The sequence below is a fragment of the Microcoleus sp. B6-A1 genome (assembly GCF_036705085.1).
GTDB lineage: Bacteria > Cyanobacteriota > Cyanobacteriia > Cyanobacteriales > Microcoleaceae > Microcoleus.
Genome location: NZ_JAUBTU010000050.1, coordinates 1 through 49,770 on the forward strand (window position 1 = coordinate 1; position 49,770 = coordinate 49,770).

Annotated in this window: 43 protein-coding genes and 1 CRISPR repeat array; of the genes, 30 read left to right on the plus strand and 13 right to left on the minus strand. The window is 44.2% G+C overall.

The annotated features are described in order from the left end of the window. Positions 1-69 precede the first annotated feature (69 nt). The 6 genes from QUB11_RS18735 to QUB11_RS18760 all read right to left on the minus strand — a co-directional run bounded on the left by QUB11_RS18735 (position 70) and on the right by QUB11_RS18760 (position 3,478). Complete coding sequence (locus QUB11_RS18735; protein WP_333391350.1) at positions 70-1,137, minus strand: hypothetical protein; 1,068 nt, start codon at positions 1,135-1,137, stop codon at positions 70-72. Positions 1,138-1,272: 135 nt separating this feature from the next. Beyond that, positions 1,273-1,818: a hypothetical protein gene (locus QUB11_RS18740; protein WP_333391351.1), complete on the minus strand. Its 546-nt coding sequence runs from the start codon at positions 1,816-1,818 to the stop codon at positions 1,273-1,275. 116 nt (positions 1,819-1,934) lie between these two features. Then, positions 1,935-2,231: a hypothetical protein gene (locus tag QUB11_RS18745; RefSeq protein ID WP_333391353.1), complete on the minus strand. Its 297-nt coding sequence runs from the start codon at positions 2,229-2,231 to the stop codon at positions 1,935-1,937. A 47-nt stretch (positions 2,232-2,278) separates the two neighbouring features. Then, the gene (locus tag QUB11_RS18750; protein ID WP_333391355.1) at positions 2,279-2,572 is read right to left on the minus strand and encodes a hypothetical protein; all 294 of its coding nucleotides are present in this window, start codon (positions 2,570-2,572) and stop codon (positions 2,279-2,281) included. 278 nt (positions 2,573-2,850) lie between these two features. After that, a complete protein-coding gene (locus QUB11_RS18755) occupies positions 2,851-3,192 on the minus strand; it encodes a hypothetical protein (RefSeq protein WP_333391357.1) in 342 nt (113 codons plus the stop codon). A 61-nt stretch (positions 3,193-3,253) separates the two neighbouring features. After that, entirely contained in the window at positions 3,254-3,478 is a 225-nt protein-coding gene (locus QUB11_RS18760; RefSeq protein ID WP_333391358.1) for a hypothetical protein, read from the minus strand. A 578-nt stretch (positions 3,479-4,056) separates the two neighbouring features. Here QUB11_RS18760 and QUB11_RS18765 point away from each other — a divergent pair. The 4 genes from QUB11_RS18765 to QUB11_RS18780 all read left to right on the plus strand — a co-directional run bounded on the left by QUB11_RS18765 (position 4,057) and on the right by QUB11_RS18780 (position 6,649). Then, positions 4,057-4,542, plus strand: coding sequence for a GIY-YIG nuclease family protein (locus tag QUB11_RS18765; protein WP_333391360.1), 486 nt, complete (start codon positions 4,057-4,059; stop codon positions 4,540-4,542). Between the two features lie 58 nt (positions 4,543-4,600). Then, a complete protein-coding gene (locus QUB11_RS18770; RefSeq protein ID WP_333391362.1) occupies positions 4,601-5,074 on the plus strand; it encodes a hypothetical protein in 474 nt (157 codons plus the stop codon). A gap of 377 nt (positions 5,075-5,451) precedes the next feature. Further along, positions 5,452-6,027: a hypothetical protein gene (locus QUB11_RS18775; RefSeq protein WP_333391364.1), complete on the plus strand. Its 576-nt coding sequence runs from the start codon at positions 5,452-5,454 to the stop codon at positions 6,025-6,027. Positions 6,028-6,286: 259 nt separating this feature from the next. After that, positions 6,287-6,649: a hypothetical protein gene (locus QUB11_RS18780; protein WP_333391366.1), complete on the plus strand. Its 363-nt coding sequence runs from the start codon at positions 6,287-6,289 to the stop codon at positions 6,647-6,649. Between the two features lie 107 nt (positions 6,650-6,756). Here QUB11_RS18780 and QUB11_RS18785 read toward each other — a convergent pair whose 3' ends face one another. Continuing rightward, positions 6,757-7,926, minus strand: coding sequence for a hypothetical protein (locus QUB11_RS18785; RefSeq protein ID WP_333201227.1), 1,170 nt, complete (start codon positions 7,924-7,926; stop codon positions 6,757-6,759). A 515-nt stretch (positions 7,927-8,441) separates the two neighbouring features. Then, positions 8,442-9,917: a pentapeptide repeat-containing protein gene (locus QUB11_RS18790; RefSeq protein ID WP_333257485.1), complete on the minus strand. Its 1,476-nt coding sequence runs from the start codon at positions 9,915-9,917 to the stop codon at positions 8,442-8,444. Positions 9,918-9,927: 10 nt separating this feature from the next. Between QUB11_RS18790 and QUB11_RS18795 the strand changes: the two genes are divergently transcribed. Then, positions 9,928-10,248 (plus strand): hypothetical protein, encoded by a 321-nt coding sequence (locus QUB11_RS18795; RefSeq protein WP_333054872.1) that lies wholly within the window; start codon positions 9,928-9,930, stop codon positions 10,246-10,248. A 271-nt stretch (positions 10,249-10,519) separates the two neighbouring features. Here the strand turns inward: QUB11_RS18795 and QUB11_RS18800 are convergent, their stop codons facing one another. Further along, on the minus strand, positions 10,520-10,885 hold the full coding sequence (locus QUB11_RS18800) for a hypothetical protein (RefSeq protein WP_333054870.1): 366 nt from the start codon (positions 10,883-10,885) through the stop codon (positions 10,520-10,522). Between the two features lie 419 nt (positions 10,886-11,304). Between QUB11_RS18800 and QUB11_RS18805 the strand changes: the two genes are divergently transcribed. Beyond that, on the plus strand, positions 11,305-11,700 hold the full coding sequence (locus QUB11_RS18805) for a nuclease A inhibitor family protein (RefSeq protein WP_333054869.1): 396 nt from the start codon (positions 11,305-11,307) through the stop codon (positions 11,698-11,700). 388 nt (positions 11,701-12,088) lie between these two features. Here QUB11_RS18805 and QUB11_RS18810 read toward each other — a convergent pair whose 3' ends face one another. After that, on the minus strand, positions 12,089-12,991 hold the full coding sequence (locus tag QUB11_RS18810; protein ID WP_333391367.1) for a DNA/RNA non-specific endonuclease: 903 nt from the start codon (positions 12,989-12,991) through the stop codon (positions 12,089-12,091). A 180-nt stretch (positions 12,992-13,171) separates the two neighbouring features. On the opposite strand from QUB11_RS18810, the gene QUB11_RS18815 reads away from it, so the two are divergent. Genes QUB11_RS18815 through QUB11_RS18830 form a run of 4 tightly spaced genes read left to right on the plus strand, consistent with a single transcriptional unit; the run spans position 13,172 to position 15,967 of the window. Further along, positions 13,172-13,972 (plus strand): ParA family protein, encoded by an 801-nt coding sequence (locus QUB11_RS18815; RefSeq protein WP_333391369.1) that lies wholly within the window; start codon positions 13,172-13,174, stop codon positions 13,970-13,972. Next, positions 13,972-15,081 carry a ParB/RepB/Spo0J family partition protein gene (locus QUB11_RS18820; protein WP_333391371.1) on the plus strand — a complete coding sequence of 370 codons (1,110 nt, stop codon included), beginning with the start codon at positions 13,972-13,974 and terminating at the stop codon, positions 15,079-15,081. The genes QUB11_RS18815 and QUB11_RS18820 overlap by 1 nt, the downstream gene beginning before the upstream one ends. Before the next feature lie 35 nt (positions 15,082-15,116). Further along, complete coding sequence (locus QUB11_RS18825; protein WP_333054860.1) at positions 15,117-15,419, plus strand: hypothetical protein; 303 nt, start codon at positions 15,117-15,119, stop codon at positions 15,417-15,419. Beyond that, complete coding sequence (locus QUB11_RS18830) at positions 15,416-15,967, plus strand: hypothetical protein (protein WP_333054858.1); 552 nt, start codon at positions 15,416-15,418, stop codon at positions 15,965-15,967. Before QUB11_RS18825 ends, QUB11_RS18830 begins: the two co-directional genes overlap by 4 nt. 1,357 nt (positions 15,968-17,324) lie before the next feature. On the opposite strand, the gene QUB11_RS18835 is transcribed toward QUB11_RS18830, so the two are convergent. Then, a complete protein-coding gene (locus QUB11_RS18835; RefSeq protein WP_333257494.1) occupies positions 17,325-18,503 on the minus strand; it encodes a WYL domain-containing protein in 1,179 nt (392 codons plus the stop codon). 400 nt (positions 18,504-18,903) lie between these two features. On the opposite strand from QUB11_RS18835, the gene cas10 reads away from it, so the two are divergent. The 12 genes from cas10 to QUB11_RS18895 all read left to right on the plus strand — a co-directional run bounded on the left by cas10 (position 18,904) and on the right by QUB11_RS18895 (position 34,927). Then, positions 18,904-22,008, plus strand: coding sequence for a type III-B CRISPR-associated protein Cas10/Cmr2 (cas10, locus tag QUB11_RS18840; protein ID WP_333391373.1), 3,105 nt, complete (start codon positions 18,904-18,906; stop codon positions 22,006-22,008). After that, positions 22,005-23,132: a type III-B CRISPR module-associated Cmr3 family protein gene (locus QUB11_RS18845; protein ID WP_333391375.1), complete on the plus strand. Its 1,128-nt coding sequence runs from the start codon at positions 22,005-22,007 to the stop codon at positions 23,130-23,132. Before cas10 ends, QUB11_RS18845 begins: the two co-directional genes overlap by 4 nt. Positions 23,133-23,137: 5 nt before the next feature. Next, the gene (locus QUB11_RS18850) at positions 23,138-24,049 is read left to right on the plus strand and encodes an RAMP superfamily CRISPR-associated protein (protein ID WP_333176363.1); all 912 of its coding nucleotides are present in this window, start codon (positions 23,138-23,140) and stop codon (positions 24,047-24,049) included. Positions 24,050-24,051: 2 nt separating this feature from the next. Further along, complete coding sequence (locus QUB11_RS18855; protein ID WP_333176365.1) at positions 24,052-24,630, plus strand: hypothetical protein; 579 nt, start codon at positions 24,052-24,054, stop codon at positions 24,628-24,630. After that, entirely contained in the window at positions 24,631-26,343 is a 1,713-nt protein-coding gene (locus tag QUB11_RS18860) for an RAMP superfamily CRISPR-associated protein (RefSeq protein ID WP_333391378.1), read from the plus strand. It abuts the gene before it with no gap. Positions 26,344-26,425: 82 nt separating this feature from the next. Next, a complete protein-coding gene (locus tag QUB11_RS18865) occupies positions 26,426-27,709 on the plus strand; it encodes a hypothetical protein (RefSeq protein WP_333176369.1) in 1,284 nt (427 codons plus the stop codon). A gap of 128 nt (positions 27,710-27,837) precedes the next feature. Then, the gene (gene csx18, locus QUB11_RS18870) at positions 27,838-28,125 is read left to right on the plus strand and encodes a CRISPR-associated protein Csx18 (protein ID WP_333054845.1); all 288 of its coding nucleotides are present in this window, start codon (positions 27,838-27,840) and stop codon (positions 28,123-28,125) included. Between the two features lie 32 nt (positions 28,126-28,157). Further along, complete coding sequence (gene cas1, locus QUB11_RS18875; RefSeq protein WP_333054843.1) at positions 28,158-29,150, plus strand: CRISPR-associated endonuclease Cas1; 993 nt, start codon at positions 28,158-28,160, stop codon at positions 29,148-29,150. A gap of 3 nt (positions 29,151-29,153) precedes the next feature. Then, the gene (gene cas2 / locus QUB11_RS18880; protein WP_333054841.1) at positions 29,154-29,435 is read left to right on the plus strand and encodes a CRISPR-associated endonuclease Cas2; all 282 of its coding nucleotides are present in this window, start codon (positions 29,154-29,156) and stop codon (positions 29,433-29,435) included. A gap of 187 nt (positions 29,436-29,622) precedes the next feature. Continuing rightward, a CRISPR array of direct repeats spans positions 29,623-31,345; the repeat unit is 36 nt; unit sequence CTCCCCACTCGTTGGGGAAACTAATTGAATGGAAAC. Positions 31,346-32,505: 1,160 nt separating this feature from the next. After that, positions 32,506-32,805, plus strand: coding sequence for a hypothetical protein (locus QUB11_RS18885; protein WP_333212580.1), 300 nt, complete (start codon positions 32,506-32,508; stop codon positions 32,803-32,805). Then, complete coding sequence (locus tag QUB11_RS18890) at positions 32,759-33,208, plus strand: thermonuclease family protein (protein ID WP_333240885.1); 450 nt, start codon at positions 32,759-32,761, stop codon at positions 33,206-33,208. The genes QUB11_RS18885 and QUB11_RS18890 overlap by 47 nt, the downstream gene beginning before the upstream one ends. 174 nt (positions 33,209-33,382) lie before the next feature. Further along, a complete protein-coding gene (locus tag QUB11_RS18895; RefSeq protein ID WP_333201254.1) occupies positions 33,383-34,927 on the plus strand; it encodes a leucine-rich repeat domain-containing protein in 1,545 nt (514 codons plus the stop codon). Positions 34,928-35,415: 488 nt separating this feature from the next. Here the strand turns inward: QUB11_RS18895 and QUB11_RS18900 are convergent, their stop codons facing one another. Continuing rightward, positions 35,416-36,405: a DUF4339 domain-containing protein gene (locus QUB11_RS18900; protein ID WP_333054835.1), complete on the minus strand. Its 990-nt coding sequence runs from the start codon at positions 36,403-36,405 to the stop codon at positions 35,416-35,418. A 200-nt stretch (positions 36,406-36,605) separates the two neighbouring features. Here QUB11_RS18900 and QUB11_RS18905 point away from each other — a divergent pair, with 200 nt between their 5' ends. The 5 genes from QUB11_RS18905 (at position 36,606) to QUB11_RS18925 (ending at position 42,576) form a co-directional block, all read left to right on the plus strand. Continuing rightward, positions 36,606-37,067, plus strand: coding sequence for a hypothetical protein (locus tag QUB11_RS18905; RefSeq protein ID WP_333054833.1), 462 nt, complete (start codon positions 36,606-36,608; stop codon positions 37,065-37,067). A gap of 340 nt (positions 37,068-37,407) precedes the next feature. Next, on the plus strand, positions 37,408-38,892 hold the full coding sequence (locus QUB11_RS18910; protein WP_333054832.1) for a tetratricopeptide repeat protein: 1,485 nt from the start codon (positions 37,408-37,410) through the stop codon (positions 38,890-38,892). Positions 38,893-39,253: 361 nt separating this feature from the next. After that, complete coding sequence (locus tag QUB11_RS18915) at positions 39,254-40,576, plus strand: acetamidase/formamidase family protein (RefSeq protein ID WP_333176377.1); 1,323 nt, start codon at positions 39,254-39,256, stop codon at positions 40,574-40,576. A gap of 413 nt (positions 40,577-40,989) precedes the next feature. After that, positions 40,990-41,250, plus strand: coding sequence for a hypothetical protein (locus QUB11_RS18920; protein ID WP_333304611.1), 261 nt, complete (start codon positions 40,990-40,992; stop codon positions 41,248-41,250). Between the two features lie 729 nt (positions 41,251-41,979). Continuing rightward, the gene (locus tag QUB11_RS18925) at positions 41,980-42,576 is read left to right on the plus strand and encodes a hypothetical protein (protein ID WP_194060177.1); all 597 of its coding nucleotides are present in this window, start codon (positions 41,980-41,982) and stop codon (positions 42,574-42,576) included. A 179-nt stretch (positions 42,577-42,755) separates the two neighbouring features. Here QUB11_RS18925 and QUB11_RS18930 read toward each other — a convergent pair whose 3' ends face one another. Then, on the minus strand, positions 42,756-43,193 hold the full coding sequence (locus QUB11_RS18930; RefSeq protein WP_333391380.1) for a hypothetical protein: 438 nt from the start codon (positions 43,191-43,193) through the stop codon (positions 42,756-42,758). A gap of 683 nt (positions 43,194-43,876) precedes the next feature. On the opposite strand from QUB11_RS18930, the gene QUB11_RS18935 reads away from it, so the two are divergent. Genes QUB11_RS18935 through QUB11_RS18945 form a run of 3 tightly spaced genes read left to right on the plus strand, consistent with a single transcriptional unit; the run spans position 43,877 to position 49,699 of the window. Next, the gene (locus QUB11_RS18935) at positions 43,877-44,464 is read left to right on the plus strand and encodes a hypothetical protein (RefSeq protein ID WP_333391382.1); all 588 of its coding nucleotides are present in this window, start codon (positions 43,877-43,879) and stop codon (positions 44,462-44,464) included. Positions 44,465-44,469: 5 nt separating this feature from the next. Continuing rightward, entirely contained in the window at positions 44,470-47,829 is a 3,360-nt protein-coding gene (locus QUB11_RS18940) for a helicase-related protein (protein WP_333391384.1), read from the plus strand. Positions 47,830-47,833: 4 nt separating this feature from the next. Beyond that, the gene (locus QUB11_RS18945) at positions 47,834-49,699 is read left to right on the plus strand and encodes a DNA methyltransferase (protein WP_333391386.1); all 1,866 of its coding nucleotides are present in this window, start codon (positions 47,834-47,836) and stop codon (positions 49,697-49,699) included. The last annotated feature ends 71 nt before the right edge of the window (positions 49,700-49,770 follow it).

Below are 49,770 nucleotides of genomic sequence, written 5' to 3' on the forward strand. Positions count from 1 at the left end.
AACCTCTTTAAATATACTTAATATTCTTATTATATCATATTAGTTATTTATGTAATTAATTTTGTTTAACTACTTATCACCTTTGGGGCCGGGAATTCCTTGAGGGCCAGTTGCACCCACTGCACCAGTCACTCCAGTGTCTCCTTTAGGGCCGGTAAGTCCGATCAAGCCCGGTGCGCCTTGCAAACCCTGGCTACCTTGAGCACCCGGTTCGCCTTTTTCACCTGGTAAGCCTGCTGCACCAACAGCACCCGGAATTCCTTGAAGTCCTTGAGGCCCGGTGTCACCACGATCGCCTTTATCGCCTTTAGCACCGGGGATACCGGGGATTCCTGATTCACCGCGATCGCCTTTGTCACCAGCGGGGCCGGGGATACCGGGTAAACCATCAACACCGGGAACGCCTTGAATGCCTTGCATCCCTTGAGAGCCTGGAATCCCTGGAATTCCTTGAGCGCCAGCAGGGCCAGTCGCACCGGGAACGCCAATATCACCACGATCGCCTTTATCACCTTTCGGGCCGGGTTCACCAGGAGGGCCAGCGGGGCCGGGTTCACCAGGAGGGCCAACAATGGCAGGTTCTGGGGGAATGAGAGCAACATCGCGAGTGGCGGTGGCAAGAACGCTGGTACCGAGCATGATGTCCGCTCGGAGAGTTCCATTTTGTGTGATGGGTGCCTCGAATGGAACCCAGGGACTTTCTTTGATAATTGCGCCATTCAAAGTGAATCGAACAAAACCGTTAGTTGGAATGTGTTGAACATCAGCAACTACGACTGTTTGCCCTGAGTAAAGAACAGGAGCGCGTAAGGCAATTGTAGGAACATTGACCTTGACTTCAAAATTGAGTTGAGCAGTCGATCGAACTGTAACAGGAGCTGTACCGCTGATGTCTTCAGCTTCAATGACATGAACACCTGCGGTATTAATTGGAATTGACATTCCAAATTGATAGATAGGTGCAGCAGTAGTGCCAACATTGGTGGCTGTGGTATCTGTACCAACAACTACACCATTCAGTTTGAAACGAACATCGGTATTGGTGTTGGTGGGAGTAACTGCTGTAACTGGGAGAGAATAGGGCAATCCTCCGACTTGAATACTGGGTTGAGTGGGAGCTGTGATTCTAATTGGCATTAGCTTAATCGCCTAAAATTTGATAGACAAACAATCCCTTTCTTGGCATCGGCATACCAAGAAAGAGATTATGGAAGCGAGACTGAACCTAGCTTTGAGAGAAAAGAGTTTGAGTTTCGCGCGTCTGGTAAAGAATCAGGTTTGAATCAACAGAGTCTGAGCAATAATCAACTCAAGTTCCATTGACTCTCCGACAATCATGAGACTGGTGTAAGCGTCGGGAGTTGGATTAGCATCATCAGAAACCCGGATAACTTTGGGATTCTGTAACTGGCTGAAAACTTGGTAAAGTTCAGTCAGATATTCGATTGCTTCGATCGGCATCAAAATGCCAAAGACCGCTTCTGCCGGAACAGTTCCCTCCATCGTCAAACCTTGATTCTGGGTGACAGTCGCTAACTCAGTCAGCGCATTTCTAATCAAAGGCTGGAAGAGTTCATCAAGGGTTTGATTAGAAATTGTTCGATTTGCCGGAGCTTTGTAAGTAGGGGCTTCGGGATTGAGTGCCTTGATTGCAGATCTCCGCATTGAAGCATCCCTGGAGAGAATAGCTGCGTCATCAAATGGCAACTTCGCCCTTCTAATCGCCAACAATGAATCGCCTTCGGATTGAGGCCAGAAATTGTAATCGGCAATTGTCGCTCGCAACAATTTTGTGGCTAAGCCTGCTGTTAACACCATGTCAGTAATCAACTAATAAATTATTTTTTAGCTTATATCCCTTTTCTGTTTTTGAGTTCAGACACCAAAAAGTTGACTTTTATCCCCATTTGTTATAGAGATAAAAGCCAAAAGTGTTAATCGGATTCTGACCAATTGACTAGAAGGACAGAGACAGAATCTGTGGGAAAATTATTAGCTTTGAAGTTTTGCTGTAGAGTCGCAACTACTTGTTCTGCCTTTTCCTTAGACTCAAAGAAATAGGCTTCTTCAAAATCAGTAATCCATTCAGGATTTTCATAGTTAGCCAGAAACAAAATGCTACCATGTTCTGTAGCAGCACCGATCGAATAATAGGCGTAACAGATAACAAATCTGTGCTGAATCAAAGAAGGAGCATTAGCATTAGGGTTCGGAACAGGGGAGTTGAGCATAAAAAAACCAGTAGCGAACTGGTAAACCGCTGCTGTCAGGTAAGAAATTAGGAAATAAGAGGCTTGAAAGTGTGAATTCTTGCCCAATCGAAACTGTTTCCGATGTAACTGTCGAATAAATGACTGTCACCACGAAACAAAACCTTGTTGGCTAGAAACCAATGACTTTCGCCAGTAGAATCTCGAACTAAGGTAAAGGAACGGGAATAGTAGGGGACGATCGGAAGTTCAATTGCACCAACCGCCCAACCTGGACACCAAACATTTCCATAGTGAAAGAAACAGTCTTTTGGTTCAGGAAACCAAGTAATGTGTTCTTGAGTAATCTTTAAGGTTTCCATAGAATTACCAGACAATTGGCTTAAAACTGTTGATTTTTGTCCAATCGAAAGCATTGGCTGAGTAAGTCTCAAAAAGATGAGTCTGACGATGATTGCCCTCTCGAATGGCAACATTTTTAGCAGAAACCCAATGACAGCCACCTTCAGCATCACGAACCAAAGTCAAGAAACGGGAATAGCTAGTAGGGATGGGAAGCTCAATTTGACCGAGCGCCCACCCATGGCACCAATTAGAGGGATTGTACAAGAAGAAACAATCTTTGGGTTTCAGAAACAAATCAATGTGTTTCTGAGATGTTTTCTGTTTTTCCATCGTTTCTACCGTTTCCATTGTTTTTGTTTCTCTTCAATTGAACTTCTGCAACAGCTTGATTGAAAGCTTCATCGGTAGGTTCTTCAATGATACCAATCAAACAAAACCATTTCTTGTTGGATCGTTCGTCCGCCTCGGCAAATTGTTTTCTCTGCGCTATGGCATAAGTGCTGGGAGCCGCCATTGAGGAGTTGGTCGTAATAATAAGCCAGTCGATCGGAGGTAGAGGGATTGGTTCTCTTCCAGCAAACGGACAGGAATAGCAGGGTTTTGCTGGTACATTGTAAGCACTTAAATCTCTTGCCATGTGTTTGAGGGTTAGTATGAGTTCTGACCTCCCAGTAGAATGAGAGGTCAGTGGTGAGTAGTTAAACAGATTCTGCAATTTTATATGCAGCTAGATAGGTTGCGTCGGTACTTTGCGGGTGCTTGCCTTCTATCTGGTCACTTATTGCTAGGGCTATTTTTACCCTTTGAGCTTCGGTTGGTGAAGGAAGCAATTGGTTCTGAAAATAGTACCCAGCCGTTGAATCAAAGAATTGGTTGAGGTCAGTTTCATATTTCAGAAACTTTACTAATTCTTCTAGATTCATGAGTTTTCCGAAAGTCTGGGACAAATCGAACGTCCCGCCATTGGCAGAAATGCTTCTTGGGATTCTATGCCTGATTCAACTCTTTCTTGGAGGGAGACAAAACGATGATAGATTCTCATAGCTAGGGAGCAAAAACATCATCACCCTAAAGCGAAGCATGAGGATTTTCCTTTTCCCTGGATTGTCAACTCGTAAGAAGTGTAAAAGCTGCTAGGATTTTGTTCGATTTATTATGAATAGCTAAGAATCGATCGAATAAAAGGGCAAAGTGGATGCGACAGTTTCCGAAACTTGGCTAAATAAACTTTCCTTAACATCGAACCGCCAAAAAATCTGTGACAGAATCTCAAGATTTTGTTGATATTTTCAACAACCGCTGTCATCAGTTTGGTATAATTGTGACAGTATCAGTTCCATATTTGGAAACATTACTACTGGGAGCGTGGGGTTTGGCAGAATTTCCTTGAGCTAAACTTGACAGCAGCGATCGTCCAACAATCTTTAAACCCGTGGAGCAACTCGAACTTTTCCCTGAATTTAAGCCCAAAGCCAGAATCCCAAAATCTCCTCAGTTAACCATGAGTGGTGAAGCTCTGTATTCTTGGAAACAGCGCATTTTGGAACACCAACAATCTCAAGGTGCTGACCAACCGCGACAGGCAAGTCTATTCGAGTTAGCGCCCAATCCCTGTGACCCCAACAACATAGACCCCTTTGCCCTAGAACTGCACAATCTCTCATTTTGTGAGAAACCGGATTGGGGCGATCGTACTTGTCTCTATTTCGTCATCGACAACGCATACCGCTTGGTTCTCTATGTGGGAGAAACAGAACGTACTCCCAAGCAACGATGGATGAGCCACGATTGTCATAGCTACATTGCCAACTACATCGAACTGCATCGGCGTTATTCCCTGGATGTGAGTGTGGCTATAGCTTTTTGGTACGGAGCGCCGACGAATCGAAAGCATCGGTTACAGCTAGAGTCAGAGCTAATCTACAAGTGGAAGTCACCTTTCAACAAAGAATGCTGGCAGTGGTGGGGACAACCGTTCGGGAAGTGAATCTGCTGAAATTCGGTATTTCAAAGTTAGGAACCATATAGCCATCTCCGAATTTAACATGGATCGATTTGAATTTCAGCTAGTAATGTTGCAACAAGGAGCAGAGGAATTAGAGAAAAAAATAGCTAACTTTAGTACAATTTTGCAGCAATTAAAAACGGCAGCAATTACCATTTGGGTAGCGTTGATTGGTTGGGTGTTTGCCAGCAAAATAGATGTGTTAGTTCCGCTGGGATACGTTATAATTTTTGGTTTTTGGTTTTTAGAAGCTACATATTGGAGAGTACAATTTTATTATATGCAAAGAGCCGCTGATGTTACCGAATTCTTGAATGATGAAAGGGCTTTAGATGAAAGTTTTAATACTCGTTCTATACCAAAAGGTTTAGTTCACCCGCTCGGTTATTTGAAAACACTTAAAATGCCTTCTTTGTGGAGAGCTATGTGCGCTCCATCAATCTATATTTTTTATACCTTTTTGTTGGCTGTTAATTCGATCGTTTGGTTGATAAGTCTTAAAACAGCTCTCTAAATCTCGCAAGATACCCTCTGCTATCTTTTTCCACCTTATGCCAACTTACCCAAGATAGTATTACTTTACCCTGCGAACTGGATAACTAGGAAAGAGGCTAAATTCCAGTTAATAAACGTAAATGTAGTAGAGGTTGGCAGCAATGTTGCGAAGCAGATCGCACCAGTCCTGTTTCCGCATCTCGAATCTTAGCAAACTGAAATTATAAGGCTCCCATCCTCATAAAAACCGGATATAGGTGAATGCGAGTGAAAGGTATCAGTAACAGTTCGAGATTGTTCCAATTCACAGAGATTGTTGAATAACTAAACAGTCCTTGAAAAAAGCGCAATTTCTGGGTGTTTGCATAAGCCCTCTAGAGCATTTCGAGAAAATCCATGAAAAACATTGTTTATCGATCGTCATTCTTGTGTAGCCTAGGACTTCTAACCTTCGTGGCACTAACGGGAATACTCTCCCCAGGTAGCAGTAGCAGCCAGCTTTACCCATCAATTGGTCAAATTCAAGTTTCACGTAAACCTGCTTCCAGTACAAAGCAATACAAGAATTCGACTTATGGTGTTAGCTTGAGCTACCCCAGCAATTGGCGACCTACTAAGGGCTATGAAGAACGCTTCAGTGGTGCTGATGGATTCTTCCAGATAATCGGGTTATCGTCACCGTCGCCGTCAACGATTCAAAATGTTTGTAAGGATGCACTGAATCATAGACTAAATCCCTATGGTACTCGTCCCCAGGTGCAAAGGTTACAAATTCAGGGTCGCCCAGCCTGTTTAATTTTGCCTTCCTCCGATCAAGATCCGGCTATGGAAAGAATGGCAACGCTCATTGTCCGTTATCCCACACCGATTCGCCTGAATGGGGCAAACTACAATCACCTCATTTTGTCTGCTAACAAGGAACACATTCGCCAGATTACTAACGGGCTAAGATTTACAATACCAAGCCGATAGCATAGCAACCGCCAAGGCTGTTAGGGCATAAAGTGTAAATAGCCCCAATTGCGGTGCGATCGTAAAACCTATTTTTAAAGTTGGGTTCTCAAACAGCTCGCTAACCGGAGGCAAAAGTTGTAGATGTTACTCAACAAAATCGACGCACCACACTTAATTTCTGTAAACCCAATGCTTAGTAGAGATTGAGTTGGTGCCAGATTTTTTCCAAGTCGCTGTGTGATTGCATAATATTTGGTATACGCATCTCCACCGACCAATGAAAAAATATCTCAACCTCGCCACCGCCCTCATCGCATCACTCAAGCCCAAATCCAAAACACCCATAATCGACACCTACGGTGAATCCACGCTTAACCAAGATGAGCAGCAAACCCTGATAGAATCCTTGTTTGCCAGTTTGATGGGCGTTGGGTACTTCGGCAAAGCTCACCTAATCTGGGACGATGGCAAAGACGGACAGCGGGAGATATTCACCGCATTGTTGAGAAACGAGCCAATCTTTCTGTATCGCCAAGGGGTGCGACCTACACCAACGGTTGAAGGATATGTTTGGCGACTCATTGGCGAACATCCGAGTTTGAGGGTGTATGAGTTGGTTGTGGAAGGTGAAGGAGATTGAGGACGATCGATGATTTTGATGAAAGAGTTATCAGTAAAGAATAAAGGGTATTTCAGGACAGCAAAACTTTTCACTTAGCTAGCTGTCCCTACTTCTCAAACAGACGGCTAGGCGACACTAATTGTTTGACCGTTAGTTAGACTGCTGAAGTCATAGGTTGTGCGACCAGCTATGAGTTCTTCAAACTCAGAAGTTTTCATAGTGCCATTACTACTTCTAAAACCCACCGTTGTCCCCAATATTTCAACGGTATAGTTGCCTGATGTTAATTCCAGTGAGTCTCGATCTTTTCCGCCATAGAAAGTAGCAGAACCAGAACCCCTGATATAGTCTGTACCTTTCCCTAAAAATATGTTGCCCAAGCTAGCAAACCCGCTATCAGTAATGATGGAGTCCGCGCCCTTACCAGTATTAATAATACCCTCGTTGGCGATAGTCCCGCCAAAGCGAAAATCAGTCCTAATGCCAGTGATTATATCGTTGCCATCGCCAGTATTGATGGTGCCGGTATTGGAGATGGCGACGCCGTAAGTGCTAGTGCCAGTGATTATATCGTTGCCATCCCCGGTATTGATGGTGGAGGAATTGGCAATGGCATCGCCCTGAGTTGAAATGCCAGTGATTGTGTCGTTACCCTCGCCGGTGTTGAGAAAAGAGGAGTAGAGAATCGTGCCAGAATACCCACCAGTGCCAGTGATTACGTCATCCCCTTCCCCAGTATCAATGATGGAACCATTGATGGAACCAAAACGTAAGCCCATGTATTCGCCAGTACCCGCGATTGTGTCGTTACCGTTGCCAGTCTTTATGACGATCGGGCTTTGCAAGTTGGGGTTGTTAGAGCCATGCTCAATTCCTACACTCAAAAAACCCTGGGCAATGCCCGTGATTATGTCATCACCACCACCTGTATCAATGGTGCCTCCTTCGTTGAAAATGCCATTACTATCACGATCACTCGACCTGTATCTTCCTTGGTAACGGATGCCGACGATTAAGTCGTTATCCTCACCCGTATTGAGTGTGCCCGTGTTGTGGATGCCGCTGACCGTATACTCGTAAGTATCAGGGATTAAATCGCCGTAGTCTGCCGCAGCAACGATTAAGCCGTTACCATCACTGGCATTAAACGTCCCGCTGTTGTAGAAACCGCTGATTCTTGTCGGAGTGCTGTTGATACTGTTCTCACTGTTACCAAGCGTTAAGTCCTTGCCAGTAAGAGTATTAGCGAAGCCATTATTAAGTATTTCTTCTTCCCCAGACACGCCGACGACCAAATCACCCTTTTCGGGAAAGGTTATACCTGAAAGTTCGATCGCCATAAGAAAACCTCGGAATTAAAATTAAAATCAAAACATATTATCTGTCACCATTATAGAGCAATGACCCGGACAGTTCTTATAGGTCAATGGCTTATTCTGTAAAACTTTGAACTACTGTGGATAATTAAATCAATGTCAGATCCACCCCGCTCGTTACATTTAATTAAACTTTATTTATGATCCTTACGCTGTAAAACTTGTAGTTTCGTTCCAAAAACTGTTTGGAGTATTGCAGTAGCATCGGCTCAAGGTGATGAAGTCGTGCAGTATGGTTGAGTAAGTATGAGGAAATTAGGGTGTTATTCTACTCTAATTGTTCCCAATTCTCCATCAACAAAGAGAACAATAGCCCCTTCGTTGTCACTAAGATTCAAGTTTGCCAAAAGCTTCTTATGGACACCATAGGAACCTGTTAGCTGTAGAGATTAGTGTTGCAGATCGCTACAGCTATTCCTACAAATACTGCAATGTTAAGCAGGCAACCCTAACCCCTTCAAAATCATGGGCAATAACTTGGTACACGCCTCTACAATGCTGGCAGTCTGGGGCAAACTGTTCAATGTTGCCTCAAACATCTTCTTCGCTTTCCGTGTCAGCCCTTCTTTTTTAGCAGGTTCCTCTGTTTGCTTAGCTTCTGCTAAAGCTTGCACCTGCTCTAATAAATCCGCTTTGTCGGGGTCGGATAGATCGGAATCATTTTCGATCGCTTGTTGGAGTTGTGTTAAAAGTTCTTTGAGGTTGGGTTCCGAAGGTTCCTCGGACTCTGGCAACCGAGCGATCGTATTAGTTACGTTGCCGCTAATCCTACCGAGATTAACGACTCCGCTGACATCACCGCCAACTAACCCGCTGATATCTCCAATGTTGCCACCGCCTGAACGAATGTTGATTCCCTTGTTCTGAGTCACGATTAATCCTCCTTGAACGATTTGAATTGTTTCTGCGTGAATCTTAGATTGATGCGTACCTGTCTGAATAAACTGCTCAATCGTATCCTTAAGTGTACGAATTTCAGCATCTCGTTCAGCCAATCTTAGCTGAACGGTAAGCGGCAGTTCTTTCTTAATTCGAGCGTAATCTCTAAAATACTGACGGCTTAACTCAGATTTGTCCGCCCCTGGTGCAGTTGTAAACCGGAGATTCAAGCCATTGTTGCCCCGCCGTTCGATCGCCACAAACCGTAGCTCTTGTTCTGGATGGTCGGTGGATAAGTTTTTAAGTGCAATGGAGATAGCGCGGGGGTCAATATCCTGACTGTGGTACAAATCTAGAGTATCCACATAAGGTTTAATGAAATCAGCAAACTCCCCCAGAGCAAAGGTTTCTCCCCAGTTATCTGGTTTCCGCAATCGGTTGGGATTATCTTTGGTTTCCAGGCGCATGAATACATAGTCGCATTGCACGTCCTCTAGTTTGGTGCTACCTGTAATTCCCCAATCTTCGATACAAGCTCCTGTGAGAATTGCTCCCGTCATATCTGTACCGTCGAGTTGCGCTTGCTTCAGGATAGCTTTGGACAAATTCGCATTCTGCAAGTTAGCGTTGTTGAGGTTTGTTCCAATAAAACTGGCATCTTGTAGATTTGCGCCTTGTAGGTTCACCCCTTCCAAATTCAAGCCATCAAAGTTTTGAGACTGTCCGTCAAGCGTGACGACCAGTTGCCGAATTTGCGGATTGGCAAGGTAGGTATTGTCGAGACGAGCATACTCTAGTGCTTTTACTTTAGAGAAGCGAGTACGAGTAAGATCAGCCTTTCGTAAATCGCAAAACTTAAGCGTTGCACCAGTAAAGTCTGCATCAGTTAAATTGGCTTCCTTAAAGCAATTTCCTCCTTTTGTCACTATTGCTATTACTGCTTGCATCCTCCAGAGGAAGCCGGGACTGCAAGTGAGTGCTTTCCAGCTAAGATAGCAGGAAATTGCAATAGTTACAATTACGATCGGCATTACTTTGGTTATGGGTGCACTTATAATAGTTACTGCAAGCATTGGGAAAAATGTACTTACAGTAGCTATCACAGTAGAGGCTAGTGAAACTCTCAATAAAATTAGCGATAAAGTGGCTATCTCTATACTTATTGAAACTAACACTGTGGCTCCAGACCCTAAAAAGAAAGGAACACTTATGTCAAGGCTATTCGTTGGGGAAGGCAGAGTGAGCGATAATAATAGAAGTGGCAGCAAGGCTCCTATACCTATAATAGTTCCCAGAACAAAGTTTTTTCGTACACTACAAAATAATGTGATACTTAAAGAAAGTAAAACTGAAACCCCATAAGGTAATGAAGATTTCGTCAACAATCCCGTTGCTAGTAAGCTCCCTGCTCCTAGGAAACAACCAGCTAAGCTAGCTAACAGTAGTGTCGCACAAAGCAAAGAAACTTGCCAGCTCAGTTTAATTCCAAAATTAACCTTATGGAACTTTGATTTTTCAAGGTTTACTCTAGTAAAATCTATTCCTTGTAAAACAGCAAAATCAAAACAGGTTTCTGCCAACCCTACATCATGCGGTCGCTGCATTTCTTAAATAATGATAAGCTACTGAATTATCAGCCTACTTCACTACACCTTTTGTCACAGTCAGAATGACCGTTTCTCCAGCAATTAACTAGGCATACTAATTGAGGAATAGCGTCATCGGGGCGGTCTGGTGTATCAAATACTCCTGGTGGAATAATTCTTTTAATATTAATTCCTTCCGACGTACTTGAAGAGTCTACCACCTCAAACTGAAAATTTTTGATGGCATTATCTATTGGATTTAAGGAGTTATCTGAAGACTTGTCGAAAAGAGAATCAGATAATTGGGTCGTAGTTATTCTGAAGCTGATGAGTGATTTAATCCATTCTGTTGCAAGCTCTTTTTGCTCCTTAGAGAGATTGTCCCATCCCGGACATAAAATCTTTGTTGCCATACTGCTAGCTCCTCTAATTTTCATGGTAAAGAATAATAGGAGTAAATCAGATGCTTTATCAGCCCTGAAGTTACTGCACTCGCAACTGGTGAACGAACTTGACGAATTCCACTTTCTTTGAGGCTATCCGTCGTTCGCGCTACCTCGTCAAACGCCACCTGAACCATCGCATCATCGTGCTTCGACAAGTCTGGTAAAACTCCAGCATACATCCAAGCTAGACCAATTCTACTTACTTACTAGAGCTTGGTTGCCACATCAGGATGGTTTTAGAATTGCTAAAGCACTCAAATCTACAGACAGCGATGGTTTACACTTGTGTAAGATTATTCAGCCCGCCTTGATAGATTCGTTCGCCCCAACTCAACCAATCCTTAAAATCTCTAACTTGTCTTGTTTTCAGCTAATTAACAGCCACTATGACCGACTCGATCGTCACCCAACTCCAACAAACTTCCAAAAACTTACTCTTCCTCAGCGAAACCGATGCCCCCTTTGAGGTCATTCATTGGCAGACACAGGAACAGCTCACTCCAGCGAAACTTCTGCAACTCACCGAACATCCACCCGATGCTCCCGTAGAACTGCGGACGGTTGACGAATTCTTTGCGATCGCCACTCAAGAAGAAGATTGGCATGATGAAGAAGAAGAGGAAACGGTGAAGCGATTTCAGAATTTGGTGAGCATCCTCAAACAGAATCTATCGCAGTTGCAGGTTTACCGAGTTGGCAACGTTGAGATTGATGTCTACATCGTCGGGATGACGGACGGTGGCGAATTGGTGGGACTGTCAACGAAACTGGTCGAGACTTGATTGCAACAGACAGGGTGAACTATGATTGGTGATTAACGGTTGAGTTACATAGTAACCATAATTAGAGTCAGGAACGGAGGTTGTAATATGAGCACGATCGGCACAGTATTTAGTTGGCTTGCTTCTCTTTACTGTTTGTTTATAATAGGACTTTTATTATTCTTTTCTTACACAGAGGGCAAGCCATTCCAGATGGGTATTATAGCTTCCTTTTTTATGTTCCTAATTGTTTTTCCTCCCCTCTGGTCTTACCTCGATCGACAATATAATTTCAGGATTAACTGGCTAATCAAGTTTTTTCTATTCATCGCTTCTTACGGATTCCTAATGCTAAATATTAATGCAGTTGGTTAAAAGTCTCAAGCAAAAAAGTAAGCTTTATCCCTTTTTACTGACCATCAACTTTGCTCTCAATCACCTCCTGAATCTGTGGCGGGACATTAGATAAGAAATTCAGCCTTGTTTCCTTCTCAATTCTTGCCACAGAAACTCGAAAGCTTTTCCATCCTTTGCCTTTGACGCTGGCATCGTTGGGCATCATCACAGCGATCGTCCTAGTATTTGCGTCAATTCCCTGCATCCCCAATCCTGGTCTATCGAGAACCACGATAACTTTCCAATTTCTAGCCGGCACTGCAATCTTCTCCTTTCTGCCGATGCTGCCTTTCCTTCCCACGGGCCCCGCTACGATGTAAAGTTCCTTGCCCTGCTGCACCAACTCGCGACAATACTCTTCCAAGTCACCCCACACGCCTCTGTTAACTTCTGGCACTTGAGGCATCATATTGGTCATCAGGAATGTGCTGCTGTTATCGACTTCGGTGCGGGTGCGATCGGCACTTGGTGCAATGTGTCCTCTGTCGTAACCGCTTCCCATGTAATCGTTGGGGCGGACTTTGTACCAAGTATCCGGTAGGGAATCATCAGGGCGGAAGTTGTCTTGGCGATCGGCTGCTCCAATCCAAGATTTATTGAGCTGCCACGATACCCAGTTGGCGGTCTTAGTTTTGCTGTTGTAGCTCAGCACGAACTGCGGCTTTACCATCAGGTAATTGTCGATGTTGCTGGCAACACTGGGAACGGCATTGCTGGGATTGCCCAGGAGTAAGTTGCGGTTATTGATGGCTGAGCTGATGGGTTCTCTGGTGCTTGGTTTTGGTTGCTGCACCCTTGGTTTTTCACGACCGAGTTGAGGAAGCCGAGACGGTGGCGATGGCTCAGTCAAGTTGCAGCCACTAATAATCCCTAACAAAATCAGAGCGATCGCCCCCCGTTGCCACAAATTCTTCACTCTCAACCGCTCCTCTTACATCTTCCATGCCAAGCTTATCAGCAGCTTGCCACTTAACAAAAAGAATACAGCACCGCTAGTCGTATCTTAAAAAACGAAGCAAATGTTCTGTCGTATCTTAAAATACGACGAGGCAAACTTTCTGTCGTATCTTAAAATACGACTTTTCAGAGTGGAGTTATGGAAAAGCACAAAATTATTATTGGGATTTTAGCCAATGCTGGTGGTGTTGGGAAAACAACGTTAGCAGTACATCTCGCTTACGAGATATGCAAACGGGGACTCAAAGTAGCTTTAATCGACCTCGATCCTCAACGAGCTTTAGATGTATTCTGTGGCTTACCGAACGCAGAAGTTGAAAACACAGTTGTCCGAGTGTTTGACAAAGATTTCGACGGAAATTGGCCTTTGGTTTCGGCTTGGAACCATCTCGATATCGAAATCTGTCAAGGGCATCCCGCTACCGCACAGGTGGCAAGCGATTTGGTCATTCGGAGACGCGGTGAGTACGTGCTGGCCGATCGCTTCAAGAGCCATCCCTTACGCCACGATGTGGTCATCTTAGACTGCCCTGCCACCATAGGAATCATTTGCGAAAATGCAGTGGCGGCCGCCACCGGCATACTAATTCCCCTTCAGTTAGAAATGAAATCGGTTTCCGGCGTAGCTGACTTGACGCAGTGGTTGATTGGAATTTCTGACGACTTAATGCTAGAACCACGCCCTCCAGTCTTAGGCTTAGTTCCCAGCTTATATGACAACAGCCGCGCCATTCACCGCCAGTACCTCCAGCAGTTACCTGAAGTCGCCGAACAACTGCGAGTAAAACTATACCCGCAGATTCGAGATTCCTCAGAATTCAAGAATGCAAGCGCCAACGGTCTGCCTTTACAAAAATACCGCCCAGCCCATCCCGCTTGCAAAGACTTCAAATCGATCGCTGACGACCTCGTTACCTTAGTGAAGAAAGGAAAACTTTAATGGGTAAACTTCCTAAAATAAACGAACGCTTTGCGGGTGCTTATCAAGCGACTGATCAGGCCCAACGGATTGCCGAATTACAAGCTGAAGTAGAGAGGCTGCGAGCCACACCATCTCCAGAGCTTGAGCAACAAATGGCAGCTTTGCGAGAGCAACTGAAAGCGCAGTCGGGTGAATTAGAAGTAGGTGTAGATTTAATTGACCCCAATCACTACCAACCTCGCCAGACAATTACACCGGAAAGCATTCAAACTTTGGCTCGGAGTTTGGCTCACGACGGGCAAATTACTCCACTGATCGTCATTCCTCAAGGTGAAAGATACTTGTTGTGGGACGGACAGCGCCGTTGGGAAGCTGCTAAACAGTTGGGTTGGAAAACAATGCGGGCTGTCACTGCCCCCATGCCTCAAGATTTACATCGCAAAGCGCTGTTGACGTTTATCCATCACGAAGACCTCAACCCCTTGGATAAGGCTGAGGCGATTATTCAGGAAATAGCTACCACTACCAGTCGTGAGGCTGAAGAGATTTCTACTGTACTGTCAACAGTGTTGCGGCGTTTGGAGCGTTCTTCCCAGGCTCATCAACTGACTGCCCTCGTGACGGCTGCGACAGAGGAACAGCAGCAAGGAGTGAAATCTTTGGGAGTGAGCGAAACGGAGGAAAAGTTGCTGTTAGCTTTGTTGGATTTGGCTTTAAATCCCGCTTCGGTGAAGGCTAACTTGATTCCTATGTTGTCCCTGCCAAAAGATTTGAAGACAGCAATTCGACAGCAAGGGCTGAAAGGAGCACACGCTTTAGCTTTGACGGTTTTATCTCCCAAGACTTTAAAGACTTCTGAGCGTCAGGCGACAAAGGAGAGGATTGAAGCGACTAACCAAGTGATTGAGCAAGATTTGACGGTAGCTAAGACTCGCGAGTTGGTAGGACAAATCAAGGCTAAATACCTAAAATCAGTCACTTCTGAGTCGAAAGAAGTCACAACATTGGTGCGGGGGGTTAAGAAGTTATCGAAAGTAGTGATGGTTTCGACTAGCGCGGAACAACTTACGGAGTTGCGCCAAGTTTTAGAACAGAAGCTTTCGGAAATTGATGAAATTTTGAGCTAAACATCATAAATTTAAAAATGGCTTAAGCTTTCTGGTTGACAGAAAAAATGGCGATCGCCCCCTGCTCGATTCATTCGGCGAGACAAGGCCCGCCCCAAGCAGTAATGTTTTTGAGTCGGGCAGTGAAAAGGATAAAGCTCAAAGCCGAAGCAATGGAGTTGCTGGGAAAACTTGCCCGCACCATCAAAGTGATCAACTCAGTTGTTTATCAAAAACAAGTCATCGCCGATTCTTTGGATCGAGCCACTACGGTGTGGGATTTGGGCGATCAACCAGCCTCATATTCTGGTAAAGAGTACAGCCGACTGTTTAAGGAAATCATGGGAGCGTTGAAATGAATACCAAGAAACGCAAACCACTCGGCAGCGCGATGGAAGAGTTTGTTTTCGGTACAAAGGAAGCTGCATCGCCAACACCACCAGAACTTGTATCGTCAGCACCAACGCCTACAGCATCGCTAACATCGGAAGCTGCATTGCCCGCAACACCACCAGGAATTGCATTGCCCACTGTAATATCATCGCTGCCGGAAGTATCTGCACCAGCACCCGTTTCCATTCAATCAAAGGAGCCTAGTTTAATGAGCAAACTGCAAGCACCCGATAAAGAAGCGACGGTCAGGTTTACTGTGGATATGTCCGAAACTCTGCACCGTAAACTGTCGATGTTGGCAGCGAAGACGGCGCGCAAGAAAGTGGACTCTTGGTGCGGATGCTGTTGGAAGATGGGCTTAAGGAGGTGGAGGGGTAAGGGTTCTCTTGATATTGTGCGATCGCTCTACTCGGAAGGTGGCGATCGCTCGGAGAAATTGACTGGGTTAAGAAACAGAAGTTTTCCCAACAAGTGGGGAGCTTCCAATGAAAACTTGGTATCTCTTGAACTTTGACGATCGCCCGTTTCCCTTTAATTAGCTTGCCCAACGACTGGGGAGTATTTAGCGTTAACTTCCGTAGCTGCGATCGGTTGTTTCTATTCAACCAGGTTTTAAAGATTTAGGTTTGCAGAATTCTGAGATTGTCAAAACAGCGGACGATTGGGTTTTGGTGACTCCATAATAAGCGATCGTGTCTGCCCCAATTCTCGTAGCGGAGAGTTTCACCAATCCTCTCTGTCAGAAACCAACAATATAATAAACCTGCCACCCAACGACTGAAAATAGCTAGATTTTGCCCCAAGTATGGGGCTTTTTTTGTGCTTGTTAATTATTCGCAATTCGGATTAATTGCAGAAATTTGAGTTGTAAAAGTTTGTCTTTGAAGTTTTCCCGATGTTGAAAACTTAGAGCTTTTGGCACTACAGAAGGCTCTGATTTTTGATTTCTGTTTGCGGTGTCGTGTGAAGTCGAAGCCTCCTTCGATTCCGCATTAATAGAAGACTTCGACACACTTTGTCTTAGCTATGTATTTCTAGCAAGTGACAAGTTAACTTGCTAAACAGTGCCGTAACCCTTCGGCTGGGGAATAGGACGATGCCTTAAGGACGGTTTTCTATGCGGTAGAGGCGTCCCCCAAAATTAGACTATTAGAAATCTAGTCTCTTGTCAACAGCTATTTATGGTTTTCCTTAAACTGTCGCATTAATAGAAGACTTCCACTAATTTTGTTTTAGTATTTCCATTCAATTTGTTTCCCCAGCGAGTGGGGAGTTTCTGGTTTTGGTTTGTTTGGCATCGCTTCCCCTGTTAAAGTTTCCATTCAATTTGTTTCCCCAGCGAGTGGGGAGTGTTCGCCACAGAGGCTATACCCAGAGCGGGATTCAGCCGTCAAATCGACGCACCGCTAAAATATAGCACAGGTAAACGAGAAAAATCACCGAACTATAAGCCTCAAACTCAATCCCTGCAAAGCATCGACGCACCTCAACCAAATCATAAGGGTTACACACACCAAGCGAGGTGCGTCGATATTGGCTAGATTAGTCTCCTAAACTCAATAGTGTTTTCCGGTCAAAGACTTTAGCTGGTAGATAGAAGCATCCTGAAATAACATCCTATGTCGGCTCTAGGTCTGATTAACTGGTACGATCGTCTAGCCACAACAAGAAACTGATATCAGCTATCCTAACTTTTCCAGCCAACCGTAGCCCATTGCTGGAATATAAATGTCGTTACTAAGACTGCTGCGCTATCAGTTTTGCTGATTTCATCGGTGTATTGTCTGGCAACTTCCCCTGTTTGTTGATCTGACAGTGTTACCTACACCGGATTAGAGCATTCTTAGCAATGATTTGTTGTTTAAGTCACGTTAGCTGTATCGATCGACTAAATCTCTCGCTGCTTGTCGGTGTTTTTCTACTAAACTCGGCGGGGAAAGCACTTGGGCGCTATCCATATATCTGTTCACCCACAGACTAAATTCGTTGAGGGAGCGATCGGGCAAATCTATCTGATAATCCACATAAGCGACTTTGCCAAAACTATTCTTCGGGCCTTCTCTAATCTTTTGTCGCGGATGCCGCCGATCGCCCTCTAAGATAAATCCAACCACTTCCTCGAAAAACCGCACCCTCACTTTTTCTAACTTCAGCGTACCCTGTAATTCAGCCTGCTGTTGCTCTAGATTGCCTAAGAACAACCCCCAGCCGTTTTTTAACAACTTTTGAGCTATTTTCAAACGTTGTCCCTGTACAGCTAAGCCACGTCCTTGTAAATCAATAATTTCGCAGTAATCGGTAAAGCGATTGACCCGTACTACCTTCAAGTGTCCGTTGTCGTAATTTTCGCAAATCAGGTACCAGGCGATATCGTGATAAATCAGTTGCAGGGGCCAGATGCGGTGGAAACCGACCTGACCTCTACCGTAAGGATCGCTTTGGCGGTGAAGTTCGATCGCCTGACCCCGGACAATTGCTGTTTCTACGATGTCTAGTTTGTGAAATAGGGTATTGCGATATTCTTGGCGAGCGAGCATTTCTACAGGGTCGGTGTAAATAATCGCACGATTTAGTTGTTCGCGAACGGGATAGAACAATTGACCTTTGAGTTCGATATCTAATCCGCGCAACCGTTTAGTGAGTTTTTCGCAAATTTGGCGGGCTTGTGGATTTCCTTGATATTTGGCTTGAGAGGCTATGGCTTGAAATGCGAATAGTAGTTCGTCGCGATTCATTGCACCAGTGCCGAGATAATATCCGAAGCGATACATTCGTTTGTCAAGGATTCCGTAGTGGCGCAGAGTTTCTAAATCTTTGCGAATCGTAGGAATTGCAGGATAGTTTTCTGGAAATTCGATGCTGGTGGACTCGGCAGCAACTTTCTGTAATTGAGATTGAACTTCTAGCAAAGCGTCGTGATATTTACTGTCGGATGCTTCGGTGTCAGAGTGTCCGATGCCCGGATGGTTTACCAATGTGGCGATGAGGAGCATGATGCGATCGAACGTTAGTTTATCGGCATAGGGGTGAGGGGTTGGTTTTTTTGCCATGATGGGGGTAAGGCGTGTAAAAGTCAAGGAAAAGACAATATTGACACAAAAATATAGAAAAACCTCAAAGCGATTATTGAGAGAGCTGTAGGTTTTCCAAGAGATTTGATAAATATTGTAAATTGCGAGACTCGAAGCTGGCTCGACTGGTATATTGAGTTGAGTTGGGGAAGCGAAACTACAACGCCCCAAAAGCAAAAACATTAATGGGTAAGGCGTGTTTCGGCGCACCCTGCGTTGAGAAATACACTTTTAGGACTTACGCAAAAAACCCGGTTTCTGACAATGGTCGCTTTTTTCGTGTTGACGCAGGGTTTCGACTCCGATCAAGCACGGGGGGGTTGTGGCCGCTCGTGGGTAAGTCCTGACTTCGTTAGTCTTATAGTTAGGAAAACAAAAAATGTCACCTTTTTGGCAAGCAAAAATTTGGGGTTTGCTGCACGATCCCGCATTGAAAGCACTGCATGATAATTCAGGAAGGGGGAGGGAAGGTGCTTGGCAATCTCTCACTTGTATGGCTGGATGGGTATCTCCTAAATCTAAGTCTTTTACCCAATGTTCCTATAGCACTCAATGGTTGAAGCATATCGGATTATGTGATTTAATATCTTCAGCGAGCGATCGCGCGGCTATTGGCAGATTGCCCGGAAATACTGCGATCGATTATAACTCAGATGGTTTGCAAATTCGGCATTTACTTTCAGGAAAACCGCAAACTTTAAAACTGGGGAAATGGCACGATTATTTAATAAATTTGGGTAAAAGTCGCGCCCACTGGCTGACTGATGTAGAAAACAGTTTAATTCCCGATTCTATTCGCACCTGTACCGATGCTAGAAAAGTATTTTGGTGGTTGTGGCGGTGTTATCCAGAGGTACTAAGTAAAGCTTTAGATCGGGATGGACACATTCCCAACGAACCTTGTTTGCCTCTCTTACCAGCAGAAACTCGCCTTCCCGATGCTTCTCTATGGAGTCATACTAGCATGACGGCTGCTTTGGCGGGTTCCCTAGCCGGTTATTCGGAAGATGCAAATGCTTACCCAAAAAAGCGGGCTAGGAAAAATAAAGACTATTATGAATCTCGCCCTCACGTAGCAACTTTCACTTTTACACCCGTACAGGAACTCATCAAAGCTAGCCGGAAAATGCGTGATTTTTGGGCTGGTTCTTGGCTGCTGCACTATCTTTCGGCCAAAGTTTGTTGGGGCATCGCCTGGAAATATGGCCCTGATACTTTCCTGTATCCTTGTCTTTACCAACAGCCCTTAATTGACTTGTGGTTGTTGCAGGCATATCCCGATTTTAACGAGTGGATTCAACAGCCTTCTAACAGTCAATTGCTAACAGCAGGTTTTCCTAATGTTGTAGTGATGATTTTGCCAGATAACGGCGCTTCTCAAACAACTGGAAAGATAAAAAATCCTGTTGAGAGTGCCATGCAGCAGGCAGAACAAACTTTGCGGGAAGAGTGGATAGCGTTGGGAAATCAAGTGTTGAAAGATTTGCAAAATGGGGGGAAACCTTGGATGCCTAACCTGAATCATCACACTTGGGATGACTGGTTAAAAGCGCAATGGCAAATTTACTGGACAGCCTTGCCAATTGGTGGTGTAAACACTACTTTACACCATTCCCCTCGCAAAGAACAGTATAAAAAGTGGCAGGAAGACCAAAATAAAGCTGCCCGTCCGAAAGATGATTTACTTGTTAAATCAGAGTCAGAATTTCTCAAGGCAATTTATGAGTCGGCGTTGAAGGAAGATTGGGGCGATCGCCATTCTACCGCAACTAAATACAAAAGCCGCCAACCCAACCTCAACGTCGGTTCTTGGTGGGGGAGTATTTTCGACCAAACCCGCTTTTCCCTGAATGCGATTAAAAACGCCCGCACTTGGGAAATTCCCACTGCTTTTGGGCCGCGTTCAACTGTTTCTGGAATCGGGCCAGTTGTTCATTCTGGCGACGACTGGATTACAGAAGGAGAAACTGCTAAGCTGTGGGAAAATCAAGCCGGTTTATTTGATGGAATTGAACAACTAAATGCCGTTGAAGTCGTCAAGCGCGGTTTCTACCAAATTTTGACCGATGTTTTGTTCCCCAAACCTTCAGCAAACCGAGAACAAGCGCTTTCTCCACAACAACGCATTCGCCTCGACTTATTTTATCCAGATTTGAGTTCCGGCGTAGCGGGTTGGCTGCGAACAATGGAAACCGAGGGTAAGCAAAAAACTATTGATGAGTATCACAATATTTGCGCTCGTCTTCAACACCACTTTCCTTGGGCAAACAATGCAGCCCAGCAATCTTGGGGTATTCCTTGGATTGCCAACAATCACGATAATTGGTTGAATCCGCGCTTGTTAAATGCTGGTTGGTTAATTGAAGATTTTTGCCCTCAACCAAGCTATCAAGGTCAACTCTTAACCAAGAAAGATAAACAGGAAAAAATCACAGACGAATCAAAGCGGTTACGCGACTTTATCGGTCAACATTTTTCAGCAGGAAATAATCCCACTGACTGGTATGTATTAGCGGCTGGAGATGGAGACGGAATGAGCAGTTGGCTTAAAGGCGAACCTCTAAAACCTTACAGTCAGTATCTCCCAGATGCTTTACAGCCGAAAATAGAACGATTATCCAAGGAATTGCGACCGCCACTGCAAGACTTTATTAAGGAGAAAAAACGCATGGGCCCTTCTACTCACAGCGCTTTGAGTCGTGCTTTGTTGGATTTCTCTAATCAATTAGTGCCTTATCTCACTGAACAGCGCTACGCTGGACGGCTAATTTATGGCGGTGGCGATGATGTTTTAGCTTATACAAATCTCTGGGAGTGGGATAATTGGCTGTGGGATATTCGCCAATGTTTTAAAGGTGTTAATGACCCGAAAAATGAGTTTATTAGTGAAGGAGATTACTGGCGGTGGAATGGCGAACAGTTGCCGGATAATTTATCTGAACGTCCCTTGTTTACAATGGGACACAAGGCAACAATTAGTTTTGGCATTGTTCTTGCCCACCATTCCGTACCGATGGCGATCGCTTTGGAGAATCTTTGGGAAGCTGAGAAGGAAGCTAAGAAGCACAAATCACCTGATAGCAAACAAAAGGATGCCGTTCAGGTTCGTATTCTCTACGGCAACGGCAACATTTTGCAAGCTACGAGTAAGTTTGATGTGTTTCACCAATGGCAAAAACTGGCTGCTATTGATTTAGATAGCGCAATTTTTGAGCAAGCTGCGACTATCTGGAGCCAACATCCTGCACCGATGTATGAGGCAATTGAGCCTTGGACAAATGCCTTTTGCAGTCGCCGAGAAGCTTTGAAAGGCGATGAAGTAATGCAGAAAAAGTTTCAAGAATTATTAACCCAGTTTTTGCAAGGATTATGGCTGACAAATGAAGCTGGGACAGAGTGCAATCGGCAAATTAACAACTGGCTGAAAATCGCCGCATTCCTAATCCGTAATCGCGACATAAAACTAGGAGGTGAATGTCAATGAATTGGTACAAAATTACCCCTCTGGACGTATTATTGTTCAGAGATGCTAAACCCTTCACGCCAGGAGAAAGAGCCTGGGCAAGTAGCACTTTTCCTCCCAACGGACATACCATTGCCGGTGCCTTGCGGAAACTGCTAGGAGACAAGAAAGATTTGCAAATTACTGGCCCGTTTCTGTGTCGAGACGAAAGCCTTTATTTCTCTCGTCCCATCGGGTTTGTCGGCTCAATTCCCCTCGTACCTTTAGCGTGGGATGAAAAGTCTCACTTACACCAAGCTTTGTGGGATCAGCAACAGCCTTGTCCTTTAATAAAACCTTCGTATCGCAACAAGGAGGATGAACGCAAAGATGAGGAAATTGGCGATTACAAATTCAGGGAATATTTGCCATTTACCACTGTAAAAAACTATCTAGACTCTGGTAAAATTAATAGATGTGACTGGCTGACCGAAGACAAAACAAAAACAGAACTTGAACCTTGGTTAGTTGAAACTCGATCGCACAACGCCATTCAAGAAGGGACGCGGCAAGTCAAAGATGCTGACGGGTATTTTGTCGAAAACGCCATTCGCTTAAAGGAAGGTTGGAGTTTAGCGATCGGCATCACTCCAACTATAGATAGTACCATCGAAACACCAGCGATAATTCAATTAGGCGGTGAAGGACACCGGGCTATCTTGCAGCGGGTAGAAGCCTTAGATAACCAATGGAAAAGACTCCAAGACTTATCAAAAGAAAACTTCAGCAAAGGTGGCAGATCAATAGCCTATCTCGTCACTCCTGGAGTATTTGAACGCTGGGACAGTTACAATAACCGTCAATCGGTGTGCCGTGCGTGGCCCTCGGAATGGAAATTAGCTCATGCAGCTAATAGCAATCAGGCGATCGGGCCCTTAGTCAGCGTTTCAACAGCCAGCGCACTGCCAATAAGTTGCCGCATTCGAGATACTAAAGATGAGCCTGGAAAAAGCATTCCAGCGCCCCAAGTTTTTGCTGCGCGGCCCGGTAGTTTGTATTACTTGAATCAACCAGCAAAGTTGTTTCAGGAGGAGACAGAAACTAAGGTGCGCGTTTGGCGACAGTTAGGTTACTCGAAATTACTTTGGATTAACTACAAGGAATAAAAATAATGACAGACTTTCGGATTGGATATTTGTACAGTCTTGCTCCCATTCACTGTGGCGGAGAAGGTGATTTGGGCAATATTTTAGAAATTGCCCGCGAAGTTCACACCAATTTTCCATACATTCCCGGTTCCTCATTGCGGGGAAGTCTCAGAGATGAAGTAACCCAATTAAACTTAAATGATGCTAATGCTCTATTTGGTAAAGAATTGAATGGGGACGGACAAATGGGAGTACATCAAGTTTGGTTTGGCGATGCTCGTTTGTTATGGGTTCCCATGCGAACAATGGCAAGCGGAAATCGAGATGTTTTTACTTGGGTAAGTTGCCATTCTTTAATTCGCGATCATGCTTTGATTGCCAAGTTGCCGGGGGTAATATTTCCTAATCATCCAGTTGGCACTCAGCCCGGACACTATATTGTTGCTGATGCTCAATTACAAGTTATTGCAATGAACGATGACCAGAAAAAGGCGATCGCACTTGCTGGCAATTGGCCTGACGCATTAAAAAGCTCAGTTCAATCCACATGGGAAAAAAGCTGCATAGTTTTGCCGGATGCTGATTTTCAAGTCTTGATGGAACACTGTTTGTGGACGCAGATTCGCAACAAAATTCAAGAAGGAAACAGCGGTGCAGGATCTGAGGGTTCTGCTGAGGTATTTTGGACAGATGTTTGCATTCCGCGAGACACCATGTTGTATTACTCGTGGGGTTATAGCTTACTCAAAAACAATCCGGTAACGCTAGACCAGCACAATCTGTTAAAGAATGCGATCGAGGGATTGATTCAAGTTGGCGGTCAAGCCAATGTCGGTCGCGGCTGGGTGCAAAGTTGGGTAGCCGATAGCGCCGCACCAAAAGCAATTCAATCATCCGAACAATCCAATAAAAATCCTACGGCTGTAGGGAGTTAATCATGAGTAAAAAAAATAGACCATCTCAATTTCCTAAAGGGCAAAAACCAGCGAATATTTCTGAAAGTACCGCTCAGGAAAAATTGCCTAATGCTCAAACCAATTCTCACCCGGTTGTCAACCAGAATCCAGTAAAAGCTAGTCCGCAAAATTCAGAAAAAAGTTCAGCAATCGTTCAGCCAGAACAAATGAGTTTAACTGCTCATCAGCACATTCAAGAATACTTGAAAGCTGCGACTAAGGTCAATATTGAAAAAGAAGACTTGAATGCTGTCTTGCGGCTGTCGCAGCACTTGCGAGTCTTTGGATTGCTTTCTGCTGTGGGCTACTTGAATCAATCCAACTCTCAAGAAAATAATGAAACTCGCAAGCGAACAGTGCCAGTTTGGGGGTTGCTCTTAGGGCAAATGTTGGGGAAAACAATTAATGCCAGCAATGCTCTAGAGCGCCGGGAGTTGATGGAAACAGTGGCAACAATGGCTAGGGAGAATCCAGGGGAGTATATGGCAACTTGGCGCAAGTCTCTGATCTTAGCTGAACAGTGGAATTTTTGGGCAAGAGCTTACACAAAGGGGGAATAAATGTACGCTGGAAATCAATTAATTCAACTGCTGCAACAACAGCATCAAGCTAGAGGTAACTCGGATTTATTTCAAATAGGCACATTTACCATTCAATGGCGGGCTAAAGTCGGTTCTTTCCCCCATCCAGACGTAGAAACAATCGTCTCTGCCGGCGAACCATGTGGCGCGTGGCGTCCGTCTCAAGGGAGGCCGGAAGATAAGCGAAATGTGGGGGAAAATTTGCAAGAGTTGCCAACACTACCGCTCAATGGCTATATTCCAGGTTCGGGAATTCGCGGGTTAGTGCGATCGTGGGCAAAACAGCGCCCAGAAATTCAACAGAGAATGCGCGAATTGTTGGGCTATCAACAGGATAATACTATCAGCGCTGGCAAAATTGAATTTCTAGATGCTTGGCCAAAAGAGCCGACTAAACTAACTCTTGATATCGTCAATCCTCAAGAACCATTTCAAGTTTTTCACGAAGGACAAAGCACTCCGCTGTCATTTTATGCCTTGGGTGATGGAGAAAATGCGATCGAGCTAACTGTTGCTATTCGAGGCATTCCGGGCAAAGCAAATGCTGCGGAAGTGGCAGAAGTTTGGAGATGGGTGCAGCAAGCTTTAACGCTTTACGGTGTGGGAAGTCGGACTGCTTCGGGTTATGGCGCGATCGCATCTCCTGACATTTCCAAACCAACCCTTGACCCCAACTATGCTGTCAAAACATTTGATTTTACCCTTTACAGTCAGGGATGCTACGGTGCTGATTCTCCCCGTCCAGGTCATAGCGGTGAAGTTGAATTGCGCCCCTCTCACTGGCGCGGGTGGTTGCGATCGTGGGTTTTGCGCTTTTTGTTGGGAGTAATGTCAGAAACTGATGCCAAAAAAACATTAGGTGAATTGTTTGGGGTCTTGGAACCTGATAGTTGCAAAGGGTGCGTTAAAATTCAAATGATTAAAGGAGAATTTTGGGGCGGAATATCTAACAACCAACCTTATTTTTACACTTGGAAAGGGAAGTTACAAATTAGCGCACCCAAAGATATCTTGAACAAGATTATTCTGCCCGTAATTCGATTTGCAGTTATGGTAGGTGGTGTTGGCAGAGGATGGCGCAGGCCCTTGCATATCTTTGTCATGAACAACGGCAGAGATGCTGCCAGAGGCACTTATTTGAGCTTAACTCACCAAGTCAAAAATCCCGATACTCAAAGACTGCAAAACAAGCTTTACGGCTTAGGTTTGAATCAGTCAGCTTGGACAAAAACCTATCAGGATTGGCTGAATGCCGTTCAACTTCAATGGCCAAACAGATTTAGTCAGGGTCAAAATCCCAAAGCGGAAGTTTTTTCACCAACAACTTGTGCTGTTTATATTATGCCCGACCCCGATGAAGAGCCTGTAGACAAAGAAAACCAGGAATGGAGTATTACCAATCCCGTAAATACTCGCGGTGGTGGCATGAATTTAATTTACCTGCCGAAGTACAAAAGAAAGAGTGATGTAGGTGGCGATGCAGGTAATGGAAATGCTCACTGTTCTTGGGCAAGTATCAAGCGGGTTAATGTTTCCAATAAAAGTGTAGGAAGCGAATGTCAAGAGGTTGTCTGTCTGTTTATGGGCGGACAAACACCCCTGTCAACTCATCTTCGCGCCGACTTTCTTAAAGACTTAGCCAAAATTTATGGTGCCGTTCATTTATTTGGCGTTCAACCCCCAAGTTCCTAATTTCTTTTCCAGTAGGGTGCGCCGTGGCGCACCTTACCAACTGTCCCAGTAAAAATCCTAACAAATCATCCAGGTAACAACAATGGCAAGCAGCATCGTCCTCTCCTTCGTCGGCCAACAAGACCCCTACTCCGAAAAGACCAACGAAGAAGGTTCCATAGCCACCCTAATCAGCCACCTTCTCCACCAAAACTATAACCTTCGCCGCGTCATTCTCCTTCACACTGAAGATATGCTTGAAAAAGCTAGCGATACCAAACATTGGCTGCAAGACAAACCGTTTAATCTTCCAGAAGACAGCATCGAATTAGTCCCCGTAGGTGCAGAACTTTCTAAAGATCCAGTCAGTCTCTTATTAGCAGTTCAAGAAGCTCGCAAAGGTTTAGAAAAAGCAAGTCCCTACTTGAGCGAACAAGACCGCTTAGAATTTAATGCTTCGTCTGGAACGCCTGTGATGAAAACTTCCTGGAGCCTTTTACAAGCGGCTGGATATGTTCGTCATAGTTCGGTTTGGCAGGTGCGAAATCCGAGAGAAATGAAAGAGGGACAGCCCCGTGTTTTTCAAACTAATGTCGATACTTTGAAAAATGAATTTGATTTCAAGGTTGTCAAACGACAAATTGAAGATTATAATTATAGTGGTGCTTTAGTGACTCTCAAAGGTAGCAATCTCTCTACCAACCTAATTATTGCTTTGCTTGAGTATGGTCAGTATCGCCTCGCCTTTGATTTCGATCGCGCTTTCAACGCCATCCAGCCTTTTGGTAGTTTTGTCGAGCCGGAATTCATCTCAGAAATCAGCAGTCTCCGGCAAAAAAATCGGATATCCCTGTTTAAAGAAGTTTATTTTAAAGCTATAACTGAGCTTAAAAATCAGCAATATGCGGATTTTTTGGTAGATGTGTTCAGATTTCAAGAGGGATTTCTCCGCTTTTTAGTAGAAACTAAGCTGGGATTACAATGGCCAGAAAGTTATACACAAACTCAAGGGTTTTGGAACAAAATTCAACAAGTAGATGCTGGAAGACTTTACAAATTTCTGAAAAAGTATACCCTGCCCAATGGTAGCAATTTTAATGATTTAGAAGGGTTTCCCAACCGTCCGGTGCGGATTGCCATTTTAGAATACTATCAACCGGAGTTTGATAACTTATTGAAACCCCTCGAAGAATTAAACAAATATTGCGAACAGCGTAATCGCAATATCCACAGTTTTGAAGGGGTTTCGGAACTAGAAGATGCAGGGAAAATCCTTAAGATTTTGCGGGATATTTTGCGGCAGAAAACAGCAGTATCGGAAAATAATTCCTTTAATGTTCTTAACAGTAAACTCATTTCTTTATTGACAGTTTTTTTGCACAGTTAAGGCAGTTATTTTTGAGCCTGGGGTTTTTAACTCCCAGGCTGCATCACAAACTTAACTAAAATTTTTACCTTCAGGGTGCATCTACAACCCAACTTTACCCTCCATATTCAACACGAAATAGCACAACTATGTACATCACATCTCGCGCATCTACAATCCGCAACTTTTCCCTAGCCGCCGTCAACGGCACTATCACTCTCATCATTCTCCTCATCGCCCCCCTGGGGTTAGCTGCCGTAATTTCTAACACATTCCTTGTCACAGTAGCCACTTTTTTTGCATCGACAATCGCCGACCAAATCGTTCGCTATCTCCAACCCTCTCGCGCCCCAGAAATCCAAACTCCTTTAGAATCTACCCCAGTATCGTCGCAAATTAGCCCGCGCCGTGGCGATTCCCAAAATTTAGACAGATAACCAATAATGTTGCAGCGGCGGGTTTATTGCTTATGCGTACCGTCTACGTTTCTCAACCGGGTTGTTACGTCTCTTTGCACCAAGAAATGTTGGTCATCAAAAAAGGCGAATCTGTACTCGGTGAAATTCAGCTTCCTCTCCTTGAACAACTGCTGATTTTTGGTCAATCTCAAGTCACAACTCAAGCAATTAGAACTTGTCTGTGGCGGAGTATTCCGATCGCTTATCTTTCCCGCATGGGTTACTGTTACGGACGGATTCTTCCGATCGAGCGCGGTTATCGCCAACTTTCTCGCTACCAGCAACAGTTGTGTTTTGCAGAACGTTTGCAGGTGGCCAGACGCATCGTGCAAGCTAAGCTGAAAAATAGCCGCGTTATCCTGATGCGACAACAACGCCGACAAGCTTCTGATGTCATTGCTTTTGCGATCGACTGTTTGGAACATTTAATCAAAAAAGCTGGGGAGGCTGAAACTATTGAGAAGTTGATGGGGATGGAAGGTGCGGGGGCTGCTCAGTATTTTTCGGCTTTTGAAGAGTGTTTGAGCAATCCAGATTTTGTGTTTGTCGGCAGGTCGCGCCGTCCTCCGGGTAATCCCGTTAATGCGATGCTCAGTTTTGGCTATCAAGTTCTCTGGAATCATTTATTGAGTTTGATCGAATTGCAAGGTTTAGACCCTTATTCGGCTTGTTTGCACCAAGGAACGGAACGCCATGCAGCTTTGGCTTCAGATTTGATTGAGGAATTTCGGGCACCAATTATTGATACTTTGGTTTTTTATCTTGTCAATAACGGCATGATGAAAGCTGGCGAAGATTTTGTTTTCCGCAATAGTGGCTGTTTTCTGAATGATTCTGGGCGACAGAAATTTTTGACAGCATTTTTGCGACGGATGGAAGAGGGTTTTACTAATAATTCTGGGGACAGCCAACCTAAATGGGATTTGCTTAACCAGCAGGTGAAAGCTTTCAAGCAGTTTGTGTACAATCCTCTTGAGCTTTATCAACCTTATCAAATTCGATAAAGTATGCTGCTTTATATCGTTGTCTACGATATTCCGGTTGATAAGCGGAGGCAAAAGGTGCATGATTTGCTCAAAGGTTATGGCAAGTGGGTGCAATATTCTACTTTTGAGTGTGTGCTACCCACTGCGAAGTTTGCAGAACTCCAGCGGCGACTCCGAAAGTTAATCAATTTAGATGAGGACAGTATTAGGTTCTATCCTGTGTCGGGGCATACTTTGGGCAATGTTCAGACTTGGGGGGTGGGCCCGCCTGTCACTGAATTGCCTGGGTCGGTGATTATCTAATATCACTCGCGAGGGCTGAAAGAAATGGCTGTGATGACGGAAGTTCGTCGGAGCCTTCGATATACTGCTCTGTAAGGGTTTCAGGTATTAGTAACATAGGTTGGGAGGGTGTTTGTACAGAGATTTTTGGGAGTCCTCGCAAATGGCCTCTGGACATCTTGCGCTGTATGAGGTTTAATGTAGAGGCCTCCCCACTCGTTGGGGAAACTAATTGAATGGAAACGTTTGAATGTCCTAATATTGAAGCTCGTGAAGTTTGGTCTCTCCCCACTCGTTGGGGAAACTAATTGAATGGAAACGTTTTTGAGCGTAACTCTGGTGTTTTTGTTGATGTTACCCTCCCCACTCGTTGGGGAAACTAATTGAATGGAAACGTGGAATTTTTGACTGCTTCCGCTCGATATGCCCTTGCTCCCCACTCGTTGGGGAAACTAATTGAATGGAAACGCGCAAATCGCCATAGCATCAAGATATCCCTTTATCATGACTCCCCACTCGTTGGGGAAACTAATTGAATGGAAACCTTGCTTTCAGCCAGTTTAGGCATACTTTAGCGGGACTCCCCACTCGTTGGGGAAACTAATTGAATGGAAACGTCAATTAATGGTTAATAGTTTCGCACAAAAAGCTTATGTATCGACTCCCCACTCGTTGGGGAAACTAATTGAATGGAAACAGTTCTTTCGCTGCCAATGGAGCTTCGGGCAGTTCACTCCCCACTCGTTGGGGAAACTAATTGAATGGAAACGACTAAATGCTTCTTGTGGAGTAGCTCCTTCGTTTATCTCCCCACTCGTTGGGGAAACTAATTGAATGGAAACGCAGACGTTGCCACAAAAACAATTACACAATCAGCTCCCCACTCGTTGGGGAAACTAATTGAATGGAAACTTCGTTCCCAATATTAACACCAGTTTCAAGCCAATTCCCCTCCCCACTCGTTGGGGAAACTAATTGAATGGAAACACCAGGTAAAAAAGTTAATGGAAAAACAGTATTAACTCCCCACTCGTTGGGGAAACTAATTGAATGGAAACACTTAATAAGCTAAGACTAAGTAAGAAACCTAGCTTCAACTCCCCACTCGTTGGGGAAACTAATTGAATGGAAACTCCTTGTCTTTATGTTCCCACTGTTTCCAATTGTTAGCTCCCCACTCGTTGGGGAAACTAATTGAATGGAAACTTGTCTTGAGCATAACCATCATTTGATTTTGTAGCCTCCCCACTCGTTGGGGAAACTAATTGAATGGAAACCAAATCTTGATCGGGTTGTTGTCCCGGTTCCATTTCTCTCCCCACTCGTTGGGGAAACTAATTGAATGGAAACGGCTGTGGTTATTTGGCCTGCCTAAATCTTTTACTCTCCCCACTCGTTGGGGAAACTAATTGAATGGAAACAAAGAGGAGCCTGATTGAAACTCGACTCCCGTCAACTCCCCACTCGTTGGGGAAACTAATTGAATGGAAACTGGATTTAACACCTCGAAACCAAAAAACTTGACGCTCCCCACTCGTTGGGGAAACTAATTGAATGGAAACAACACAAATCCAGAGGGCCTCAAGCAAATGGCGCTCCCCACTCGTTGGGGAAACTAATTGAATGGAAACGATGTTCTATGTGCTTCTTCCTTATCACTCGGTTTCCTCCCCACTCGTTGGGGAAACTAATTGAATGGAAACTGATGGTACATGGGTCCTTACCATCTACATCTTCGCTCCCCACTCGTTGGGGAAACTAATTGAATGGAAACCTTTGGTAAGACCATCAAAGAGTGATATATTCAACTCACTCTTTCTCCCCACTCGTTGGGGAAACTAATTGAATGGAAACATCAGCGCCAGAAACCGGGTCGAAAGGTGGCAAAAGATTTGCTCCCCACTCGTTGGGGAAACTAATTGAATGGAAAAGCCCGGATAGCCTATTTGATGGCATTCCGGGTTTTTCTGTTTTCACTCATTGACGGCAGTTAAACGATGAGGCTAAAGAGTTTGCGATCGATGCAACTAGCTCAGGAAAATCTGAAGGGTTGGTGGTTACAGAACCCAAGGAGTACAACAGATTTATGAAGTAGATGAGGTAGCAGGGTCGGGGTCAGCTTGGACGTACCGTACACTTTTTTAGACTGCACTACGGTGAATAACACACTAAAGTTGTGGGATTTGACAACGGGTACAGAACGTGAACTAACCTGACGGGTCATACTACCTACATCAATGCGATCGCAATTACCGGCGACGGGCAAAAAGCTATTTCTGCGGCATTACGACAACACCCTAAAAGTCTGGGATTTAGAAGTGGGGAGACGATCGCTAGTTTCAGCCTTATGTTGCTGCACCCTTGCGTCCAATGGAGTAACAATCGTAGCAGGATGAATCCGATCGCGTATATTTCCTACGGCTACCAGGGATAGAGCCACTAACATAAGTTTCTTACACAATCATCGGCAAGGCGTAATTTGAAGAGTTTCAGCAGCTAAAAGTTGATGCGATCGCATATTATGAAAAATCATCAAAAGTCATGAAAAATCATGAAAAGTCATAGCCCCTGATATCCCCGGTAGCTGGTGCGGAATCGCGCTTATTTTGACTTTTAAGTCCGATCGCCCCCAACTCCCCGGCATCTCTGGAACTGGGTTCGATCGAGATTATTCCCAATCTAAAATCTAAAATCTAAAATCTAAAATTCGTGGCGCGGGTCTGCAAAACGGGCGATCGACTTGATACGGTAGCTAGGACACCATCGTTTATCCTTGGTTTGCCAGTAAATAAACCGTGTTTTACGTTGATTTTCCTTGAGTTATTATGATTTTCTTGATTTACGTTGATTTTTCTTGACTTTAGACCATCGGCCGCAACCATCACATAGATTCTGAGTAGTGCGCTCAAATTGTAAAAGTTAGATTTTGTTGTGTTTAGTTATAGTTTAAGCAAATATTCAGACTTTTGAGTCGGCTTAAGCCGTCGTAAATGCGAAGTGTTGGGCAGTAAAAAACGGGAGAACTCGATCGCCCAAGCACCGCAGCAAATACAGCAATTGAACACCTAGCAAACACTAACGGACTCTAGCAGTGATGTTTATCGTACCGATCGTCTCGACAATTACGGCTCAGGTTTCTCAGCCAAACAATCAAGTTATTAATGCCCAAGTGCTTAGCATCGGAGACGGCGACACGCTCACAATCCGCAACACCAACGGGCAAAACATAACCGTGAGGTTGGCTTGCATTGACACGCCTGAAAGAAATCAACCGGGAGGAAAAGAGGCAGCCGATCGCCAAGCGTGCGCTTCTTCCAAGAGGTGCATCAGTGAAAGTTCTCCCTGTGGACAAAGACCAGTACGGGCGCACGGTTGGAGTCGTGTTCAGTGACAGAAATATTAATCTGCAATTGCTGCAAGAAGGGCAAGCGTGGGTCTATGAGCAGTACATAGGCAACTGTCGCACGACAGCCGAACAACTGCGACAAGCTCAGAGCATTGCTAAACAAAACCGAGTCGGGTTATGGAGCCAAGCCAACCCCTGCCCCCCTTGGGACTTTAGAAAAAATCAGTGTGTAGCCACGCCCGCTGCTGCACAAAAACCTGCACCAACTCCCCAAAGACCTGTGCCGAGTCCACAAAGTAATTGCGACCGGAGTTACCCCGACGTGTGCATTCCGCGAGCGCCACCTGATTTAAATTGTGGCGACATTTCCCAGAAACGCTTTCGCGTACTACAGCCAGACCCACATGGATTTGATAGAGATAAGGACGGCATAGGTTGCGAGAGATAAGGGAAGCCACGATTTCAATAAACGGATAGGCGGGGATACTCAATTTTCCCAGTCTAGGGCTTGAACCTGGTATGACTCGCTCAGGATACTGCCGTCTCCTAATTTTTGCTGGCTTTCTCCATCAAACAAAAATTATTGTCACAATAAAAAGAATTCTACCGAGAGACAAAAGATATGACGGAATGCAAGGAAACAATGCGACGAATTGACATGGTAGCCCAGAATAATTTGACGGAACTGAATTTGTCGGGATACCACCAGGCAGACAAGTTTGGAGCAAGGACATATCGGATAACTAAGTTTCCTGATGCTGTTCTTAAATTAACCAACTTAAAAATTCTTAAGCTCAGTGACCATGAGATAACTGAAATCCCAGAAGAGATCGGGCAACTGTCCAATTTGACCAAGCTTCACCTTGGTAACAATAAGATAACTAAAATTCCAGAAGCAATAGGGCAACTGTCCAATTTGACCAAGCTTTACCTCGGTGACAATAAGATAACTAAAATTCCAGAGACACTCGGGGAACTATCCAATCTGAGAAAGCTTTACCTCAATAAAAATCAAATTACCTCCATCCCAGAGACGATCGGGCAACTGTCACATCTGACACTGCTTGACCTCCATATCAATCAAATTACCGAAATCCCAGAGGCAATCAGGCACCTCTCCCATCTGACAGGGCTTGACCTTAGTTGGAATCAGATAATAAAAATCTCAGAGGCTGTTGGGCAACTATCCAATCTGACAAAGCTTTACCTCAGTAGCAATAAGATTACCTCCATCCCAGAGACTATAGGGCAACTGTCCAATCTGACACGGCTTTGCCTCGGTAACAACCAGATTACCTCCATCCCAGAAGCGGTTGGGCAACTGACGAATCTGACAGGGCTTTACCTGTATAACAATCAGATTACCTCCATCTCTGAGAAGATAGGGCAATTGTCCAATCTGACACTCCTTTACCTCGACAGCAATCAAATTACCTCTATCCCAGAGACTATAGGGCAACTGTCCAATCTGACAGTGCTTGACCTCCGTGACAATCAGATTACCTCCATCCCAGAAACCATCGGGCAACTGTCCAATCTGACACTGCTTGACCTCCGCAACAATCAGATTACCTCTATCCCAGAAACCATCGGGCAACTGTTGAATCTGACACATCTTTACTTCCGTAAGAATCAGATTACGTCCATTCCAGCGGAACTCGGGCAACTGTCCAATCTGATAGTGCTTAGCCTCAGTAAGAATGAGATTGGCTCCATCCCAGAGGAGCTCGGACAACTATCGAATCTGACACAGCTTTACCTCAATGAGAATCAGATAACTAAAATCCCAGGGGGTTTCGCGCATTTGTCGAATCTGAGATGGCTTGACCTTAGTGAAAATCAGATAACCAAAATCCCAGAGGCAATAGGGCAACTGTCCAATTTGAGAAAGCTTTACCTCAATAACAATCAGATAACTGAAATCCCAAAGGCACTCAGCCAACTGTCCAATCTGATCGAGGCTGATTTCGATAACAATCTAATTACTCAAATCCTAGAGCAAATTAAACTTGTATCATTGAGTACACAGGATTCCTGTAGCAGCCAGCAGAAAATTATTTCCCCAAAGTCACTTGAGAATCAGTTTAACTGGGGAAAGGAGGAAGGTACTCACCCTTACCTTATGGAAAGTCTAGAAGGGTTCAACGAAGCGTGGGAAAAAGAGTAGGCACGATTTGCCCTAATTTAGATAACTAAGTTGGGAAGTCTTCCAAAATATATTGGTATGAAGGTAGGTTAAGTGCAGACTCTCTAAGGTGTCTCAAGGGTGATAGAATCTGCGATCATTGCAAATAGCTGAGGAAAATCAATTTCTTCATCTATAATTTGAAACCCTTATAGCCATCAGGACATAAGGGTTTTCCCGCCTAACCTCCCCCTACAAACTCAATTACCTCACCCTGCACCGATCGCTTTTTTTGGTAGGGATTAGAACAACACCGACTAGGATCGCCGGACAATTAGAACAAAACCTAAAAGTGCTCAAACCCTTGTTTAGACGGGAAATAGTGGCACTTTCCCTATCACGGCAGAAATTATAGAATTAGGTGCTGAGTGCTGGAACGGGTTGCGCTTCTGGCAGAAGTGCGATCGGAACCGCTTTACTCAGGATGCTTTCAAATTTCTAATTTGTTGTACTCAGAAATCAAGCTATCTCTATTGTTTTGTAAGATATTTGGTCAGTTCTGAAACTTCACCAGCGCGTTGCCAGTCACCCTCTCCGCGCCTAACTTTCGTGCGAGCTGTAATTTTCTGAATCTCCCAGAGTTGCAATGCGGTGTACGGGCCCTCGGCTTTACCAGAGCGGAACACGTACCAGTCAGCAACTTCGGGGGCCGCTGGCCTCACAGGTCGCATCCGAGTTGCTCCAGCATCGGCGCTCAGTTGGTTGAGCCCTTGTTCTATGGGATTTGGAGCGGGTAAGTTTTTGGCAACAGGCGATCGCTTTTTTTGCTTTGCTGCAGGTGCAGTGGAATTTTGTGATCGCCTTTCTTGCTTGGCAGCTTTTCGCTGACGGGCCCACAGATCGTACTGATAAAGTAGAAGCACCGAAGCAACCCACAGCCAAAATACAATAAACCAAGCATTTACCAGCGGTTCAAAGCCTTGTTCAGACAATACCTCGGTTATCGGTTGGTTGAATTTTGCACCAGTCATACCAGCACTGATAAGCGCTGCGACCGTATTTAACACTTGATAAGTTACAGCATTGTGTATTTGACCTTCTTCAATTCCCTCTGGAGCTGCCGCATAAAAAAGCCAAACCAGGCAAGTTAGAGTAATTATTGTTGCTACTAGAGAAGCGATGAGGGCGTTGACTCCCTCTCTCAAAGAGTCCCAGTTTGGTTTGTTCCATGCCTTAACAGGCTGGGTAGTGGCATTTTTTCGGTGTAACTCTTGATGACCCAGAAAAGATTGAGGATACCGAGGCGCTGCCCAAAAGGAAATTCCTGTAAGACAGTGATGGTAAACAGTCATCCACGCTGCTGAAACCGCCCAACTTGCAAACAACCAAAAAACAATGCCTGATATTGGTATTAACTTCGCTAAAAAATTTGAGGTACTGCCATAGGTTACGGTTAGTGCGATCGTCCTCAAACATGAGATAGGATGAGGAAACCACGCGGGCCATGATGGAATTTTCATGAGTTTGCAGTTTTGTTAGGGATATCAAGATTGTCTCAAGCTTTAGTCCCAAGTGGTGAATTCAACCTCTCAGGCGCTGACCTGGAAGGTTGAACTATTTTGATACACTGGGTTAGCGAAAAACTAACTTACAACCGTAAGCTGTGGGCGGAGACAGCTTGGGCTTTCGGTCGCCACGTCGAATTACAAAAAATAAAATTATGAAATTTAAAGGGTTTGACAAACAGTCTAAAAAACTGAAAAAATACAACCAATTAGATAAGCGCTTCACAAGTGATGGCACTGAATTTACTATGGAAGATGTACCGGATAACGGCGTCATAATGATTATGGACGAAGTTATGTATTTTCCTGAAGGTGTATTAGCTGGCAAAATTTATTATCCAACATCTATAGAAGGTAAAATATTATATCCATCTGCCCCTTATTCTAAATGGCCAGAAATTTGTAGCTGCTATGGTGTTGAAATGCCTGATACTGCAACAGCAGGAGTTGAGGGAGAAGCAATTGGTTTTTGGGAGTGGGTATATCAAAAATGTTTGCCTGTTACTTTGTTAGATTGTCCTTGGGAAGTTCTTAGATTATTGTCTAAAAATGTTTTGGCAGCCTATCGTGTTCCTTTTACAAATAGAGCTAGAGAAAACAGAGGCTTTAGAAAATAATTGAAGGGGTTAAAACGTAGAATCTAACAGAAGACTTGCTCATTACTGACCAACCGAAAACCGCAGGTATTTCAGCCATTTATCACGGAAATCGAAGGATGCGGGATGCTCAGAAAGCTTGAGGTTCTATCACCCTGACTTCTTCCTGCCTTTACACTAAACGAGCTAGTGATTAACTTTTTTTTCTCACTATCGGAAAACAATAAATAGCAATACTGTTGAAGCATTGTTTCCGTCCGTACACCCAAGCAGCACCCAACAAAGTTTGGGGCTTTTAGCTATTCTCTAGCAGGAGTGACAGAAGAGGGTTAAGATTGACAAAAACAAAAAAGGGGTGGCTATGTTCGATCGCTCTCAATGGTTTTTGGCTAGTCTTTTGATTGCACTTTCGGTTCAGCTAAGTCAGCCAGTGACAGCCGTGCCCGTTGGTAAAGTTGTACAAACTGCACAAACTAACAGTAGCGACGCTGCCCAAAAACTATATGGAGAAGCAGAGAAACTCGAAGAACAAGGAACAACGGAAGCAAAAAGAAGTGCGATTGTCAAATATGAAGAAGCATTAAAGCTATTTAGGGCAGTGGGCGATCGGGATGGGGAAGCTAGCACCCTCACCAGGATTGGCGTTGTCTATGATGATTTAGAAGAAAACTCGAAAGCGTTAGAGTATTTCAATCAGTCTCTTCCCCTGAGTCGAGGAGTGAGTAATCGCAAGCAAGAAGCTATTACCCTCAACAATATCGGTGAGGTTTACTATAAGTTGGAAGAAAAACAGAAAGCGCTAGAATATTACAACCAGTCTCTTGCTCTGAGTCGGGGAGTGGGCGATCGCAAACAAGAAGCTATTTCCCTCACCAATATCGGCTTAAGGTATGCAGATTTAGGAGAAAACTCGAAAGCGCTAGAGTATTTCAATCAGTCCCTTCCCTTGAGCAGGGCTGTAGGCGATCTCCGTGGGGAAGGTACTACTCTCAACAACATCGGCTTAGTATACGCAAATTTGGGAGACAAAGAAAAAGCAAAAGAGTATTTCAACCAATCCCTTCTCCTTAGTCAGAAAGTGGGCGATCGCAATGCAGAAGCTATCACCCTTAACAACATCGGCTTAGTGTACAATAAGTTGGGAGAAAAACAAAAAGCAAGAGAGTATTACAGGCAGTCCCTTCCCCTGAGTCGGGCAGTGGGCAATCGCCGTTGGGAAGCCGTTACTCTCAACAACATCGGCTTATTATACGCAGAATTGGGAGAATACTACATAGCGCTAGAGTATTTTAACCAGTCCCTGTCCTTGAGAAGGGCAGTAGGCGATCGCCGTGGGGAAGCTCTAACCCTAAACAACATCGGCGGTCTATACAATGAGGTGAGAGAAGTACAAAAAGCGCTAGAGTATTTCAACCAGTCCCTTCCCCTCAGCAGGGCTATAGGCGATTTCCGTGTGGAAGCCTTTACGCTTACCAACATCGGCTTACTATACTTCAATTTGGGAGAAAACCAGAAAGCGCTAGAGTCTTACAACCAGTCCCTTCCTCTTTTTCGAGCAATCGGTGCAACCGAGGAAGAAGCTCTCATTCTTTACAGCATGGCTGTTGTCAAACGCTCGCTAGGCAATTTTACCGGAGCTCTCACTGATATTGAAGCCTCTCTCAAATTAATTGAAAATCTCCGCAGTAAAATAGCCACCCCAGAAAGTCGCAGCTCATACCTTGCCACAGTACAGGACTACTACAAATTTTATATCGACCTGTTAATGCAACTGCACCAAGCTAATCCTAACTCCGGTTATGATATCAAAGCGTCAGAAGCCAGAAAACGTGCTAGCAACCCCTAAAAAGCAACGCATCGCAGTAGAAAAATGGTCGTTTAGACAATTATAAAATCGTTCACTTTGTACCAACGGCATTGCCAACAGAAAAATCTCGAACTGTCAGGAATTGTGATTATTCTGATGAAGCATAAGCCGTTCCAAGCCTTGAACCAGCTTATGCCATTTTCCTTATGTTTTCAGACATTAGATGTAAATATGCTCAAAATCTGTCAGCTTTAAGATAGATTTATGGTGAGTGTTTATTCCTTTTCTAAGCTATTTGTATTTTAGATAACAAATTCTCAAAGAATAAGCCTGAATAATATATTTGCTTTGATCTAGATGGATCAGGGGATTACAGACATTTACCATAAAAAAGCAAGCTATGCCGAATCGACGTGATTTTCTTCTTGGTGGGACTGTAGCTGCGGCTGCGACCTTGTTACCAAATAAATTGATTGCTCAAACTCCAACCAATCGATCGGAAATGGCAGCTTTACAGGAAGGATATGTAGGACAGTATCAGGGTGGTGTGTACTTACTGCCAGCCAATGATGAAACAGTCCAATGGGGTTGGTTTAATAATGCAGAGACACCCCGCGCTCGGATTAAATCAGGGGACACCGTTGTCATGGAAACCATGATGGCTTCCATGAATCAAGTTTTGCCGGGGGTATCGATCGAAGAAATTACTAGACTGCGGGTAAATAATCCCGGTCGTGGCCCCCATACGATTACAGGGCCGATCTTTGTAGAGGGCGCAGCACCCGGAGATACTCTCAAAGTCAAAATTAATCGGATTGTGCCTCGTACCTATGGCTCCAACTGGAACCTGCCGGGTAATCTTGCCCTAGGGCAATTCCCAACTAGCTTCCCGGAACCCCAAGTAAAACATTTCTTCCTTGACCTCAAGCGTGGGGTAACAGAATTTTTGCCGGGAATTGAATTACCTGTGCGTCCGTTCCCCGGTATTCTTGGGGTGGCGAGGCCTGAAAGTGGACAATATAGCACCGTACCCCCTGGACCTTTTGGCGGAAACCTCGACTGTAGAGAATTAGTAGAAGGCACAACGATTTACTTACCAGTGTTTGTGGATGGAGCTTTATTGTGGTCTGGGGATTCCCATGCGGTGCAAGGTAATGGTGAGATTAATTTAACAGCGATCGAGTCTGCCTTTAATGAACTGAACCTGACTGTAGAAGTAATTAAGGGTAAACGCCTGACTTGGCCACGGATTGAGTCAGATACTCATTGGATAACGATGGGTTATGATCGAGACCTCAATATTGCGATCGATATTCTGGAAGAAGAAACCCTAAAATTTCTTGCTGAATCTAAAGGCTTAAACACTACTGAAGCTCGTCAATACATGGCAAACTACGGTGATTGTCGAGTAGCAGAGGTGGTCAATCAACTAAAAGGGGTCTATTGCATGTTACCGAAACAACCAACTCCAGTCCTTGCCCCTAACCCTACCACTGATACCTCAGATAGTTTTGTCACCCATGCCATCGATGGTGATGCAATGCAGGCTATGAACATGGCGGCTATGAGTCTTATTGAGAGAATGCAGACCCTAAAAGGACTTGTACCCCTTGATGCCTATTCCCTTGCCAGTTTAGCTATGGATGCACGGATTGGCAAAATAGAGCCGGGAGCAAAACATCTACATTGCTTGATGCCCAAGTCTCTCTGGGTCAGAAGTTAACAGCAGTTTGCGTTCAGATAAGTGGTGCTGCGAGTCCCCTAAATCCCCCTAAATCCCCCTATGTCCCCCTATGTCCTTTGGACAGGCTACGCTAACAAAAGGGGGACTTGAAGATCATTAACTTGGCTTACCAGAATTAAATTTGCTGTAAGGTATTTAGTCCCACAACTCTAAAGTCAAGGGCCTTGCTTAATCAGGGTATGAAAACAATAAGTTGAAAATCCCGTAGTTTTGTGGATACTGGTTTCTCTGACTTGCATATTTAGCCTTTCATACCCTAAATCAGCAATGCCCTTTAACTTTCGCTTCAAATCAATTTTACAGTTTCACGCTTGCATCGCCCACCGTCTCGGGCTATACCTGTGCTGACATACTTTGCTAATCTCAAAGTTAGTTCTTTACCGCAATTGCTCATGGGTAGCCAATCTACAGCCAAAACTATTTTTCTCCTCGCCTCTATGGTGGGCTGGCTTATCGTTGGTGCATCTTTGATGTATGTTTTTCCGGTCGTCGCAGATTGGTTAATATCCTCCGATCGCACCCATCTATGGATGCAGACCCTCAGCCGTAGCGGTTACAATCCTATGCTGGCTTGGGTAGGAGGAGGCATCACTCTGGTTATTACCGTGTCGGGGTATATCCTCTGGCATCAGAGGTTTGAAGGCAAGATTTAGAGCGACGGTCGCAGATCGATTTTGGAGCGATCGAGTTCTGAGTTCAAAGAAGTGTGGGAGGCATGAGCGGTGAGGCGTAAAAAAAGCCTCCCAAGACGACTATCAGAATTTTAGATATTTATGTGTGCTGGTTTGATATACAGTGCTTACTTTTTGGAAAACAGCGAGTGCTATTTCTGAAACTTTTGGCTGATGTAAAGCAAGATAGTATTAATGAATCTGAATTGGCAACAGTTATTAAATTCTCAGTGATTTAGTCTTTAAGTTTCTGCTAGATTGCCTTGAGGTCTTAATAAGAGCATGGATAGTAGAGATTGAAAGCTTAAATTTTATTACAATATGCTTTCCAGCTTATCTACGTTACCTTAAGTCTTTTCTCATTTGATGAAAATTAGGCGTAATAACCTCCTATTCTTTCACCGGGTTTGAGGGCTATGTCCTTGATTTTATAAAGCTTTTGATGGGGTTGTTACCCCGTCAGATTCTGACCTAGCCGTAACAGTTTCAAGTTCTAGACTGAGAAATACCAATTTCCTGCTTCAGAACGTCAAACCTCTACAACTACGTGTTTGTACAGACGTATCAAAGCAAAAAGGGAATTAAGGTAGAGATAGAGGTAGATTTTTATGCGAGACGCTATAGGGTGATCGAAACGCGATCGCAACTCGCTCTTGATTCTGCTGCATCTACGGCTTGTTTGACTGCAATATCACACCTAAATAAAATCCCATGAAAATCAATCGCAAAGTATCTAAAGCCCTAACTGTAAGTTTTTTAGCTTTATTTACTGTCTCACTCACAGAAAATAGCTGGGGACACTCAGGTGGCACTAATGCCCAGGGATGTCATAACAGTAGCAGTGGATACCATTGTCACAATTCGGGTTCAGGGTCTGGTTCCCCTGGTTCAGGGTCTGGTTCCCCTGGTTCAGGGTCTGGTTCATCCGGTTCCGGGTCTGGTTCGTCTGGTTATGGGTCAGAAGGCATTTGCTTAACGTATAACGACTGTATTAATCGGGGAGAAAAACAGCTTAATTCAAATGCTGCTCAGGCTCTCAGCTATTTTCAACAAGCTTTACTCCTCAAACCGAAAGATATAAAAGCATTTACCCAAATTAACATTATCGAACCTTACGTGATGGAAATACGAGGTAATTGCCCAACTTTCCAAACCTGCATGAGTTTAGGATACACGGCAGTGAAAAAGCAAGAATACCAAACTGCATTAGTCAATTTCAAGCGGGCATTAGCGTTTAATTTAGGAAACAAAAACGCTGTTGAAGCAATTGGAAATGTTTCTCGCTCTATCCAACAATCACGCAATTGATATAAACCCTTTAAAACCTTTAAACCCGCTACACTGTGACTGTGACGGGTTTTCTGTAAGTGCCAGCTTCTTAAAAACATCAAGCATTTATAGCGGTTATTAGTCACATGAGGGAGATTTTTGAATCTAAAAACTTTACCATTAAAGAAATTCAACATACCTCAATATAGTGAGAAATGCTATAGGTTGCGATTAATTCTTTGAATCGGTCGGACGTAGTTTGTATTAGCTCTGACCCAGCAGCGAAATCGACTGAATGAAGTACCAACCCATAGCCAAGGTTTTCCCCGCCGGTCAAGAGAAATTCCAACAGTATCAAATCTTTCTCCAGGTGGCATAATCCTATCAACTGGCAACTCAAGCATATCCAGTCGGTTACTCGGACCAGTCCTATCTTGACAGCGAACATTCAAACCTTCTGGATCTACGGCTTCCCACACCCAAGGCATGACTCCACTATTTCCGTTGACAATGCGGTAGTCTCCATTTTTGTCAGCCTCTGGATATGCGTTGGGATTTTGAACTTGGAGCAACGGACTAGCGACACTCCCACCAGAAAAAGAAGGAAAGAAAACTCCGACAGTGAAGATTAGACGAACCCCAAGATTTTTGAACATAAGAATGATATATCTCACCTGACCAAGAAACCCTATACATCTGAAGGTTTAACGTAAAAAAGCTAGACCCGCAACCGCTCCAACCTTGCCAACACTCCGACCAACACTCCGACCGTGGCAACAGCGCTAGACCTGCGAATCGTGGCTGCCGTGGCAGCGCTCCGACCGTGCCAACCATCCAATCACCCCAACAGCCACCACAACCTGCGAGATTGTGCATTTTGGTAGTCGTGCCAGATACGCAAGGCATCAGAGCGATCGACACGGGGTGATCGGATTCAACAGGCAATCGGTTGGGAGTCACCGGGCGTTGATTGTGATTGGGGTATGGCGATCGACGCGGACGAATTTGATGTAGCGGATTTGGTGGCGATCGTGTCTGAAAGGCAATTCAAGGTATTAAGCTTTCTGAAGGCGCGACCATTTGCCTAGTGAGATGATATATAGTTAGGTACTCATGTTAATTGATAGTACCCATGCAAACTAAGGCAGACATTCAACAATTTATCTGCCAAGTAAGGAAAAGCTCTGGACTGACCCAACACAATTCGCCTTTCGTTTAGGGGTAGTGCTTTCTAATGCCCGTAGATGGGAAAAAGATTTTTATTTCCATTACTATTGGTGATGAAAGGGATTGAGGAAATAGCATCACAATTCGATGTGAACTTTAGATAAATAAAGTTATGCCAAAGAGGTTGTTACAACTTGACGATTTACGAACTATAGATAGCCCCGAAAGAATAGCATCCATATTTTACAAATTGGGCTATGTTGCCGAAGCTCAACCTCTTAACATAGACGACCTCCAGTTAGGGCCTCGGAATGCAGAAGCAATTACTGAAACATACCTCATAGCTAACGAAGAAAATGCCACTTTACAAGTTTTACTGTTTCAGCTAGAGCCTAATGAGTGGGTTTCTCCCAGTACAGCCAGCACTCAGATGAAAGCGATCGCGTCTCAATTGGGCAGACGTGGTACCGAATTTCTATTGTTGGCAGCCAAAAATTACAACCAACTGATGCTGGTTAATCCCCGCAAAACCTTTGACGAAAAGATGAATGTCAAGGCCAGCATCCGCAAATTATTAATCGATCGCACTAACTCCACAGCCTATGACCGCGACCGATTAGAAGTCATTGTCGCTAAAAATCAAACTCCTTTAGAACTTTATAAAACTCAGTGCGAAGCGTTTGACGTTGAAAAACTGACGAAGCAGTTCTATCAAATCTACAAGAATTTATTAGAGAAAGACCAACAGGTAAGGAGATAGAAATAATGCCAAGAATTTTTGACAATATGCAGAAAAAGTTATTGCCAGAATTGCGCGATACCCTTGACGTTGCGATTCGGGCTGATTTCTGCGTTGGCTATGTCAATCTCAGGGGATGGCGATCCATTGAGGACAAAATCGACAAGTTTGCAGGAACTGAAAACGCAAGATGTCGGTTACTTGTGGGGATGCAAACTTTGCCCAAAGATGAATTACAGAATTTGCTTAGTCTTAGCAATGAAGAAGATCGAATTTCTCTTAGTGAAGTCAGCAAAATCAAACGCCGCTACGTTGAGGAGTTTCGATCGCAGTTAACTTTAGGCGCACCAAATAACCAAGATGAAGCAGCATTACGGAGATTAAGCGCTCAGTTAAAGGCGGGAAAAGTCACCGTTAAGTTATTTGCCCGTCATACTCTCCATGCCAAGCTCTACTTAGTCTACGTTCCAGAGAAAACGCCCCGTATTGCCTTTTTAGGAAGTAGTAACTTAACTCTATCTGGTTTATCGAAACAAGGTGAACTGAACATAGATGTTAACGATCATGTAGCTACGGAGACATTAGAAGAATGGTTTGAACACAAATGGACAGATAGATTTTGTGTTGATATCTCTCAAGAATTAGGAGAAATTATTGATGAAAGTTGGGCTAAGGAAGAATTAACGCCTCCCTATCACATTTACCTAAAGATGGTTTACCACCTATCGCAAGAAGCAAGGGCAGGGATAAATGAATATCGCTTACCCAAGGAGTTTAAGCTGTTTGACTTTCAGGAAGCAGCCGTCAAAATTGCAGCCCGTCATGTAAACAGACGCGGCGGCGTGATGATTGCCGATGTTGTGGGCTTAGGCAAAACAATGATCGCCACTGCCCTAGCAAGGGTTTTACAAGATGATTCTTTCCTAGAAACTCTGATTATTTGTCCTAAGAACCTTGTGGCGATGTGGGACGACTATGTATCTAAGTATCGATTGATTGCTAAGGTAATGTCGATTAGTTGCGTACAAAATGAATTAAAAGACTTGCGTCGCTATCGGGTCGTACTGATTGATGAAAGCCATAACTTGAGAAACCGAGAGGGTAAGCGTTATCGCGCCATTCAAGAATATATCGAAACCAACGAAAGCAAATGTATTTTGCTGACGGCAACGCCCTATAACAAAACTTATCTCGATCTCTCTTCACAGTTCCAATTGTTTATCGCAGAGGATCGGAATTTAGGCATCCGACCTGAGAAGTACATAGATGCAATTGGTGGAGAATTAGAGTTTAGAAAAAAACACCAAGCTGATGTGCGATCGCTAAAAGCTTTTGACTTTAGCCAAGAACCCGACGATTGGCGCGATTTAATGAAACTGTTTATGGTCAGACGTACCCGCAGTTTCATTAAAAATAACTATGCTCTAACCGATGAATCAGGGCGCAAATATTTAGAATTCCCCAATGGCGAAAAATCCTATTTTCCCAATCGCATACCAAAAACTGCGAAATTTTCGATTAATAATGCTACGGATGACCCATACTCGATGCTTTATAGCGATCGCGTAGTTGATGTAATTAACACTCTAAATTTACCGCGATATGGGCTAGGTAAATTTGCGATTCATAAACCTGTCAAACCGCCAACTGAATCAGAACAGAAGATTCTCGATAGCCTGTCCCGTGCAGGAAAGCGCTTAATGGGTTTCTGTCGAACCAACTTATTTAAACGATTAGAAAGCAGTGGTGTCGCCTTTTTACTGTCAATTGATCGCCACATTTTGCGAAATTATATTTTTCTGTATGCAATCACCAATGATTTAAATATTCCCATCGGTACGCAGAATGCAGAGCTTTTAGATACCAAAAATGTTGATGAGGACTCGGATTCATTGGTATCGACAGACAGCGATGTTGAAGCTGAAGGCGATAACATCGGTAGCGACGTGGAATACCATGCTAAAGGCGATTATGAAAAACGCGCCAAGTTGGTCTATGAACTGTATGCCAAGAAATATAAAAAACGGTTCAAGTGGATTCGCTCAAACTTGTTTAAAAAAGGTTTAAAAGATGCCTTGCTTTTCGATGCTCAGGCACTAATTCAGGTAATTAACCTATGTCCAGAGTGGCAAGCCAGCAAAGATCGCAAGCTGGAAACACTGGTTAAATTGCTAACAGTTGACCATAGCGATCACAAGGTGCTGATATTTACGCAGTTTGCTGACACTGCTAACTATTTAGGGGAGCAGCTAACGAAATTTGGTGTTGATAAACTTGCCACAGTTACGGGTAGCACCGAAAATCCTACCGAGCTTGCCTATCAGTTTAGTCCAAAAAGTAATAGCCGCTTAGGTGTGGTTGTTAGCGAGTTACGGGTCTTAATTGCCACTGATGTACTTAGTGAAGGCCAGAACTTACAGGATTGCGACATCATTGTTAATTACGATTTGCCCTGGGCAATTATCCGACTCATCCAAAGGGCAGGACGGATCGACCGTATTGGGCAGGACTCAGAGCAAATTCTTTGTTATTCATTTTTACCCGCCGACGGTGTAGAGGATTTAATTAAACTCAGAAGCCGACTCCGCAAGCGCCTTGAAGAAAATGCTGAAGTTGTCGGTACTGATGAATCATTCTTTGAAGATGACGAGGCGCGAGTCGTTAGGGACTTGTATAACGAGAAGTCTGGTATCTATGACGAGAGCGATGATGATAACGAGGTCGATCTAATTTCTGAAGCTTTCCAAATCTGGAAAAATGCCACTGACAAAAATCCGAAACTCAAGAAAATTATTGAGTCGCTGCCTAATGTTTCCTACTCAACACGATCGCATAGTCCCGAACCCACCAAGCCAGAAGGGGTAATGATTTATGTCCGCACGGCTGAGGGTAACGATGCCTTAGCCTATGTGGATCACAATGGTAAGAGCGTTACCCAGTCTCAGTTAGCTATTCTGAGATTAGCCGCTTGCGAGCCCGATACCCCTGCAATCCCCAGAGATGAAAAACATCACGCTCTGGTTGCCAGCGGGACAAAGATGCTGGTCAAGGAAGAAAAAGATACAGGGGGTTCTCTAGGCAGTTCCAAGAGTGCAAGATTTCGAGCCTATGAACGACTTAAACGCTATGTGGAGCATGAACAAGTAAAAAACCCTTTGCTGGTCTTACCAGACTTGCCGAAGGCTGTAGAAGAGATTTATCGCTATCCTTTGCGCCAGTCGGCGATCGATACGCTTAACCGAAAGTTTAAAGATGGCATTGATGATGAGCAGTTGGCAAATCTAGTTTTGGATATACGCAAGGACGATCGCCTCTGCATCATTTCTGAAGATGCTCGTCACCACGAACCGCAAATTATTTGTTCTCTAGGTCTATACAAAGGTTAATGTTATGCCTCTTAACTTAAACAAGTCGCGCCAATACTTGCAGAAATTTGATTTTCTCAGTCTATTTATTGAAGAACTAGGATGGTCATCACCACCAAGCAACGAGGCTATATCGTTTGAATTTGAAGGTAAGACCTTTTATCGCCAAGCTGTTGCAGAATTAGCAGGGGTGATGATTTTAGAAATAACTGCTGATAATGGCGAGATACCTGATGCAAAAATTAGAGCCAATCTGCAAAAAGAAATTTCTAAACTCTACTTAGAGAACCTGTTGATTTTCCTAGATGGCAATCGCAGAAAAAGTCTGTGGTATTGGGTAAAACGAGAAGGCAATAAGCAATATCGCCGCGACCATCTGTATGTCAAAGGTCAGTCCGGAGACTTGTTTCTTAGCAAGCTAGGCGCTTTGGTTGTTGATCTCAAAGATTGGGAGTCAGGCAATATCTCAGTTTTAAATGCGGCAAGACGACTCAAGGAAAGCTTCGATATCGAGCGAGTAACTAAAGAGTTTTTCCAGAAGTTCCAGTCACTACATGGAGATTTTCTTAGCCAGATTAAGGGTAAAGGCATAGAGGACAATGAGAGCGATCGCCGTTGGTATGCGTCTATTCTGTTGAACCGTCTCATGTTTGTCTATTTCCTACAGCGCAAATATTTCTTAGACAATGGCGACGAACAATATTTACAAAATAAACTCAAAGCTAGCAAAGAAGAGGAATTAGACTGCTTCTATGTTGACTTCCTAAAGCCACTATTTTTTGAAGGATTTGGCAAACCTGAATCGGAACGACCCGAACCAATTAAACAGCGTATCGGTAAAATTCGCTATCTCAACGGTGGATTATTTTTACCCCATAACCTAGAGCAGAAATATCCTGATATCCAAATTAGCGATCACGCATTTGAGCAAGTTCTCAGCCTATTTTCTAGATATTCATGGAACTTAGACGATACCCCTGCTGGCAAGGATGACGAGATTAACCCCGATGTGTTGGGTTACATCTTTGAGAAATACATTAACCAGAAAGAGTTTGGCGCTTACTATACCCGTCCGGAAATCACCGAATATCTATGCGATCGCACCATCAATAAGCTGATTTTAGACAAGTCGGAGCGTAAAGGTGTTAGCAATATCAATGAACTGCTATTGAGATTAGATGCCGACCTATGCGATCGCCTACTCAATCAAATTCTACCCAATTTGACTTTGCTTGACCCTGCCTGTGGTTCGGGGGCATTTCTTGTCGCAGCGATGAAAACTCTCATCGGTGTTTATACAACTATAGTTAGCCAAGCCCGTGAGCTCGTAGAACAGCCGAATATTGCCAAGTGGTTTGAGGAAGCGGATAAACATACTTCTATTGACTACTACATCAAGAAGCGGATTATCAGTGATAACCTCTACGGAGTGGACATCATGGAGGAAGCGACTGAAATTGCCAAGCTCAGACTTTTTCTAGCTTTGGTAGCTTCTGCCAGAAAGGTCAATGAGCTAGAGCCACTGCCAAATATAGACTTTAATATCATGGCCGGAAATTCATTGATAGGCTTAATCCGAGTTGATGGAGACGGTTTTAACAGGTTGAGTCAAAAGAGTAAATCCTCTACCCATGATCAGAAAACCTTATCTAAGCCTACAGCTTTACAAGGTGACTTGTTAGAACTACTAGCGACTTCAGAGTATCAGCAGATTTTAGCGAACAAAAATGCCAAAATTGCTGAGTATAAAAAGTATGCGTTTCGACATGGTGATGAGTGCTCACTGGATAGCCGACTATTACAGTTGCGTAGTGATATTGACACCCTTAACCAAGAATCACAGGTAAAACTTAATCAACTGTTGCTAGATGAATTTAGTAAAAAGCTATAGCCTTTCTCTGAAAGATGAGGTATCATGTTACTGACACTCACTCGTGAGGGTCAAACAGAGAAAATCAGCTC

Coding starts and splice junctions, on each gene's coding strand:
- QUB11_RS18735 (WP_333391350.1), bottom strand. CDS start 1,137: ATGCCAATTAGAATCACAGCTCCCACTCAACCCAGTATTCAAGTCGGA.
- QUB11_RS18740 (WP_333391351.1), bottom strand. CDS start 1,818: ATGGTGTTAACAGCAGGCTTAGCCACAAAATTGTTGCGAGCGACAATT.
- QUB11_RS18745 (WP_333391353.1), bottom strand. CDS start 2,231: ATGCTCAACTCCCCTGTTCCGAACCCTAATGCTAATGCTCCTTCTTTG.
- QUB11_RS18750 (WP_333391355.1), bottom strand. CDS start 2,572: ATGGAAACCTTAAAGATTACTCAAGAACACATTACTTGGTTTCCTGAA.
- QUB11_RS18755 (WP_333391357.1), bottom strand. CDS start 3,192: ATGGCAAGAGATTTAAGTGCTTACAATGTACCAGCAAAACCCTGCTAT.
- QUB11_RS18760 (WP_333391358.1), bottom strand. CDS start 3,478: ATGAATCTAGAAGAATTAGTAAAGTTTCTGAAATATGAAACTGACCTC.
- QUB11_RS18765 (WP_333391360.1), top strand. CDS start 4,057: ATGAGTGGTGAAGCTCTGTATTCTTGGAAACAGCGCATTTTGGAACAC.
- QUB11_RS18770 (WP_333391362.1), top strand. CDS start 4,601: ATGGATCGATTTGAATTTCAGCTAGTAATGTTGCAACAAGGAGCAGAG.
- QUB11_RS18775 (WP_333391364.1), top strand. CDS start 5,452: ATGAAAAACATTGTTTATCGATCGTCATTCTTGTGTAGCCTAGGACTT.
- QUB11_RS18780 (WP_333391366.1), top strand. CDS start 6,287: ATGAAAAAATATCTCAACCTCGCCACCGCCCTCATCGCATCACTCAAG.
- QUB11_RS18790 (WP_333257485.1), bottom strand. CDS start 9,917: ATGCCGATCGTAATTGTAACTATTGCAATTTCCTGCTATCTTAGCTGG.
- QUB11_RS18795 (WP_333054872.1), top strand. CDS start 9,928: ATGGGTGCACTTATAATAGTTACTGCAAGCATTGGGAAAAATGTACTT.
- QUB11_RS18800 (WP_333054870.1), bottom strand. CDS start 10,885: ATGGCAACAAAGATTTTATGTCCGGGATGGGACAATCTCTCTAAGGAG.
- QUB11_RS18805 (WP_333054869.1), top strand. CDS start 11,305: ATGACCGACTCGATCGTCACCCAACTCCAACAAACTTCCAAAAACTTA.
- QUB11_RS18815 (WP_333391369.1), top strand. CDS start 13,172: ATGGAAAAGCACAAAATTATTATTGGGATTTTAGCCAATGCTGGTGGT.
- QUB11_RS18820 (WP_333391371.1), top strand. CDS start 13,972: ATGGGTAAACTTCCTAAAATAAACGAACGCTTTGCGGGTGCTTATCAA.
- QUB11_RS18830 (WP_333054858.1), top strand. CDS start 15,416: ATGAATACCAAGAAACGCAAACCACTCGGCAGCGCGATGGAAGAGTTT.
- QUB11_RS18835 (WP_333257494.1), bottom strand. CDS start 18,503: ATGGCAAAAAAACCAACCCCTCACCCCTATGCCGATAAACTAACGTTC.
- cas10 (WP_333391373.1), top strand. CDS start 18,904: ATGTCACCTTTTTGGCAAGCAAAAATTTGGGGTTTGCTGCACGATCCC.
- QUB11_RS18845 (WP_333391375.1), top strand. CDS start 22,005: ATGAATTGGTACAAAATTACCCCTCTGGACGTATTATTGTTCAGAGAT.
- QUB11_RS18850 (WP_333176363.1), top strand. CDS start 23,138: ATGACAGACTTTCGGATTGGATATTTGTACAGTCTTGCTCCCATTCAC.
- QUB11_RS18855 (WP_333176365.1), top strand. CDS start 24,052: ATGAGTAAAAAAAATAGACCATCTCAATTTCCTAAAGGGCAAAAACCA.
- QUB11_RS18860 (WP_333391378.1), top strand. CDS start 24,631: ATGTACGCTGGAAATCAATTAATTCAACTGCTGCAACAACAGCATCAA.
- QUB11_RS18865 (WP_333176369.1), top strand. CDS start 26,426: ATGGCAAGCAGCATCGTCCTCTCCTTCGTCGGCCAACAAGACCCCTAC.
- csx18 (WP_333054845.1), top strand. CDS start 27,838: ATGTACATCACATCTCGCGCATCTACAATCCGCAACTTTTCCCTAGCC.
- cas1 (WP_333054843.1), top strand. CDS start 28,158: ATGCGTACCGTCTACGTTTCTCAACCGGGTTGTTACGTCTCTTTGCAC.
- cas2 (WP_333054841.1), top strand. CDS start 29,154: ATGCTGCTTTATATCGTTGTCTACGATATTCCGGTTGATAAGCGGAGG.
- QUB11_RS18895 (WP_333201254.1), top strand. CDS start 33,383: ATGACGGAATGCAAGGAAACAATGCGACGAATTGACATGGTAGCCCAG.
- QUB11_RS18900 (WP_333054835.1), bottom strand. CDS start 36,405: ATGAAAATTCCATCATGGCCCGCGTGGTTTCCTCATCCTATCTCATGT.
- QUB11_RS18905 (WP_333054833.1), top strand. CDS start 36,606: ATGAAATTTAAAGGGTTTGACAAACAGTCTAAAAAACTGAAAAAATAC.
- QUB11_RS18910 (WP_333054832.1), top strand. CDS start 37,408: ATGTTCGATCGCTCTCAATGGTTTTTGGCTAGTCTTTTGATTGCACTT.
- QUB11_RS18915 (WP_333176377.1), top strand. CDS start 39,254: ATGCCGAATCGACGTGATTTTCTTCTTGGTGGGACTGTAGCTGCGGCT.
- QUB11_RS18920 (WP_333304611.1), top strand. CDS start 40,990: ATGGGTAGCCAATCTACAGCCAAAACTATTTTTCTCCTCGCCTCTATG.
- QUB11_RS18925 (WP_194060177.1), top strand. CDS start 41,980: ATGAAAATCAATCGCAAAGTATCTAAAGCCCTAACTGTAAGTTTTTTA.
- QUB11_RS18930 (WP_333391380.1), bottom strand. CDS start 43,193: ATGTTCAAAAATCTTGGGGTTCGTCTAATCTTCACTGTCGGAGTTTTC.
- QUB11_RS18935 (WP_333391382.1), top strand. CDS start 43,877: ATGCCAAAGAGGTTGTTACAACTTGACGATTTACGAACTATAGATAGC.
- QUB11_RS18940 (WP_333391384.1), top strand. CDS start 44,470: ATGCCAAGAATTTTTGACAATATGCAGAAAAAGTTATTGCCAGAATTG.
- QUB11_RS18945 (WP_333391386.1), top strand. CDS start 47,834: ATGCCTCTTAACTTAAACAAGTCGCGCCAATACTTGCAGAAATTTGAT.